The 57,671-nt window shown below is 28.7% G+C and carries 51 protein-coding genes (1 of these 51 running past the window's edge); 17 read left to right on the forward strand and 34 right to left on the reverse strand.

The genetic code is table 11. From position 1 onward, the window contains the following. Window positions 1-51: 51 nt before the first annotated feature. The 6 genes from HN587_03950 to dnaJ all read left to right on the forward strand — a co-directional run bounded on the left by HN587_03950 (window position 52) and on the right by dnaJ (window position 5,430). Window positions 52-576 (forward strand): YkgJ family cysteine cluster protein, encoded by a 525-nt coding sequence (locus HN587_03950; protein MBT7902994.1) that lies wholly within the window; start codon window positions 52-54, stop codon window positions 574-576. Between the two features lie 191 nt (window positions 577-767). Then, window positions 768-1,139: a DUF3467 domain-containing protein gene (locus tag HN587_03955; GenBank protein ID MBT7902995.1), complete on the forward strand. Its 372-nt coding sequence runs from the start codon at window positions 768-770 to the stop codon at window positions 1,137-1,139. 30 nt (window positions 1,140-1,169) lie between these two features. Continuing rightward, window positions 1,170-1,553, forward strand: a complete 384-nt coding sequence (locus HN587_03960; GenBank protein MBT7902996.1) for a hypothetical protein — start codon at window positions 1,170-1,172, stop codon at window positions 1,551-1,553. Between the two features lie 86 nt (window positions 1,554-1,639). Next, the gene (dnaK, locus tag HN587_03965) at window positions 1,640-3,544 is read left to right on the forward strand and encodes a molecular chaperone DnaK (GenBank protein ID MBT7902997.1); all 1,905 of its coding nucleotides are present in this window, start codon (window positions 1,640-1,642) and stop codon (window positions 3,542-3,544) included. Between the two features lie 158 nt (window positions 3,545-3,702). Beyond that, the gene (locus HN587_03970; protein MBT7902998.1) at window positions 3,703-4,218 is read left to right on the forward strand and encodes an HDIG domain-containing protein; all 516 of its coding nucleotides are present in this window, start codon (window positions 3,703-3,705) and stop codon (window positions 4,216-4,218) included. A gap of 78 nt (window positions 4,219-4,296) precedes the next feature. Continuing rightward, window positions 4,297-5,430 (forward strand): molecular chaperone DnaJ, encoded by a 1,134-nt coding sequence (gene dnaJ, locus HN587_03975; GenBank protein MBT7902999.1) that lies wholly within the window; start codon window positions 4,297-4,299, stop codon window positions 5,428-5,430. Window positions 5,431-5,454: 24 nt separating this feature from the next. Here dnaJ and HN587_03980 read toward each other — a convergent pair whose 3' ends face one another. From HN587_03980 to HN587_04025, 10 genes are all read right to left on the reverse strand, one after another. Continuing rightward, complete coding sequence (locus HN587_03980; protein MBT7903000.1) at window positions 5,455-6,153, reverse strand: hypothetical protein; 699 nt, start codon at window positions 6,151-6,153, stop codon at window positions 5,455-5,457. A 176-nt stretch (window positions 6,154-6,329) separates the two neighbouring features. After that, the gene (locus HN587_03985; GenBank protein ID MBT7903001.1) at window positions 6,330-6,728 is read right to left on the reverse strand and encodes a histone; all 399 of its coding nucleotides are present in this window, start codon (window positions 6,726-6,728) and stop codon (window positions 6,330-6,332) included. A 345-nt stretch (window positions 6,729-7,073) separates the two neighbouring features. Beyond that, window positions 7,074-7,850 carry a ribonuclease H-like domain-containing protein gene (locus HN587_03990; GenBank protein ID MBT7903002.1) on the reverse strand — a complete coding sequence of 259 codons (777 nt, stop codon included), beginning with the start codon at window positions 7,848-7,850 and terminating at the stop codon, window positions 7,074-7,076. 215 nt (window positions 7,851-8,065) lie between these two features. Beyond that, window positions 8,066-9,307, reverse strand: coding sequence for a DNA helicase UvrD (locus tag HN587_03995; protein MBT7903003.1), 1,242 nt, complete (start codon window positions 9,305-9,307; stop codon window positions 8,066-8,068). A gap of 2 nt (window positions 9,308-9,309) precedes the next feature. Next, a complete protein-coding gene (locus HN587_04000; GenBank protein ID MBT7903004.1) occupies window positions 9,310-10,620 on the reverse strand; it encodes a hypothetical protein in 1,311 nt (436 codons plus the stop codon). Window positions 10,621-10,686: 66 nt separating this feature from the next. After that, window positions 10,687-14,682: a hypothetical protein gene (locus HN587_04005; protein MBT7903005.1), complete on the reverse strand. Its 3,996-nt coding sequence runs from the start codon at window positions 14,680-14,682 to the stop codon at window positions 10,687-10,689. Beyond that, complete coding sequence (locus tag HN587_04010) at window positions 14,679-16,052, reverse strand: hypothetical protein (GenBank protein MBT7903006.1); 1,374 nt, start codon at window positions 16,050-16,052, stop codon at window positions 14,679-14,681. The genes HN587_04005 and HN587_04010 overlap by 4 nt, the downstream gene beginning before the upstream one ends. Next, window positions 16,045-17,505 carry a hypothetical protein gene (locus tag HN587_04015; GenBank protein ID MBT7903007.1) on the reverse strand — a complete coding sequence of 487 codons (1,461 nt, stop codon included), beginning with the start codon at window positions 17,503-17,505 and terminating at the stop codon, window positions 16,045-16,047. Before HN587_04015 ends, HN587_04010 begins: the two co-directional genes overlap by 8 nt. A gap of 187 nt (window positions 17,506-17,692) precedes the next feature. Next, window positions 17,693-19,513 (reverse strand): sulfatase-like hydrolase/transferase, encoded by a 1,821-nt coding sequence (locus HN587_04020; GenBank protein MBT7903008.1) that lies wholly within the window; start codon window positions 19,511-19,513, stop codon window positions 17,693-17,695. Between the two features lie 704 nt (window positions 19,514-20,217). Further along, a complete protein-coding gene (locus tag HN587_04025) occupies window positions 20,218-22,488 on the reverse strand; it encodes a hypothetical protein (GenBank protein ID MBT7903009.1) in 2,271 nt (756 codons plus the stop codon). A gap of 73 nt (window positions 22,489-22,561) precedes the next feature. On the opposite strand from HN587_04025, the gene HN587_04030 reads away from it, so the two are divergent. Continuing rightward, the gene (locus HN587_04030; GenBank protein ID MBT7903010.1) at window positions 22,562-23,275 is read left to right on the forward strand and encodes a glycosyltransferase family 2 protein; all 714 of its coding nucleotides are present in this window, start codon (window positions 22,562-22,564) and stop codon (window positions 23,273-23,275) included. Here the strand turns inward: HN587_04030 and HN587_04035 are convergent. From HN587_04035 to HN587_04065, 7 genes are all read right to left on the reverse strand, one after another. After that, on the reverse strand, window positions 23,272-23,985 hold the full coding sequence (locus tag HN587_04035) for a polyprenol monophosphomannose synthase (GenBank protein ID MBT7903011.1): 714 nt from the start codon (window positions 23,983-23,985) through the stop codon (window positions 23,272-23,274). The two genes, HN587_04030 and HN587_04035, sit on opposite strands and share 4 nt — an antisense overlap. Beyond that, window positions 23,972-25,885 (reverse strand): DUF2723 domain-containing protein, encoded by a 1,914-nt coding sequence (locus tag HN587_04040; protein MBT7903012.1) that lies wholly within the window; start codon window positions 25,883-25,885, stop codon window positions 23,972-23,974. The genes HN587_04035 and HN587_04040 overlap by 14 nt, the downstream gene beginning before the upstream one ends. A gap of 86 nt (window positions 25,886-25,971) precedes the next feature. Beyond that, window positions 25,972-26,916: an archaeosortase/exosortase family protein gene (locus tag HN587_04045; GenBank protein MBT7903013.1), complete on the reverse strand. Its 945-nt coding sequence runs from the start codon at window positions 26,914-26,916 to the stop codon at window positions 25,972-25,974. Window position 26,917: 1 nt separating this feature from the next. Continuing rightward, window positions 26,918-27,334: a hypothetical protein gene (locus HN587_04050; protein ID MBT7903014.1), complete on the reverse strand. Its 417-nt coding sequence runs from the start codon at window positions 27,332-27,334 to the stop codon at window positions 26,918-26,920. A gap of 4 nt (window positions 27,335-27,338) precedes the next feature. After that, window positions 27,339-28,532 carry a hypothetical protein gene (locus tag HN587_04055; GenBank protein MBT7903015.1) on the reverse strand — a complete coding sequence of 398 codons (1,194 nt, stop codon included), beginning with the start codon at window positions 28,530-28,532 and terminating at the stop codon, window positions 27,339-27,341. Window positions 28,533-28,582: 50 nt separating this feature from the next. Beyond that, window positions 28,583-29,260, reverse strand: coding sequence for a hypothetical protein (locus tag HN587_04060; protein ID MBT7903016.1), 678 nt, complete (start codon window positions 29,258-29,260; stop codon window positions 28,583-28,585). A gap of 20 nt (window positions 29,261-29,280) precedes the next feature. Continuing rightward, window positions 29,281-29,610 (reverse strand): hypothetical protein, encoded by a 330-nt coding sequence (locus HN587_04065; GenBank protein MBT7903017.1) that lies wholly within the window; start codon window positions 29,608-29,610, stop codon window positions 29,281-29,283. A 268-nt stretch (window positions 29,611-29,878) separates the two neighbouring features. Between HN587_04065 and HN587_04070 the strand changes: the two genes are divergently transcribed. The 3 genes from HN587_04070 (at window position 29,879) to HN587_04080 (ending at window position 32,312) form a co-directional block, all read left to right on the forward strand. Further along, window positions 29,879-30,400: a signal peptidase I gene (locus HN587_04070; GenBank protein MBT7903018.1), complete on the forward strand. Its 522-nt coding sequence runs from the start codon at window positions 29,879-29,881 to the stop codon at window positions 30,398-30,400. Window positions 30,401-30,410: 10 nt separating this feature from the next. Then, window positions 30,411-31,262 carry a hypothetical protein gene (locus HN587_04075; GenBank protein MBT7903019.1) on the forward strand — a complete coding sequence of 284 codons (852 nt, stop codon included), beginning with the start codon at window positions 30,411-30,413 and terminating at the stop codon, window positions 31,260-31,262. A 129-nt stretch (window positions 31,263-31,391) separates the two neighbouring features. Continuing rightward, complete coding sequence (locus HN587_04080) at window positions 31,392-32,312, forward strand: type II methionyl aminopeptidase (GenBank protein MBT7903020.1); 921 nt, start codon at window positions 31,392-31,394, stop codon at window positions 32,310-32,312. A gap of 159 nt (window positions 32,313-32,471) precedes the next feature. Here the strand turns inward: HN587_04080 and hisS are convergent, their stop codons facing one another. Then, complete coding sequence (gene hisS, locus HN587_04085) at window positions 32,472-33,788, reverse strand: histidine--tRNA ligase (protein MBT7903021.1); 1,317 nt, start codon at window positions 33,786-33,788, stop codon at window positions 32,472-32,474. 240 nt (window positions 33,789-34,028) lie between these two features. Here hisS and HN587_04090 point away from each other — a divergent pair, with 240 nt between their 5' ends. After that, window positions 34,029-35,303 (forward strand): hypothetical protein, encoded by a 1,275-nt coding sequence (locus tag HN587_04090; protein ID MBT7903022.1) that lies wholly within the window; start codon window positions 34,029-34,031, stop codon window positions 35,301-35,303. A 43-nt stretch (window positions 35,304-35,346) separates the two neighbouring features. Here the strand turns inward: HN587_04090 and HN587_04095 are convergent, their stop codons facing one another. Continuing rightward, on the reverse strand, window positions 35,347-36,027 hold the full coding sequence (locus tag HN587_04095; GenBank protein ID MBT7903023.1) for a Kae1-associated serine/threonine protein kinase: 681 nt from the start codon (window positions 36,025-36,027) through the stop codon (window positions 35,347-35,349). A 176-nt stretch (window positions 36,028-36,203) separates the two neighbouring features. Here HN587_04095 and HN587_04100 point away from each other — a divergent pair, with 176 nt between their 5' ends. Continuing rightward, window positions 36,204-36,776, forward strand: coding sequence for a serine hydrolase family protein (locus HN587_04100; protein MBT7903024.1), 573 nt, complete (start codon window positions 36,204-36,206; stop codon window positions 36,774-36,776). 29 nt (window positions 36,777-36,805) lie between these two features. Here the strand turns inward: HN587_04100 and dut are convergent, their stop codons facing one another. The 9 genes from dut to HN587_04145 all read right to left on the reverse strand — a co-directional run bounded on the left by dut (window position 36,806) and on the right by HN587_04145 (window position 43,871). Beyond that, entirely contained in the window at window positions 36,806-37,234 is a 429-nt protein-coding gene (gene dut, locus HN587_04105) for a dUTP diphosphatase (protein MBT7903025.1), read from the reverse strand. Between the two features lie 33 nt (window positions 37,235-37,267). Beyond that, the gene (locus HN587_04110; GenBank protein ID MBT7903026.1) at window positions 37,268-37,969 is read right to left on the reverse strand and encodes an anaerobic ribonucleoside-triphosphate reductase activating protein; all 702 of its coding nucleotides are present in this window, start codon (window positions 37,967-37,969) and stop codon (window positions 37,268-37,270) included. Window positions 37,970-38,235: 266 nt separating this feature from the next. Continuing rightward, the gene (locus HN587_04115; protein MBT7903027.1) at window positions 38,236-38,439 is read right to left on the reverse strand and encodes a hypothetical protein; all 204 of its coding nucleotides are present in this window, start codon (window positions 38,437-38,439) and stop codon (window positions 38,236-38,238) included. 200 nt (window positions 38,440-38,639) lie between these two features. Continuing rightward, window positions 38,640-40,694, reverse strand: a complete 2,055-nt coding sequence (locus tag HN587_04120) for a ribonucleoside triphosphate reductase (GenBank protein MBT7903028.1) — start codon at window positions 40,692-40,694, stop codon at window positions 38,640-38,642. 89 nt (window positions 40,695-40,783) lie between these two features. Then, window positions 40,784-41,224 carry a transcriptional repressor NrdR gene (gene nrdR, locus HN587_04125; protein MBT7903029.1) on the reverse strand — a complete coding sequence of 147 codons (441 nt, stop codon included), beginning with the start codon at window positions 41,222-41,224 and terminating at the stop codon, window positions 40,784-40,786. A gap of 534 nt (window positions 41,225-41,758) precedes the next feature. Further along, window positions 41,759-41,989 carry a DUF1858 domain-containing protein gene (locus tag HN587_04130; protein MBT7903030.1) on the reverse strand — a complete coding sequence of 77 codons (231 nt, stop codon included), beginning with the start codon at window positions 41,987-41,989 and terminating at the stop codon, window positions 41,759-41,761. 71 nt (window positions 41,990-42,060) lie between these two features. Beyond that, window positions 42,061-42,252: a 4Fe-4S binding protein gene (locus tag HN587_04135; protein MBT7903031.1), complete on the reverse strand. Its 192-nt coding sequence runs from the start codon at window positions 42,250-42,252 to the stop codon at window positions 42,061-42,063. A 45-nt stretch (window positions 42,253-42,297) separates the two neighbouring features. Beyond that, on the reverse strand, window positions 42,298-43,158 hold the full coding sequence (locus tag HN587_04140) for a hypothetical protein (GenBank protein ID MBT7903032.1): 861 nt from the start codon (window positions 43,156-43,158) through the stop codon (window positions 42,298-42,300). 131 nt (window positions 43,159-43,289) lie between these two features. Continuing rightward, a complete protein-coding gene (locus HN587_04145; protein ID MBT7903033.1) occupies window positions 43,290-43,871 on the reverse strand; it encodes a hypothetical protein in 582 nt (193 codons plus the stop codon). Window positions 43,872-44,362: 491 nt separating this feature from the next. Between HN587_04145 and HN587_04150 the strand changes: the two genes are divergently transcribed. After that, window positions 44,363-45,616: a hypothetical protein gene (locus tag HN587_04150; protein ID MBT7903034.1), complete on the forward strand. Its 1,254-nt coding sequence runs from the start codon at window positions 44,363-44,365 to the stop codon at window positions 45,614-45,616. A gap of 80 nt (window positions 45,617-45,696) precedes the next feature. Here the strand turns inward: HN587_04150 and HN587_04155 are convergent, their stop codons facing one another. After that, window positions 45,697-46,947, reverse strand: coding sequence for a U32 family peptidase (locus HN587_04155; GenBank protein MBT7903035.1), 1,251 nt, complete (start codon window positions 46,945-46,947; stop codon window positions 45,697-45,699). A gap of 152 nt (window positions 46,948-47,099) precedes the next feature. Here HN587_04155 and HN587_04160 point away from each other — a divergent pair, with 152 nt between their 5' ends. After that, window positions 47,100-48,071, forward strand: coding sequence for an AsnC family transcriptional regulator (locus HN587_04160; protein ID MBT7903036.1), 972 nt, complete (start codon window positions 47,100-47,102; stop codon window positions 48,069-48,071). A gap of 12 nt (window positions 48,072-48,083) precedes the next feature. Next, complete coding sequence (locus HN587_04165; GenBank protein MBT7903037.1) at window positions 48,084-50,480, forward strand: hypothetical protein; 2,397 nt, start codon at window positions 48,084-48,086, stop codon at window positions 50,478-50,480. 157 nt (window positions 50,481-50,637) lie between these two features. Here HN587_04165 and HN587_04170 read toward each other — a convergent pair whose 3' ends face one another. Further along, window positions 50,638-51,549 carry an S-layer protein gene (locus HN587_04170; protein MBT7903038.1) on the reverse strand — a complete coding sequence of 304 codons (912 nt, stop codon included), beginning with the start codon at window positions 51,547-51,549 and terminating at the stop codon, window positions 50,638-50,640. 184 nt (window positions 51,550-51,733) lie between these two features. On the opposite strand from HN587_04170, the gene glmS reads away from it, so the two are divergent. Continuing rightward, the gene (glmS, locus tag HN587_04175) at window positions 51,734-53,482 is read left to right on the forward strand and encodes a glutamine--fructose-6-phosphate transaminase (isomerizing) (protein MBT7903039.1); all 1,749 of its coding nucleotides are present in this window, start codon (window positions 51,734-51,736) and stop codon (window positions 53,480-53,482) included. 65 nt (window positions 53,483-53,547) lie between these two features. On the opposite strand, the gene mnmH is transcribed toward glmS, so the two are convergent. From mnmH to HN587_04190, 3 genes are read right to left on the reverse strand one after another with little or no spacing between them, the layout of a single operon-like run. Continuing rightward, window positions 53,548-54,645 carry a tRNA 2-selenouridine(34) synthase MnmH gene (gene mnmH, locus HN587_04180; GenBank protein MBT7903040.1) on the reverse strand — a complete coding sequence of 366 codons (1,098 nt, stop codon included), beginning with the start codon at window positions 54,643-54,645 and terminating at the stop codon, window positions 53,548-53,550. Window positions 54,646-54,673: 28 nt separating this feature from the next. Next, window positions 54,674-56,371, reverse strand: coding sequence for an arginine--tRNA ligase (gene argS, locus HN587_04185; protein MBT7903041.1), 1,698 nt, complete (start codon window positions 56,369-56,371; stop codon window positions 54,674-54,676). A gap of 42 nt (window positions 56,372-56,413) precedes the next feature. Beyond that, complete coding sequence (locus tag HN587_04190) at window positions 56,414-56,710, reverse strand: hypothetical protein (GenBank protein ID MBT7903042.1); 297 nt, start codon at window positions 56,708-56,710, stop codon at window positions 56,414-56,416. Between the two features lie 224 nt (window positions 56,711-56,934). On the opposite strand from HN587_04190, the gene HN587_04195 reads away from it, so the two are divergent. Continuing rightward, on the forward strand, window positions 56,935-57,474 hold the full coding sequence (locus HN587_04195) for an AAA family ATPase (GenBank protein ID MBT7903043.1): 540 nt from the start codon (window positions 56,935-56,937) through the stop codon (window positions 57,472-57,474). A 58-nt stretch (window positions 57,475-57,532) separates the two neighbouring features. On the opposite strand, the gene HN587_04200 is transcribed toward HN587_04195, so the two are convergent. Continuing rightward, window positions 57,533-57,671 carry the final stretch of a hypothetical protein gene (locus tag HN587_04200; protein ID MBT7903044.1) on the reverse strand. The gene runs 803 nt beyond the window's last position, so 139 of the gene's 942 nt are visible here — the last part of the coding sequence; its start codon lies off the right edge, out of view — the gene reads right to left on this strand; the stop codon is at window positions 57,533-57,535.

The following is a 57,671-nucleotide window of genomic DNA, read 5'->3' on the forward strand; positions in this document are numbered from 1 at the left end:
AAAAAAAAAAAAAAAAAAAAAAAAAAAAAGATTCAAAAAAGAGCGTGAAAAATGATACAAAAAATTACTAAAAACACACCTCAAGAATATATTGAAGAAATAAATACTGTTTGCAAAAAATGCGGTAACTGTTGTAGTCAAGGAAGCGGATTTGTTCTTAAAAAAGAAGTTGACAAAATTGCAAAACACCTTGAGTTAAGTGAAGAAGAAGTAAAAACAAAATTTCTCACAGAAGTTGAGTTTTTTAATACAAAACAGTTCAGACTAAAAATGAACATCCCAAAAGACAGCATAAGACCTCATGGAAATTGTGTTTTTTTACGTGCAGATCATTGTTCAATTCAAGATGCAAAACCTCTTCATTGTAGAATTAGTAATTGTAATGAATTTGGCGATGAAGTACAAACTTGGTTTTTAGTTAATTTTTTCCTAAATCCCAATGATCCGGAATCAATAAGACAATATTCCTCTTTTTTAAAAACAGGAGGGAGATTACTCAAAGGCGCAGAACTTGAAAAACTAGTACCTGACAAAGAAACTTTAAAAAAAATTTTAGATTTTGAAAGAATAAAATAATTCAAAAAAAACTAAATCAAAAAAATACACAAAATATTAAAAAAAAAATTATTAACAGATCATAATCGCAAATAACTGTAATTAACTAACGTGTTTTAAATTTTTTTTATATTTTTATTTTTAAAAATAAACAAAACCAATTAAATCAACAACAAAAATAATAAAACAAAACCAACATAGGGGGCATACAAATGGAACAAAAAAATGTTAAGATTTCAGTCAGCGAAGGCACTGATTTTTTTTGTCATGAAATATCAATCAATTTTAATCCAATGCAATTTATTTTAGATTTCAAAAATATTACTCCTCGAGTAGATATCAGAAATAAAGAGGGTCCAACACTCGTTTTAAGACATAATGTAGTAATGCTCGATCCATTCAATGCAAAACAAATGTTAAATGTTTTACAAAATGCAATTGAAAAATATGAAACTGAATTTGGAGAAATTAAAAAACCAAAAATGATTAAAAAAGCAGAAACTAAAATGAAGAAAAAAGCTAAAACTGCTAAATCAAAAAAAACAAACACTACAGAACCAAATTCTCCAAACTACTTTGGATAAACAATGAATAAAAATATCTAGGTGAATATTATGAAAATAAATCCTCAAGATCAAAACCAATTTAAAAATAATCATATCCATTCGACAACCAGAATGCCTATGAAAAGACTTTACTTAACAAGTGAAGCTATTTTAAGATACTTAATTGGAAACGATGAAGACTTAAATACATTAATTATTTGCAAACACACTCAATTTAGTTTAGAAACAGATGATCATGCAATTTATGAATCCATGGGATCTATTAAAGAGCAAGATGATTTTAAACTAAATAAATTAGTTAAACTTTTTGAAGTAGTAAAAATTCATAGCGGAAAACGTCAAGGAATTTTAACTGAAGAAAGAGTTGAACTAATAAGAAAAGAGGCTCTTCGAAAAAAAGACGACTCAAATAAAAACAACGCAAAAAAATAAATCTGAAATAGATTAATTCAATTAATCTAATTGAGGATAATAAAAAATAAAAAAATGCTAAATTAAACAATTTGGAGGTTGATATTATGGCAAAAATAATCGGAATCGATTTAGGCACATCAAATAGTTGTGCATCAGTACTAGAAGCAGGAAAACCAAAAATTATTCCTAGCGCAGAAGGATCAACTTATGCAGGAAAAACAGTTCCTAGCGTAGTTGCATTCGCAAAAGAAGGGCAAGTATTAGTTGGAGAACCAGCTCGTCGTCAAGCAGTTTCAAATCCTGACGCGACAATAACTGGTGCGAAAAGAAAAATGGGTACATCCCATAAATACAAAATTAATACAAAAGAATACACGCCACAACAAATTAGTGCATTTATTTTACAAAAAATCAAAAAGGATGCTGAAGCATATCTTGGCGAAAAAGTAGAGAAAGCAGTAATAACTGTCCCAGCTTATTTTGATGATAATCAAAGACAAGCAACAAAGGATGCAGGAACTATTGCAGGACTTGATGTAGTTAGAATCATTAATGAACCAACTGCAGCATCACTTGCATTCGGACTTGATAAAAATAGTGAAGAATTAAAAATTCTTGTTTTTGATTTAGGTGGTGGAACTCTTGATGTTACTGTAATGGAATTTGGTGATGGAGTTTTTGAAGTTAAATCAACCAGCGGAGATACCCAATTGGGTGGAAGAGATATGGATACTTCAATAATCAATCATATAGTTGACGAATTTAAAAAACAAGAAGGAATTGATTTATCAAAAGATACAACAGCAATACAAAGAATTGCTGAAGCTGCAGAAAAAGCAAAAATTGAACTTAGTACAACTGTAGAAACAGACATCAATTTACCATTTATTACTGCAAATGATCAAGGACCAAAACATCTTGTTATGAAACTAACACGTGCAAAAATTGAAGATTTGGTAAAACCTTTAGTTGATAAATGTAAACACCCAATTGAACAAGCAGTTAAAGACGCTAATTTAAGTTTTAGTGAAATTGACAAATTAGTTATGGTTGGTGGACCTACAAGAATGCCTATTGTTCAAACATTTGTTGAAAGTTTAGTTAACAAAAAAGTTGAAAGAGGAATGGATCCAATGGAATGTGTATCTATGGGTGCAGCAATTCAAGGAGGAGTTCTTGCAGGAGATGTTAAAGATGTATTACTTTTAGATGTAACACCTCTAAGTTTAGGTCTTGAAACTTTAGGCGGAATTTTTACAAAACTAATTGAAAGAAATACCACAATTCCAACTAAAAAAAGTCAAGTATTTTCAACTGCAAGCGATAATCAACCAGCAGTAACTATTCGTGTAGGTCAAGGAGAAAGACCCATGTTTGGAGATAACAAATTATTAGGTCAATTCGATCTTGTCGGTTTGCCTCCAGCACCAAGAGGAATACCTCAAATTGAAGTAACATTTGATATTGATGCAAATGGTATTTTAAATGTGAGTGCTAAGGATTTAGGTACAGGAAAACTACAAGCAATTACGATCACTGCACCAAACAAACTTAATGATGCAGATGTTGAACGTATGAGAAAGGAAGCAGAATCTCACGAAGTAGATGACAAGAAAAGAATGGACCAAGTTGAAACGCTTAATAACGCAGAAAGTTTAGTTTATTCAACAGAAAAAACATTAAAAGATTTTGAAGGTAAAGTTGATGAAGCAAAAATTAAACCTATTAAAGAACACGTGGATGAACTTAAAAAACTTTTAGAACCTGAAGAAAAAGATATTGAAAAAATTAAACAAAAGCTTGAAGAAGTTGAAAAGTTAGTTCAAGAAGTAGCAACTGAAATGTATCAAAAAGTTGCAGCAGAACAACAAGCAAAAAAACAACAAGAAGAACAAGCACAAGGTACTTCAAGTCAAGAAAACTCTGCAAAAGACGCAAATAATCCTAATAACGGTGAAAAAGTTGTCGATGCAGATTATGAAGTTGAAGACGACAAGAAAAAAGAATAAACTTACAAAACATAATAGTAACAGTAATTAACAAAAAAGTAAGTAATTCAAATACAAATCTTTTTAAATTTTTTATTTTTATTATATTTTTTATCTTAAAACAATTCACAATCCAAATAATCAAATAAAACAACAAAAATCATAATTTATCCAAAAAAATGAATCAAAACATCATACCTACTGAAACCGAATGTATTGAAATACTAAAAGAAGCAGGTGCAAAACCCTTACTTAATCACAGTCAAAGAGTCAAAAAAATTGCATTGGCAGTTTCCAAAAAATTAATTTCACAAGGAATTGAAATTGATATTCCATTAATTATTGCATCTGCATTATTACATGATATTACTAAATTATCTGCAACCATATGCCACATGAAAGAAGGAGGAGAACTTCTTCGAAGCAAAGGTTTAGATAAAATTGCAAAAATTGTCGAAAGACATGGTCTGACAAGCATTAATGATCCAGAATTTACTCCATCAACTTATGAGGAAAAGATTATTTTTTATTCAGATCTTCGAGCAAATCCAGGAAAAATTGTATCTCTTAAAGAACGATTTGAATATATAAAAAACGCATATCCTCATATCGGACCTAAAATTCAAACATATTATGAATTTGCAAAAAAAATTGAATTAGAATTACTCGGAAAAGAACCAAATTTAGAATTATGACATTTTAAAATTATAAAAATTCGAAAATATAAAAATTTAAAACAAAAATAAATAAGTACAAATTAGGGCGGTACAAATATGGCTAAAGATTATTATAACACATTAGGAGTTTCAAAAAATGCGTCTCAAGAGGAGATTAAAAAAGCTTACAAAAAATTAGCTAAAAAATTTCATCCAGACATAAACAAAGAAGTAAAATCAGCAGATAAATTCAAAGAAATTAGTGAAGCTGCTAGTGTTTTAACTGATTCTAAAAAAAGAGAACAATATGATCAGTTCGGATCTTCAGATTTTCAAGGTTATCAAGGAGGTCAAGGTGGATTTAATTCTGATTTTTCAGATAATTTTGATTTCGGAGATGTTTTTGAAAGTATTTTTGGAGGAGGGTCTCCATTTGGCGGCAGTAGACGTCGAAAAGCTGGACCTAAAAGAGGGTCAGACTTAAGATATGATTTAGAAATTGAACTCGAAGATGCAGTTAATGGTATTGAAAAAACAATTATAATTCCACGTTATGAAACTTGCACCAAATGTAAAGGTAGCGGTGCTAAATCAGATTCAGAAATTATTACTTGTTCAAATTGTAAAGGTAGTGGAGTTGTTCGTCAAACTCAACGAACTCCTTTTGGTATTTTTTCATCAACATCCACGTGTAGAACCTGTCATGGAGAAGGTAAAACAATTAAAGAATATTGTCTTGTTTGTGATGGTGCTGGAAGAGTAGAAAACAATCGTAAAATTAAAGTTAAAATTCCTGCAGGTGTTGAAAATAATATGACACTTAGAATGCCTGAAGAAGGCGAAGCAGGAGAGAAAGGTGGACGTAAAGGAGATTTATATGTAGTAATTGCAGTTGCACAACATAAAATATTTGAACGTAGAAATACAAATTTATACATGGATTGTCCAATCTCATTTATTACTGCAACTCTTGGAGGAGAGATTGAAATTCCAACCATTAAAGGAAAAGCTAAACTTAAAGTTCCTTCTGGAACCCAAAGTAATACAATTCTTAGAATGAAAAACAAAGGAGTCCCCCATATCAATAGCGACTCATGTGGAGATCAAATGGTTAAAGTAATTGTTCATACTCCAAGCAGTCTTAATAAAACTCAAAAAGATAAATTAAAAGCATTTGCTAAATCAATGGGGGATAAAATTACCCCTCAAAAAGGTTTTTTTGATAGACTTAAAAGTACATTTACAAAATAAAAAACGGTTTCAAGTAAAAGTAATTTATACCAAAATTGCAGATTCTATAAGTAGTAATACTAAGTATAAAATAACTCCCATTAAGAAAAACTTAGGCGTACTATCACTAAATGACGGCATAGTATCCCTAATAATAATATACAACAAAACTCCAGTAATAAACGCAAACAAAGAATAATATATTACTCCAGGTATTGTAACAAACAAAGCTAAAATTGCTCCAAGAAAAATACTTCCTGAACTTAAAAATTTACCAAACGTAGTTTCTCTAATTCTATGATGTAAATGTTCAATGATTAACGAAGAAGATAGAATGTGCGAAATAATAGGAACTAAACTAAATAATGCAAGCATAGTCTTACCAGTTTCAAAGAAAAACACCAGTGTCAATCCTAAAACAACATGGTTAATAAAAAATGCCGAAGTTCTTACAGCAATTATTCCTTTTAATTTACTTCGTTTATTTGAGACATGATGAAAAACATATTGTTCAAGTATGTGAAACAAAATAAAACCCCACAATGCAATAAACAAGATATTGTTATCTAATAACTCATATCCTTTAATAATTTCAGGAAATAATGTAAGAAATATGTAGGTTATGAATATACCTGAACTAAAACTAATGAATGAATAATCTATTTTTTTTAAATGATGTGCATATGATTCAAAATAGAAATGGGTTATACTAAGTAAAAATGCGAGTACTAACGGAATTATCATTTTAAACCAATCATTTACAAATTTACTCTCAATAACTACGGCAACACACATAATTTACTAAATAACACTCAAACATTATCCAAATAAATCATAAAAAACCCTAGACTTCATAAAAAAACCAATAAAACCCATTTAAGAGAAATAAAAAAAAATAAAAAAAAATAATCAAAGCAAAATTATTTTCTTCTTTTAGCAGGTTTTTTCTTTACTACTTTCTTTTTAACAGCTTTTTTCTTCACTACTTTTTTCTTAACAGCTTTTTTCTTTACTACTTTCTTTTTAACAGCTTTTTTCGTCACTACTTTTTTCTTAACAGCTTTTTTCTTAACTGCTTTCTTTTTAACTGCCTTTTTCTTTACTACTTTTTTCTTAACTGCTTTCTTTTTAACTGCCTTTTTCTTCACTACTTTTTTCTTAACTGCCTTTTTCTTTACTACTTTTTTCTTAACTGCCTTTTTCTTTACTGCAGGTTTTCTAACTGCTTTCTTTTTTACAACTTTTTTCTTAACTACTTTTTTCTTTAATACTTTTTTCTTAGTAGCTTTTTTCCTTACTAATTGTTTCTTTGCTGCCAAACAAATCACCTCATTTTTTAAATCGAAGCTAATTAAAGCCTATTTAAACTGTATTTTGTGTTTTATATTATATAAAGGTTGCGGTTTTTTTATTTTAATTTATTTTAATTTTATTTTAACAAAAAAATTCATCACAAAAAAACAACACACAAACTAAAAAAATAAAAAAAATAAAACAATCACACCTACAATCATCGACGAGAAAATACAATAAATCAAAATAATCAAACCTAAAAACAAACAGCAAGCATAACAAAATAACTAACAAGTAATTAAATTTAAAAAAAAATAAAAATAATAAAAAATCCACAATCAAACAAAAATTAAAATAATATTTGCAAACAATCAACCAATCATGTCCAAATACTTTTGCTCTAATTTAATAATTACCAAATCTAAAATTGTCTTTAAATTAACCACATCATCTTCATTATATAAAATCAATTCTTCAAAATATGATTGATTTCCCGTCGAGATAAATGAGTTCCACAAATCAACAGGACTCAAACACATTTTTTCAATAGGAAGTTTTCTACTAACTTCTAACTGTCGTTCTATATCTTTGAGTCCCCCAACTAACCCTACTTGTTGACAAGCAAATCTTAAGTCAAAATGCACTACTTGTTCAAAATTTTTCTGAAAATATCGTTTCATAACTGGAAAATCAAATCCTTTACCATTAAACGAAATTACAATCTTTTTTCCGTCAAATGCTTTTTTCAAATAATCTTCAGTTAAAGTTTTCCCTTTAACCAACGCAAGATAATCTTCACAATCATACACGCCAATCAAAGTAATATCACCATAATATTGAGACGTTTCTATATCTAAAAATAAAATTTCTTTATTTGCTAACAATTTTTTAGAAACACTCGAATAAAGTCTCCAAATCTGAGAGGGCTTAATTAATTTTTTAAAATAATTTAACTCACCTAAGTTTAAATTTAATTGTGCTTCTTTAATTTTTTGATCATAAAACATTTTACGTTTTTTAGAAATCCCTTTAATCTGAGACGCATCTGACTTTAAAAAAATACTCCAATTAGAAATACCTTGATCCCACAACTTTTGTTCAAATCGAGAGCCAATCTTATCAAATATAATAAAACTATTTTCAATCATATTTTAACCTCAAAAAAAAAACTAAAAACCAAAAACTAAAAATAATAAATAAAAATACAAAAAAAAGAAATAACAATAAAAAACCATCTAATACTCGCTAAAAACAATTAAGCAAAATTAATAAATTTAACAAAAATAATCTCCATTATTAGCAAGAAATAAACACCACTCACCCAAAATAATACCAACAAACCAAATTCAAATCAAAAGTTATATCAAATCATTCGCTCATTTGAAGGAAAACACGGAATCCCATATTCGCCATCAAACCCTGGCTTAACTTCAATTGTGCCTTCACGATTTTTCAAAATAGCTTGCGCAATTCTAAAATCACTTACAGAACTTAATTCCTCAAATGATTTGTTAAGCAAAATATCAAATTCAGATCCTAACTTTAATAATTTATTATATTCTGCCCAAACAAGTTTTGTAGAAAGCCCTTTACAATACAAATTAGATAAAAGTTCATGTAACGGCATAATTGATTTGAATTTTGCACTCACATTCTTCAACACAAACCCTTCTGGACGATCAGGCGATGCTAATTCTTCAACTCTATTCATAACACCTATTGTCAAACCTTTTTTACATACGGGACAAATCCCACTATGTTTTCTGCTTTGAACAGGATCAAAACAAACTCCACATTTTCTATGACCATCAAAATGATATTTACCATAAGAGGGATTAACTTCTAAAGTTTCAGATATTCTATTTTTAGATGGGTTATCGCATCGATTGGATCTTAATGCTTTTATTAAATTTTTATAAGTGAGTCTTGCAAGTTCAAATGTTGTAGCTTCTCGCCCCATCCTCCAAGGCCAAAATGAATGAGAATCAGAAAATGATACTAAATTAAATTTGTCAAGAACAGAAACTCGCATATTCATTGCAGGATCACTACTAATTCCAGTTTCAAGTGCATGAATATGTTTTGTTTGATCTTCAAACCCATCAGAAACAGACCTAAATTGATTATATTCACCAAGTAAACTAAAATGAGGCGTCCATATATGGGCAGGTATCACTTCAATTTCTTTACTTATCCCCCTAAGCATTTCGACAAAATCAGGACAAGGAATTTTAAAGATTGGCCTGCCATCATAATCAACTCTTCCTTTTTTTTTGAGTTCATCAGTGATTTGAGTTACAACTTCAAAACTAGGTGCTAAAACAACATTATGTATGCGTCTCCCCTTACCTTTCGAACTATAAATTAATGAAATTTCTGTTTGATACACAAAAGGAAATCCCGTTTTAGTTTTGGCAATTCCCGTTTCATCTTCAATTAACTTAGATTTAAGTTCTTTTTGCCAAATTGGATGAGTAAAATCTGACGTTCCAAGTAAACCTAAACCCTTTATTTTACCATATTTTTCTAAATTTGTTAAATCTAAATTTTTACTACAACCTCGACTATGTTTTGAATGCAGATGTAAATCAGATATTATTTGCATAATCAAAACCGTCCTTCATAATAATCATCATTTTTTCTTTTTTTCATAAAATATCTTATTATAAATATGTTAATTAAAACAGAAACTAATACAGTAATTACAAGTATTGAAATAAAAAACATACTTTTTTCTTTTTTCTCATCTGAACTTCGAAGTTTTTGAACAATTCCCTCCTGAGTTTCATAAGACTGTTCTTGCGAAGAACCGATAATCTGTCCAGTTACTCGCTCCATAACCGGTTTTATAAAATCAGTTCCAACTATTACTTCTACTTCTTTCTCAAATATTTTATCTTCATGGATTATTTCAAGAACAATTCTATATCGATCAGGCGTAACCCCATTAGTATACCAAAATGCTTCAACATTACCAATTTTTCTCGGATCAATATCAACTGGAAATGTTTTATGTTCTCCAATCAATTTATCAGTTTCATCATAAACTTTGAATTTCAAATAAACATTTCTTAATGGAACATTCCATAAATTCAATAAACTAATATTAAATCGTGCAACTTCACCAAGATTAAAACTTTCAACTTGCATATCGTAAAGAGCAATCTCAAATAAACCTATATTAAATTTTTCAGTTATATTAAAACGATACTCATCATAAGCAATTGTTGCAACTGCAGTGTATTCTCCTTGAAAAACATCTGCAGTCCAAGTAAGTTCAAATCGATGTTCTCCACTAGACGATAGAGTTACAGGTTCAGAAATAACTTCATCAATTTTTAAGTTATCAGGATTAAATATTTCAATTTTTACTTGAGCAGAATTAATATCTTCAGATCCTAAATTAAAAACTCGACTAGTAAATGTAACTGTTTCATTAACAGATCCCGATGTCACAAATAATTTTCCTTCAGCATATTTATCAGGAAAAGGCACTCGAACTATTGCTTGAGATACCATAACAAGTTTAGTTGACATCCCTCTTTTTTCTTGAGGAATTTCTTCAATAACTATTTCAATTAAATTTTCTCCCGAAACGACCACAACTTCTGGAAGAATTAATGTATATGGAATAACTACCGAGGTTTGATCTGAATCTACTGAAAAAATTTCTTTATCAAAATTCACATAAGCGGCTAATTCACCTTTCGCATAAACTCTTGCAGTAAATAACCCCCCATCATTCATCAAAGTTAATTCACCTTTAATTGACTTACCAGGCACATAATCAAAATATTTTCTTGCAGGCAAAACCCCAACTGAAAAAACAAATGAAGAACATAAAATAAGTAATGCGAGTAAAGTTAAAACTAATAAAATTATTTTTTGAAATTTACAAATTTTATTTTGTTGTTTCAACATCATTGTTCAAATATATTTTTTAAATAATTTTTTTAAATAAATTAATCAAATAAATTTAAATTCTTAAGACGGTGCAATCTGAAAAGTAATTGAATTATTTTTGTATCCTAAATCACCTGGAGATACATGTATTCTTACATCAATCTCAGCAGAATCTGTAAGATCAAAATAATCAAAATCAAAAATCATTATTTGACTCACATTAGAAACATTCACCCATTCAGTTTTAGAACTGCCCCAATTAAATGAGGGTTTTTCAGAAGTATTACCCGTTTTGATTTGAAAATTTTCTCCGGGAAATTCAGCGTACTCAAACAATGCAGTTCCTGCAATAGATAAATCACCTAAAATATTCCCTGTATTTTCTAAAATAAATGGCATAGGTGCATAATTAGTAGTGTCTTTAACTTCATTAGTATTCATAAATCCAAAATCAACATTTGAATTCAAAAGTACAAACGAAATGTAAGGAGCAATTGAAAAATTTAATTGCGGTGACCAAGAACTATAATTAGTTTCATTAAAAGATCTAACTTGCCAATAATACATACCACATTCATCTTCAGTTCCCAACTCTGAAAGCAAGGTATAATTTAATTCAGAAATATTATTTTTAAATAATGGTCCGCAGCCACCAGTAATATTTAATTCGTATGTTAAATTAGAATATCCATATGAAGCATTCCAATAAAAAGTAGGAGTTCTTAACGTTAAATTTGTTTGATTATTCAAAGGATAAATTAAATCAGGAATTGGTAAAGTATAATTTGGAATAATAACAATATTATCTGTTACATTCAAATTTTCAAATAAATCAGACATACAAGTAACATTCCAATCATATGTAGTTCCAATTAAAAACGAAGTTTCATAATAATATTGATCATCTCCCGTAAAATTAAATTCCATTTCAAATGGACCTTCAGGGCTCACATTAAATGAAATATTGCAAGATCCATTAAATTGCGAACTATTAGAAATTACAACACCATTTGTTTTATTAGTATAATTTGCATAAAATCCAACTAAATCATGATCATAAGCACTCAGCCCATAATCAACATCATCAGAAATATTAAGTTGCGAATTAGTACTTGAAGTATATGCAGAAAATCCTAATACATCAAAAATTAATGTATAAATTCCACTTCCTTCTTCTTCAGACTCAGAATAACTAACAAGTTCACAAGTTGGGGGGAGACAAAGCTGATCATCTTTCACAATAACTGGAGAATATAAAAAACTCAAGTTATGCAAGATCAGCCTTGCCTGTTTATTCAGTTGAGCTGCACTAGCAGAATCAACAGAAATATAATTTTGGGATATATTAATTAATGAATTTAAATTTAGACCAGAAGATAAATCTAAATTTTCTGTAAAATTTATTCCCCCCATACCAACTGATTCTACAACAAAATTAGAAACTGCAGATACATTAGAAACATTTGCCAAATTTGTAGTTTCCCCATCAAAATTATCTGTGCGAATAATATATAACAATCGCGATTCACTCAAACCAAAATGTCCAAACAAATCAGTACAATTAATTTGCCAAGAATATTCCCCGGAATTAAGTTCGGACGTATTAAATTGATTTGATTGAAATAAGTCAATAATTTCCTCATTCATAGTCACCACATCATCAAGAAGCAGACTGCAATTATCAATACTAAATTCAGAATCGACATCATAAGTTAATGCAACATTGCCTTGGCCTGAAGCTTTTGAATCATCAGGAGAGATAAGAATTACTGCAGGTTCAGTATAAATTGTTAAAGCGGAGTCACTAATATTAGTATTATTGATATTATTTTCATCATCCACAGAATAAACAAAAATAGTATAATTTTCTCCTGGAACAAGACCTGATACATTAGCCCAATTGTTAGACGTATTAAATAAATTAACAAACTCAAATCCAGTTCCATTAATAAAAATTAAGTTACTCATAAAATCAATATCTGAAGGATTTGTCCAATTCCAATAAGCCCAATCATAACCTGCAGATTGATTTGCTAAATTACTAATAACTCCAGGAGGATCAATATCAGAATTTAAATTAAATGCAACATGAGAATAATCTGAACTAGATCCCGAAGTCCAAGACATATTATAACCTGGATTTCCCGGATACATACTTCCTCCAAAATTTTCGCCACTTGCGCCCTCACCACCTAATTCTAAATTCCATTGTTCAGTTTGGCCTACTGCAGAAATAATTGAATCTTCCCAGGTTATAAAATCAATAATTAAATCATCATTTTCACTAAAAACTTCTAGTTCCGAACTTGTTCCAGTTCCAGATGTAGAACTCACATTTTGAAACGTAATGAACGTATTAATATCTTCATAACTTGTTGCACTCGAACTAATTTGATTAATTTCTGAACCAAGAATATCAATTGAAACATTATACACTCCAGGAGGAGGTTCGATTAAATACCAAACATCAACTCGTACAGAATCAGAATTTGATTTTTCAATTAATCTAGATAATGGAACACCACCAAAAGTTACATTTTCAATTCTGTTTTGTGAACTCCCATTTGAAAGACCTATTCCAACAATCAAGACACTCCCCGTTCCAGTAGCATTATGTTCAAATTCTAGCAGCCCACATTCACACGACCCAAATGATTGATTACCCACAGTTATTGCATCGCTTCCTATTTTCCATTGTCTTGCTTCAAAAAATGAACCAACAAATAATGGGCCCACAATAAATAAATCAGGAGACCTATCAGGTGCATCAAACTGATAAGTTAAAAAAGTTGAATCATCTTTTTTCAAATCAACTAACCATTTCAAACTTAATGTTTCATTATCCCATTCAGATATTTCCATTCCTTGTTGAGGAGTTATTTCAAATGAAGAAGGAACAAATTCTTGGACATAACCAGTATATTTTTTATCAGAATTTATTAAAAAACTCATATTATATTTTACAGCAGGATAAATCCTAGTAGGACCTATTCTTTCAATATCATAATCAATCTTTTTTTGTACAACAAAATAATCACTCACACTTCTAATTCCATTAAAAGTTTTTGCAGTTAAATTTAATTCATAAATTCCTTTTCCCGCTACAGTGTAATACCCATAATAATCAGGTAAATTAGTTATACCATAAACAGTACACTCATCAGAAATAAAGATCTTACCATTGTCAGTTGATAATATTTCAACTGATCCCTCAGGAGATATAATTTGTAAAGAAACATTAGAATCACAAACCATATCACCATCATCATCTAAAACAACAATTCCTAAAAATGCAGTTTCATTTTCAAAATATCTTGACTTATGCGTATTTACTGCCAAAACTCCCCAAGTAAAATTTTGTTCATTTTCGTAATATTGACCATCCAATTCATATATTAAATTTAATTGGTAAAAACCTGCTTTCAAACTTCTTTTTTTAATTTTTTTCAACAATAACTTTTTTTTATTTTTTCCCTGCTCAGAAATACTCAAATCAGAACTATTCTCAAACTCAACTAAATCAGTTCCAGATTCAATTTCATCTAATTTAGAACCATATTGGAGTGACACACCATAAATTTTCAAATTAGGTTCTAATTCCACATCAAATGATAATTCATCATCAAGAGTGAAATGTTTTTTTTTATTTACAAACTTTAAAATTGAACCATCATCTTGTTTTATATTTAGATTAATTTGATTATTCGAGTTAGAATTAGTTAAAATTTCATCATCAACTCCTAAATTCAACGCGTTATTATTAGAAGAAAGATTCACTCCTAAAACAACATCAGATTTAACATTTTCCAAAAGATTAGAATTATTATCCGATCCTACACCTAGTATTGATACTCCCGTAATGCCCGGTGAACTTCCACCTGATGAATCAAAAATTAAAAATCCTAAAAAACTTGCAAAAATAAAACTGAATAAAACTAAAGTAACCCAAAAAACTTTTTTATGAGGTTTAGAAATTGATTTTCGTAATTTTTTAAACTGAGTTAACTCACTTTTCAAACTATTTAATTCTTGATCCATATCTCCAATCTTTTTTTGCGCATTAGTTTCTTCATTCATTTTTTTGGATCATATTTTTCTAAAAAATCATCAATACTTCTAACGGTTTTCTTAGGAATTTTTTGTTTAGCGACTCTTTTTTTAGAATCTGCTTTAATTTTAGTGCGCTTAACTACTTCAACATTTTTTAATAAATCTTCATTTTGTTCAACTGATTTATCAAGTTCTGCTTGAGAATAATGTTCTTCATAAACCTTTTTTTTAATTAGCCTTAACCAAAATTTTGATTTAAACATATTTGTTTTATTTGTTTCTAAATCAATTTCGCGATTTAATATATCCCCATATTTATCTTCATTAACTTTATATTCAACTTGTTGAAAAGTAAAAAATGGATCTTGAGGTTTCTCATTACCTGGTCTTGTTGAAAGCCACATGGCCGTAAGTGTTAACACAAATGCAACAAATGCCATAATCCAAGTCATAATTATTTCTGCTTGACGAACCTCTACATGTTTTGGTATTTCTACAACAATTATTTCTTCAATTCGTTCTTTTTCTGCCTCTTTATCTAACACCAAAGTCATCTCCCCAATTCCTGCAGAATACAAATAAGAATTTGAACCTTTCCAACCATCAGATTCAGCTTCAAGTATTATTTCTTTACCATACATACATTCACTAAAATGTGCGGAAAAATATCCCGAGAAAAAATTTGGAGGAGGACCTTTTTGAGTGATAACTTTTATTATTTCACTCCCAATTTTTACATCAACAGATTCTTTATTTCCAACTCTACTACCATTAGAATAAAATACATATCCTTCCATAACACACCATTCATCAACTTGTTCTTCAGATGATTCTGGTTCTGGTTTTGGCAAAGGAATTTCTGGAGCATCCACTGGAGGAATAGTTTCAGGATCCGGATCAGGTATTGGATCGCCTCCACCTCCAGGACCACCTGGACCTCCAGGACCTGGACTTGGCTCAGGTGGGGTTGGCGACGATTCATTAACAGATAAATAAATATCCACCATAACAACTGAATCTTCAATTAAATATCCTTGAGCTTCTGCCTGAAAATTAGTTAACTCAGTACCAACAGAAAATAATTCTCCACCCATACATTGAGTTGTTCCAACATAACTTATTGAATAATAATTATCACAATAATCACAACTTGGACCACCAACTTGAGTTATAGTCGATAAAGTTGTTCCATTAAAATCACCTTCATTAACTGTTGCGGCAATTGTTTTTCCAACTCCCACACTAGAACTATCATTGTAAAACACTTGTCCTTCAACATCACAATATGCGACACCTAAAACAAAAGAGGAAAAACAAATAAGTAAAACTAAAATAAGTAAAAAACTCATAACTCTCTTACAAACAAATGTCTGCGCGCGATCAGTTAAGTTACTCATTCTCCACCCCTGAATTAACTGTAATTATTGAAGTATATGATTGATTTATTGGATTAAAATAGTATCCATAGCCCGGTTCTAAATAATCTAAAACAGGATTTGATGCAGAAAACCAACCAAATAAATCTCCAAACCAATACGCATACTTTTGATTCGTTTCACCATAAAAAACTCTTACTTTATCAGAACAGGATACTGCACCACAGTATTTTTGTAAAGGTGCAATTAACGACAAATTAAACATATAAGGATAACTCATACCAATAGTACTAACACTTCCAGAAACAAAAGAAAAACTAACTTCTCGATTCAAATTATCTATTACTTGTCCAGTAAAAGTGATATTGTATGTTTGACTAATTGGATGAATATAATATCCAACATTATTCTCTAACTCTAAAAGTTTAGGATTTGATGGAGAATACCACCCAGTGTCAGGCCCAAACCAATACGCATATTTTTGTAAATTATCCCCATAAAACATTCGAATTTTATCTGCAGTAACACTCAAATTATGATTTTCCTGCGCAGGACAAATATAATCTCCAACTAACTGTCCAGAACTATTAAACGGATTTGAAATTGTTAGTATACTATCCTGATACGCAGTTAATGATATCTGACCAACAATATTGCTTGATGCTTTCAAAACTCCAAATTCTGAAAGTTCCCATTCATTAACCGCAACAACTTTGTAAAACTGTTTACTGGCAATATTATCAGTCCAATTATTAATTAAATCTCCATCTAAATTTGAGACATTAGCAATTTGTTCATAAGTATTAATTTCTCGTAATTCAGTTAGACTATCAGAATAATAAATTTCATAATAATCAGGAGTTACATTAGTCCAATTAAGAACAATAAAATCATCAGTGCAATTCTGTTTGAAAGAATTTAACACAGGAGAATTTGGAGTAACTACTTCTTCAATAATTGAAATGTTTAATTCCACTTGATGCAAACTATTAGCACAACCAAGATCATCATTTCCAATAATTAAAAAAGAATGATTTCCAATCATACTTGAATTAGGTGTGAAAGTAATAATTCCAGTTAATTCATCAATTTCAAAAAAAGAACTATCATCAACAAAACTTACATCATGACCATCACTATCACTTGATTGAACTCCACAAAAATAAGGATTGCCAACAAAAGCATATGGTTCACAAGAATTCACAGATACAACTGGTTGATCATTCAAGCAAAGACTAACTCTTCCAAAATCTTGAGGGTTATCTTCTGCTGCGTGACCAACCACAATTACTTGAGAAGATGAATAAGAAACTTGAACATATACGTTAAACAAAATTGAAGAAAATATTAGTACAACTATCATTAATGCAAGCGCATTATTAGAAATACCTTTTTTATCATCAAAAAGACTTCTAATTCCCCCTTTTTTTACTACGAGTCTATCACTACTAGTAGCTCTACTACTACGAGTCATCTCGACTGAATAAATACCCCCTTAATATTTATAAATACAAAATATTTTAATATATAAAGGTTTTGGTTAAATTATTAAAAAAGAAATATGACTCGCACAATAATAAACACATAAAAAAACATAAAAAATCATTCAATTTTTGAAAACAAATACGGGAAATAACCATCTCAAACATAATTTAAAAAAATTAATTAAATACATTATCAGTAATTACATAATCAACTCCTGAAAATATGAGATCTAGAGTAGTATTAATATTATTTGACGTATATGTGTGAATTTTAAATCCTTCGTTTTTCAAAATTTTAATAAGTTCAGGATTTAAATTTAAATAATTAAAATCAAATCCCAAAATTCCCAAATTCTTAAGCTGTTTAAGTTTAAACTTATTTAAGTCAAATCTTATATTTTCATTCCAATAAATAAGTTTTATATCTGAATTTAATTCATGAACTTTCAATAAATAATCAAGATTAGTAGATTCTAAAAATATTTTATCAGAAAGCCCATTAATTTCAATTAAGTGTACTAATTTTTTTAAAAAAGTAAGAGGTTGACAACCAAAATCTTTCAAATCTAAATGATAATTAAGTTTCCTACCCATTTTAATAAATACTTCCTCAAGAAGAGGAATTGACTGATTAGAAATAGTTCCATCAAGATTTTTTATTTTAATTTTTTTCAAATTACTCAAATTCAAATCACAAACATTTCCAGCACTATTTGTCTTATCTTGTAATAAATAATCATGAAATAAAATTATAGTTCCATCCTGTAAAGAAGTAATATCAATTTCAACATTAATAAATCCACGCTCAAATGCTTTTTCTATTGCAAGTAACGAATTTTCGGGATACAATGATAATAAACCCCTATGACCAAACAATTTATTTAATAATAACAAATTTTTAAATCGTTTACAAAGATTAGTTTTTAAAAATAAATTTATATTTGATTTTTTTACCAATACAGGGTTAGATTCTGAAGGATCTTGACGCAAATCAAAAACTAATTCGAGTTTATTTTCAAAACTATAAACTTTTTTAATAGTGTTGTTTTGATTTATCACCATAAATCCCCCTCCATAAGGTTGCATCAAAACTTGACAAGACTCATATTGATCACTAAACATACTATGATTTTTTTTAATTAAAAAAGAAAATGAATTAGAAAAATAATTATCACTTAATAAACTTAAAATTGTTGGAATAATATCTAATTGACTATATTTATCAGTTATAATCCTATTTTTAAAAAAAGTTTCATTTTTTGATTTTGGAGGAACTAATAAAAAACTTGTAACAAACGAATCTTCATAAAAAGAAATTTCATTACTATAAATATTGTGTCGCCCAATAGGAAATGAATGATCTCCAAATATCATTAAATAACTATTATTTTCATATCTCATAAATCGTTTTTTAAAAACATTCAAATGATTATCTTGAACGACTAACGAATTAATATATTCTTCATACTTATTTTGTGCAGGATTGAATTTATAAACTGAAGAATATTCAGCTATATTCTTAAACGGGTAATGATGTTCATCTAAAGCCACATAAACAAATAATTTTTGACCTTCAATATAATTTTGTTCCAAATAATCAAATAATTTATCATATACTACATCATCCGGATATCCCCACTCAGTATTTTTTTCTTGCCCAGTTAAAAATTTGTCAAACAAAACATAATCAAACCCTATTTTTTTCATAAAAATTCCCGTTTTTTGAAAATTTAAATCATCTGCACTAAAAAAATAAGTAGTATAACCTGCATCCTTCAATATTTGAGGCAAACAAATTTTATTAAATTCAGATAATCTATCAACATAAAATGCGGCATTATTACTATAAATTCCACAAAGTATATTTTCTTGAGCACGTAACGTTTGAATACTATTGCTATAAAATTGAGGAAAAAATACTCCTTCTTTTGAAATATTAGTCATAACAGGAACATAATTTCCCACATATGTTTTATCAAACATGGTAACATTAGGCATGATATCCAACCCGTTAAGAGATTCTAATTGCACAAAAAAAATATGTTCATTATGTTTTTGAGAAAAATTAAAATTACCAAAAACCTCCAAGTAATTTAAATTATATAATTCTTCTTTATTGGCTAAATTTTGCAAATAATCTCTACTAGAAACCACCAAAGGAACTGGGAAAAAAAAGATTGAACTTATTAAATTTACAAAAATTAAAAAAACAAATAAAATTATAATTAAATTTTTCTTTTTAAATATCTGAATCAAATATTTTTCTTTTAACAAATTTTTAATAAGTTTAATTCCTGATCGAAAAGTAAAATAAATTAAAAAAAATAATCCTAAAATAAAAATAATCAAATATGAAGTACCAACAGTATTTTTTAATGTTAACAGTGAATAAAAACCACTATCAAAAACAAAAGATAAGTCAATTAAATTCCCCGTATATAAATAATAAAAAAGAAATAATATTGACAGTACCCAATATGACAAATATAATCCCCATAAAAAAAAAGTTAAAAATTTAAATTTAGTTCCAAACAACAAACAACTTAGTAAAATAAATATAAATAAAAAAAGATGAAACAAAGTTGATAAAAATATATCTAAAATTATAAATTCCAACATATTTTGTATTAGTGGTAAAAAAACAAACAATATAATTAACGGAAATAACTCCCCCCAATTATGTTTTAACATTTGCATAAATTTCATTTTTTAATCAATTCACCAAGTTTTTTTCTAAAAATAAATACCAAAATAAACGAAAATAAACTAAAAAAAAACAATCCAATTCTTAATGCTCTTAATTTATATTCAAAATAAACTTTGTAAACTCCTGGAGTGTCAACTTTTACAGACATAAAACTTGGACTAATTTCGTAAATTTCAGATTCAGTTCCATTAACATACGCGCGCCATTCAGGATGCGCACTAACTTTTAACATAATAAAACAACTAGAATCAGTTACATTAACTAAAGTTTCATAATATCCTCGCCTAACAACTTCAGTTCCACCAATAACAGATCCACAATTTTTAGGAACTGATTTAAATGTTTGAAAAAAATGGAGTGCATCTACTGTTGTTAATTCATGTGTTTTTAAATTTTTAACATCAATATTAAAACTATTATCAGTTATAACAACTCGTTTTCTATCCTCACTTAACAATGATTGATAATTTTTCATCAAAACAGATCGTTCAGGGGGAATAATTAAAAAGTTCAAATCAATATGTTCAGTTATACTAGTTAATTCATTCAACAAACGAGGTTTTAAAATTAGGATATGTTCATTAGTCGAAGGAAGTACACTAAAATACCACATAAGAAAAATAGGCCTGGAATCACCTAAAGAAGAATCAATCGCAATAGAACTTTGAACTAAATCAAAATAAGAAGAAGACGTTTTATTAAAAATAACATAGTTTTTATTTTTAAAATAAAAATCAGTCAAATTAGTTCTATTAGAATTTGAAATAAAATAGCCTAAATTAAATAAATTATACAGATCAGTTTTATTTGAGAATGAAATAAATGGTTTATTCACATAAAAAATACTCAAAGAATCATGTCCTCCTATTCCACCACTAAAAAAAGACGGTTTATTAGAATAAATTGGAATGCTATTAGGAATCATAGAATATGAACTAAAATTTTCAAAAATTACTCGAGAATTAGGCATTAAATTTAACTCATTCATGATTTGATTAAGATCCGGTTCAGACCCCACATCATGAAAAGTAACAACGTTTCCCACATAATTAGCAGATGTATCTATAACAACAGGTGCCAAAAAAAAAACACAAACTAATAATACAATCAATAAATTAATTTGTTCATACCGGTGAAGCCTAAATTTAGAAGAAATCAAATCAATCAAAAAACCAAATGCGACTCCGATAAGAATTATTGAAAAAAAATGAAGCAAACTAATAAACCTAAATAATGGAATTGCACTAACACCAGGAATAAAATTAATTAAATTTCCAAATAATGCACGACCAATTAAAAAAAAGAAAGATAAACAAAACCCTGCCAAAATAAATTTATGTCTATCTTCTTGACGAAAATGAAAAGAAATCAAAATTCCCAAAACAGCAAAAAAAGTTAAAAAAGGCAATCTCCCAAAATCTAAAAAATTACCTGAAAAAAAATGAAAAAATGATGAAACCCCATAACCATCAATACGATCAAAAGATTTATGTGAAAATTTACCATCATTCATATAATCCCCATAAAAATATATTGGAATCAAAAGAAATGCCACAAAACAGAAAGTACAAAAAGCTAAAAAAAGAATTTTCTTTAATTTTAGTTTATTAAATTTCAAAAAAAGAGCAGGCACAGCAGTTAAAGCAGCCATAAACCCAGATAAAAAATGGGTTAAAAAAGTAAGAGATAAAAAAACAGATACTTTAAAAAAAGTAATTTCATTTTTACAATTTTTAATAAAAAAAAATCGGTAAATAAACGCAATTGTAAGTGGAAAAAAAATTAACACCATCACTTGAGAGTATATACCATATTTAAAAAAAGCTACAATCTCTAATCCAAATCCCTGATAAGAAGAAAGCATTGTTGAGACCAATGCACTAAATAATGAACTAATTTGAGAAAATTCCATCAACCTCATACTTTTATAAATAACTAAAGGGAATAACCCAAAAGATAAAAAGATCGATAACTTAAATAAAAATAACAAATCTAAATGAGTGAATACATATATTAAACCAATAAAAAAATAAGATAATGGTGCATAAAAATTAAACAAAGGAAACCCCAAATTATAATCTGGACTCCACCAATTAAGAGTATGAGTTTGAATTAAATCTACCGTATTAATAACTAAATTAAAATGACTTACTCCATCGCCCCCCGGAGGAAGCCCTCGCTGCAATAAAGGAGATAAAAAAAATAAATTAAAAAAAATAATAATTCCTAAAATAATATACAGCGATGTTTTGTGTAATTCTTTCATCAAAAATTTAAAAATAAAAGATATTTAAATAGTTTTAGAATCATTTAAATAGGAAAACAAGTATATCCAAATTATGAAAATATCCATAGTAATTCCCGCATATAATGAAGAAAAAAGAATAGGAAATTCATTAAAAAAAATAATCAAATTTTGCAATAAAAATTTGACAGATTATGAATTAATCATAGTGAATGACTTCTCAAAAGACAATACATTAGAAATAATAAACAAAAACAAAAACAAAAAAACAAAAGTTCTAAAAAATAAAAAAAATAAAGGAAAAGGTTATACTGTGAAAAGAGGTATTTTAAATGCAAAATACCCTCTAGTCCTATTTTCAGATAGTGATCTTGCAACACCTATTGAAGAAATTTTAAAAATGCTCAAATACATCCCAAAATATGATATTATTATTGCATCCAGAAACCTAAAAAAGTCCGATGTAAGAGTCAAACAATCTTGGTATCGTCAAATAATGGGTAAAACATTTCCAATTATTGTTAATATGCTAGCAGTTCCAGGAATTCGTGATACTCAATGTGGATTTAAATTATTCAAAACAGATCTAGCAAAAAAAATTGTATCAAAGCAAACAATTAATAGATGGGCTTTTGATGTAGAATTATTATTTATCGCAAGAAAAATGAATCTAAAAATAAAAGAAGTCCCAATTATTTGGATCGATAAAGAAGGAAGCACAATAACCAACCCCCTCCGAGACGCAACAAAAATGCTAAAAGATGTTATAAAAATCCAATTAAATAATTTCAAAGGAAAATATGATTAAAAAAATTTAAAAATAAAATAATTCCATAAATTATACAAATAAAGATAATATTCTTTAAAATTTGCTTTACTTTTTCCTTTAACGCGATCAGTAAAAGTTATTGGTACTTCTTTAACGATTTTCCAATTTGATTTAACCAACAGCTCTAAACAAATTTTAAATCCTTTTGCATTAAATCGTTTTCCTTCTATACATTTTTTTTTAATTAAAAAAAAACCAGACATGGGATCCTTCGCTTTAGTAAATGGACGAGATAAAAATGTTGCTCCTTTTGAAACAATTCTTCGAAATAAAGGCCACCCAACAATTTTACCTCCCTTAACATACCTGCTTCCAATAACAAAATCAGGAAATCGCTTATCATATCCAACAGGAGTAATAATTGCATTATAAAGTTGAGGAATTAATTGGGGAGGATGACTCATATCAGCATCCATAACGCCTAAAATTTCTCCTTTTGCACAATCAAATCCTGCTAATACTGCAGAACTTAAACCAGTTTTAGCAGTTCTACTTAACAAATGAAGTTTAGAAAATTTATTTTTAAGTTTTTTAACCATTTCACTCGTTCCATCAGGAGAATTATCATCAACAACAATAATCTCCGCAGAAATTTTATATTGACTAAATAATTCAAACAAATTTTTAATTAAAATAGAAATATTTTCTTTTTCATTATAAGTTGGAATTATTAAACTAAGAACTACCATTGTTTACTCCTCGCATCTTTTGTTTTGTTAATAAAATAAGTTTATAAACTGATTGATCGGGTTTCATTTGTAACGCAAAATTAAATGCAAATAATGCCTCCTCATATTCACCTAAATAAAAATTAGCAATTCCTAAGTTATTCCACGACTCAAATGAAGAATTATCTAATTTAATTGCTTGATGAAAAAAATATTTAGCTGAGTTATAATCACCCATTTTCAATTTGTTTATTCCTAAAAATGATTTAGAATTAGAAAAATCTCTTTTAAGAACTAAATATACAGGATCTTTTGATTCATTATGACTTATCAAATAATTAGCACTATAATATTCATAATCTAAATCAACATTCAAAGTAGACAAATTATTAATTTGAAAAATAATGCCCCTAATAGAATAAGTTTTATTTTCAACAGATAAATTATTAAAAGTGGAAAACAAAACATAATTAGTATCTAATTTAGCAATTAAATTATTAAATATATCATCAACACTCAAATAGTTTTCATTTGATAAAATAATATTAAATTTAGATTCAAGTTGTTTTAAATAAACCTTTGATCCAAACATATTTATATGAATGATCTCAGTATTAACAAATTTATTATCAACATACTTTAAATACCAAAAAATGGGCAAAGTTACATCACTATCGGTAAACAAAACATTTTTTTCAGACGTAATACTATAAATAGTATTATCAACATCTAATCCATACCAATAAGGCAAATAATTATCAGATTCATTATTAATTTGAAAATTACTATAAAATTGAAAACATATCAAACAAAAAACAATTAAAAAAATAAAACCTTTAATTAATTTATTTAACTTATAATTTAATAAAAAATAAAAGCCATAAAGTATAATAAATAAAACAAAAAAATAAGAGCTTAAAAAAAATATATCAATTCCTTTAATTTCAGTACCTATTTTATAAGTTATATTAAATAACAAATTAACTAAAAGAACTAATAAAAAAAAAATTCCTAATTTTATATCTTTTCTTTTAAAAAATAAATAAAAAACACCTAAAAAAATAAATAAACTTAACAAACCAAATTGAAAAAACAAATCATTTACAAAAAAGGATATATAAGACGAAACTTGAGAATAATCTGCAGACCCCATCAACGGCCTAAATTGTTTTGCAGTTACATGATCTAAAAAATTACTAAATAATTCTGGATTACCCCAATCCATTTCAGGATTCATTGAAGATCTAATTGACAAATATAAATAGGGAGTAAGGCCAATAAGAAAAATTAAAAAACAAATAATAATTATTTTAATATTAAACATTTTTTTATTTATTTTTAAATTAAAAATATTAAATCCTTGTTTTTTAATAAATATAAAATATAAAAATCCAGGAGCAAACAAAACATAAGTAAGATGATTTGTTAAACAAAGACCGTAGGTAAAACAAAAAAAATATAACCATTTATTATCTCCTAATTTTTCAAATTTTAACAAAAAATAAAAAGATACACTCAATAAAAAAATACCTAAAGTATGAACCTCGGCAATCACTGCTTGACTCCAAAATGTTTTAGAAAAAGAAAAAAGAAAAACTGCTAATAACGAAATTAATTTATTTTTAGATAAAATTAAAGCAGATAAAAATATGAAAATAGCAGCTAAACTTCCAAAAAATGCAGACATTAAATTAATCCTAAATCCCTGAGTTCCTAAAGGAATATAAGAAAACACATGCCCTAACATAGTATGCAAAGGATATCCTGTTGGGTGCGCTATTCCCAAAGTTATTGCAGCAGTTGAAAGTTCAACTGAATCTTCCCATTCAATAATTGGATTTAAAGTAATAAAATAAATTGAAAAGGTTAAAAAAAAAACAAATACAACCATAAAATAAGTATTTAAATATTTATTAACCATTTAGTTATTCAATATTAAACATTTTAAAAAGATTTAGGTAATATAATAATTATGTCTCATAACAATCAAGTAAAATATTATAACTTCTAGTTATTATTTTTGTTCTTTCTAAAATATTTTGTTAACAAAAAGTAAAATACTAAGAAATATACAACAAACAGAATCCACCCAATATTATTATGAAACAAATTTATTGCAAATTGCCTATCTATTTCAATTGCAACAATAGTTAATAAAAAAATTCTAAAAGAAGTAAGAACAAAATCACCAATTAATGCCAATCCAAATGCAGTAAATAGCTTCCAATCTTTTTTCAATTTGTCATCATATAAAAGAACTACAAGAAACAAAAATAGAAATAAAGAACTTGACTCAATACCTGAACAATCTTTGCTTATTCCTGCTAGAAATCCTTTAGCAACTAATCCCATTCCTTGCTCATAAGGAACTACTGTCGCAATATTACCATAAACTAAATTCAACATCCCTGCAGTTAAATTTGCAACCAAACTTGAAAAATAAACCCAATTTAAGTTCAAAAATTCTTTAATAGCAACATATATGACAATAAGAAGAATTAGAGAAATAAATGTTTTTTTGTATTTAAAAAAAACTTTTTTGAAATAATTCAACCCAAAAATTGCGCAAAAAAAAGTAATTGTACCCAACCCATATAAAACGGAAGATACATAAAAAATAGTCCATGCAAAATCATAATTACTTTTTGGATGAATAAAATACCTAAGTACAAAAAAAAGGAAAAATAAAATAAGCGAACTTACTGAAAAAACAATTAGTTGAAATAAATCAGTTTTGGGTTTTAATTTCATTAATTCTTCTTCATTTAAAATAAAAAAAAGAACTAATAACACAAAAAAAAGAATATGTAATCTATGAAGAATTATATTAAATCCAATAACTAACTCAAATATATTCGCTAAAAAACTAAATAATAAAGGAAGTAACATAAAAACAGAAGTAAAAAAAATAAAATAATTAATTCTAAAAAAATTATATTTAGACAAATTCATTTTATTTCCTTTCAAAAATTATTATGATTTTTCCAGAATAATAACCATCTTCAATACCAATTGGAGGAAATACTCTAAAAAACAAAGGAAATTTTTCCAAAGGTTCTAAACTAAAAGAATTATTACGAGGAATAACTAAATCAGGATAATCACCAACTGCATAAATTTTCACATTTACAGGCACATCATGCGAGTTTGTTACAAATACTTTCCGTTCAGAACTAGATCCTCCAGGAACCATCCCAAAATGAATAGCGTCTGGATCAACATTAATTCCTACAATCGAACCATTAACTTTAAAATCGTATAACATAGTGCTTTTTTCAACAACTTTATAACTAGAATACGCTAAAGAAGTTATACCAATACTAAATAATAAAACTAAAAAAAATAAAATAAAAAGAGTCATTTTTTTCATAATATCACCACTGTGTTTGTTGTTTTTTTTTCCTCTTTTTCAAAACAATTAATACTAAAATATTAAGTAATACAAGGACAGTTACAGCACCTATCAACATCCAATTAGTATCCCCATCAAAAGTTGAAGGTTTTTTCTCATCTTGACTTTTTTGAAACTCTTCTTGACTCAGAACAGTCACATTACCCTTATAATTAGAACTGCTCCCATCATAAAACAAAGTTATTCTTAAATCTTTATTTCCTGATGTTAAGCTTTGAGAATCTAAGTACGTAGACAATGTTCCCATTCCCATTTTATCTAATTTAATTGTAGGTGTCTGAGTAATAAGGTCATCAATAAATATTTTAGCATATATATTAACATTATTATTCCAATTACTCTTAACACGAACATCAAATGGAGCTATAATACCTGCAATTAATCTAGTAGTGTGACTCATAACACCTATATTTTTTGTTCCTACAAAAAAAGAATCGCTAAGATTTTCTTCAGGTTGACCATCATAATTAATAATTGCAGTTGCAGTATATTTACCAGGGGGAAACCCAGTAGAATCAAAGTCTGCTTCCAAAAAAATCTGTTCAAAATAACCTACTGAAAGCTCATTTGTATAAAGCGTAGTAATAGAATTTTGTTGATCATCAAATACATTTATTGTTGCACTTATTTTATCAATTAAATTTGTTCCTAAATTTTGAACTGAAATTTGCATTTTTGCAATATCATTCTCATTTAAATTAGGCGCATTTAATTCAGAATTAATTTTATACCCTTCATAAGGCATATTAATTATTATTTTTCCCCTCGCACTACCAATTGAACCCGTTCCTCCACTATTTAAACTAGATGTTGGCACTTCAGTTACCGTAACAAAATTAGTTATTTGTCCTTGTTCAATTAAAGTTTCAGGAAGGTTTACATGAACTTTAAAATTAAGTATCGCAGGATTTTTAATATTTTTTATATATTTAGGTTCAACAGTTATATACTCCGATAATTTACCAGACACAGTTATGTCATAATCCAGCACTAAAGGAGGCCTGTTTGCTTTTATACTATAAGTATACGTTTTTTTATCACCTGGTTTAAAATTAATTAATTTTCCAGGTCCTCCAACCGAGCCAATACCAATAGCTAAAATAGAATTAGTAAACATAATTAATATTACTATATATAACACAAATTTTAATTTCATTTTATAATAAATCCCCCTTTACAATAAAAGAAAAAAAAAAAAAAAAAAACTTAGTCTGGATCCGCATCACAAGGAGTTTCAGAACATTCTGCTACAAAAGTCCAAGTTGCTGTCTGTCCACCTTTGTTTGCTCCTTTTGGAATTTTAACATATGATGATACACTTGTATCTTCTGCTACATCCAAGTCAGTACAAACTACTTGTGAACTTCCAGTAATTTCAGCATACGTTGGTATATCCCCATCAGCACACTCATTAACATAACTTCCTCCAGCTAAATTTGAAGCATACTTAAATGATGGCGCTACATCATTACACTGATCACAAATAAATGATGTACTAACTAAACTTGAAGTAAAGTTAATTGACAAGTCAAAACTTCCATCATTGTGAATTTGAACTGCATCTGTAGGACAAACTAAATCAGGGAATAAAGCATCGTTAGTTTCAGTTCCATTTCCAGACCAACACTCATAATATGTTGAATCATCACTACCATTTAATGTTGCACTACCAAACGCGATAGCAGAATCAATAAATTCGAAACTTGAATACGCTGTAATGTTCAATGTAACTTCTCCATCTTGAGTTGTGTTTGTTCCGGACGCAAATCCAGTCACAACTGTAACTTTACCTAATTTATTCATACTTAATACTACGCCCCCTAAACTAACAACGATTGCTGCTACTAATAGGATAGCTAATGTTTTGTTTGAAACTTCTTCCATATTATATCAAACCTCCTCTTTTATTCTGTAGGATTTTCAGTTCCTTCAACTGCTTCTGGTTCTACTGGTGCAGGTTCTAAAACCGCTTCAGCTTCTACAGGTTGTTCTGCTGGTAATATCTCTAAACTTACTTCTGCATCTTTAGGCTCTACTGGTGCAGGCTCTGGCGCAGGTTGAATTATTTCTAATGAAACCTTTGCATCACCTTTATCAGACGGACCTACGATATTAACATCAGTAGGTGCCTTACTAGCCATCTCTAATACTGTCACTGTACCAACAACTGAAACAACAAGTGTAAGAACCAGCAAAATCAAAATAGTTTTTTTCGAAACGTCATCTTTTGCCATATTACTTACCTCCTTTTAAGAAACTTTGTTTTTAAAAAAACTCCATTTCTTCACCTTAAAAATTAAATTATTGTACTGAATACAAAAAATTATATTTAAAGCTTTCTATTTTTTGGCCTTTTTTCCATACCAGGACCCAAATAACGCCACTGAAACGACCAAGAAGTAGTAAACATAAAAAACAACTAAAAAACCAATAAATTTCACTACTTAATCATAGTTAAATAACCAAAAGATATTTAAATGATTAAATTCTTTACCAACTAAAATGTGGGCCGACTTACTACATAAAATTTGTATTTTCTTAATAATTATAATTTTAATAACATTAGGTTGGACTGCAAATGATATCATCAGTGAAAGCCTAGAAATAAAATATGAAAAACCATTCGCATTTTCAATTAAAGAAATAACTAAAAGTACAGAAATTAGTTCTCCCTCAAATCACATTAAAGAAAACCAAATTCATGTTTACCAAGATTTAATCATTTTAGATATAAAAAACGCTAGTTGGGGTAGTTTTACAGATACTAATAGCATGGATCCATTCTTAGATCAAGGCTCAAATAGCATCGAAATCAAACCAACAAAACAATCACAAATTCAAGTAGGAGATATTATTTCTTATGAAAACTCTAAAAAAGAAATCATAATTCACAGAGTAATAGAAAAAGGACTTGATTCAGAAGGTACTTATTATATACTTAAAGGAGATAATAATCAAGGTAAAGATCATCAAAAAGTACGGTTCAATCAAATCAAAGGAATTTTAGTTGGAATAATTTACTAATCAAACCAAAATGGTTTTTCAAGAAGAAGCTAAATATTTAAGAGAATGCCAAACAAGGGTCATAATCCCTGTTCCAACTAGGTCAGGAATTGAAAAATTTCTATTTCACCAAGATAAAAATTCTCAAACAGGACAAGAATCTCACATTAAATCAATTGGGGGAATAGTTGACTTAGGTGATTTAAGCATTACTGAAAGATTATCTTTAGAAGTTTCTCAAGAATTAGGTGCAGAATTAGTTTATGTTGAACCATTTTATGTTGCAATTGATTCAAGAACAGATTCTACAACTGGCTCAACAGTTCATTCAGTTATTCATTATTATTGGGGAAAATTAAAAAGAACGCCCCCTGAAGGAATCATAACTCCTGATAAAACATTAATTACTCCCTCAGGTGCAAAAATACATCTCCCTAACATAACTCCTGATGAAAATGGAGATATCACACACAGAATTAAACATTTAACAAGGGATGATGTTCAAACAATGTGTTATGATGGCACTCGAAGAGCAGTAGATCAATTAAATGATTTAAGTTTAAATGAACGCGCAAAATCTAGAGACTATACTCTTTCACAAGAATATGTTAGTTTAGTTCAACAAATGACTGGTAAAAAAATTTCTCAAAAATGCCAACTTATTCTCAGACCATATAAAAAGCATGCAATCAAAGGATTAAAAGAAGCTCAATTATTAATTATGACTGATTTATTTTGGCACAATACAAGACTTACTTGGAATAGAAGAAAACATGCTAGTTTAAAAAAACAAGTGAAAACTTATGCGCGATCTAAAAAATTCAAAACAGAGATTCAAAAACTATTTGAAGGAGGCCAATTATACTTAAAATATTTTCAATAATAAAAAATAATCTAACATATTATACTCCCATCATATAGTGCACTCTCAATCATAAGTAACCAAATCCACATATAAAAAAAATTATTTCTTCAACAAATTATTTAAACACTTAGTTCTTATTCTTAATTTATGACCCAAAATATACCCTACCATGTTCTTGCAGATCCAGAAAAAATAAAAAAAATCGAACAAGCAGGAAAAATTGCAGCAGAAGCATTACAATATGGCAAATCACTCATAAAACCAGGAGTTTTACTACTAGATGTTGCAACCAAAGTAGAAAAAAAAATATTTGATATGGGTGGAAAGCTAGCATTCCCAGTTAACATCTCACTAAATCAAACCGCAGCACATTACACTCCCATCCCTCAAGATAAATCAGTTTTTACTGATGAAATTATTAAATTAGATGTTGGAGCACACGTTGATGGATTTATTGGAGACAATGCACTTACAGTTGACTTATCAAATCAACATTCTGATTTAGTTAAAGCTTCACGCGATGCACTTAATGCAGCAATTAAAACAATTCGAGTCGGAGTAACATTAGGTGAAATTGGAAAAGCAATACAAGAAACAATTGAAAGTTCAGGATTTAAACCAATTAAAAATCTTAGCGGTCATGGACTCGGAGAATACGAACAACATAGCGGAATTAGCATTCCAAATTACAATACAGGAGATACAACTGAATTAAATGAAGGGCAACACATCGCAATTGAACCTTTTGCCACAAATGGAATAGGACTCATTGTTGAAAAAGGAAATCCATTCATTTATTCCCAAGTAATCAAAAAACCAGTTAGAAGTCAAATAACCCGCGAAGTTCTTAAATTAATTGAATCATACAAAGGACTACCTTTCGCAACTAGATGGATCACAGATAAATATCCTTTGTTCAAAGCAAATTTTGCAATAAGAGAATTAACACAAATTAATTTAATTAGGGGTTACGCACCATTAGTTGAAAAACGAGATGGACTCGTTAGTCAAGCAGAACATAGTCTTATCGTCGGAGATAAACCTAAAATTACAACAAAAATAGATTAAATAACCAAAACACAACTAAGTGTTGCCTTGGCAATCCAGCATAAAAAAGTTCGATTCATGCAGAACTTTTTATTGTTTATGTGACACACAGTATCAAAAAAAATGCCGCAACACTTCACCTAAACACCCAATTTAATAACAAAAAAAAGAAAAAAAACTTTATTTAAGTTTTTCACAAACTTCTTTTATACTAAGTAAACTTTCTTCACCCGAACTCATATCTCTTAATTTTACTTTATCTTGATCAAGTTCATCTTGACCTACAAAGATCACAAAAGGAATATTAAATGAGTTTGCATAATTTAAATTTTTTGATATGCTTCTATTCACTAAATCAATATCACAATTTATTCCTGAGTCTCTTAATTTTTCAGCAATCTTATTTGATTCAGTAAATGTTTTAATTGGAATAACATATGCTTTCACAGTTGTTTTTTTCAGTTCTATTTTTTTTGAGAGTTTCATTACTTCAACAATAGGTTCAAGTCCAAAACTTATCCCAACTGCAGGAAATTCTTTTTTAGATTCAAGATAATCTCCAATCATATTATCATATCTCCCCCCAGCAGACAATGATGAAGTAAATTTAATTTTCTTACCATTTTCATCCTCAAAGTCTTGATTTTTTAAAACTACTTCAAACACCGTTCCAGTATAATAACTCAATCCCCTTGCAAGTGAAGGTCTAAATACGACATCATCACCACTAACATAGGTAAATAATTCAATTAATTTATTAAGCGCTAGTTTTGTTTCTTCTTTTTGTGCTACTAATTTAATTTTATCAATTTTTTCTTTATTTGTGCCTGATACTGTCAATAAATCTAATAATTCAGAAATCTTTGATGCGTCAAGCGAACTACTAATGTTTAAAATTGCTTCTTTTACGGCTATTATTCCAATTTTTTTTAGTTTATCAATTTCAAGAATTACGTCAACCAACAAATCATCAGAAATCTCAAATTCTCGAAGTATTGCTTCCAATAAATCTCTGCTATTAATTTCGATTTTCACTTCCAAATCTAATTGTTTGAACACTTTTTGAGCTATTTGAACGCATTGAGCATCAGAACTAATGGATTTAGCTCCAACAATATCTACATCACATTGCCAAAATTCTCTATATCTTCCAAGTTTAATAGGTCCATCTCGAAATACTCTTCCAATTTGATATCGTTTGAACGGCATTTTCATTGTTGGATTCATGCCCACAAATCGAGAAAATGGAACAGTTAAGTCATATCTTAAGCCTAATTCTCTATCTCCTTGGTCTTTAAATTGAAATGTTTCCTTAAGAATTTCTGATCCTCCAGCATATTTTGCAGCTAAAATATCCATTCTTTCAATTAATGGCGTTTCAATAGGTACAAATCCATATAATTCAAAAACAGTTTTGAGTTTTTCAACAATTTCCTGTCTAGGTATTTTTTCTTCAGGTACAAAATCTCTTACTCCGCGAGCATTCATTAAATTCATAATTATCACCATAATTAAACATTTTTCAATAATTAAACATTTTAAAGTAAATATCAAAAACATTAAAATTAAAAACAAAAAAATATTAAAAAAAACATTAAAAAAACATTAAAAGGAAGATGATTTCTTTTCTTTTAAATAATTTATGAAATAAAACCCCTAAAACCCAAAATTAACTCTAAAGTATTTTAACCATAAAATTTATAAATGCCAGCACCATTATTGAATTGTGGTGCTTTCATGAAGAACCGTTCTAACAATGACCTTAGCGTACATGCTATGTTGCAGTCTCAACTTCAAGTAGATCCAAATCAATTTTATTCACTCATGCTAGAACAACAACCTCAATTTGTAGTTCGCGAACTTATCAAAAGTGGACTGAAATTAACTCCTGACAACATCAAAAAATTTCTTGTTTTTTCTGCATTCGGAATTCATCGAATCGATTTTATCAAAAATATCCAATTACAATCTGATTATAAAGAAAGAATAATTCGAGTAAATGGCAGCTCAATTGATACAAATGATGCATTTGAATATTTATTTAAAGAAGTGGATCTAAGTCTTACAGGAGTAAGCGAAGAATTATTAAAAAAATGCAGATATGGCTGTTCAAAAATTTTTAAATATGCACACGACAAACATTTAGAAACAGGAAAAAAAAGACAAGGTGCAAATTTTTATTTTATCCACGTTATTCGCGCGTGGGAATTGCTCGATAGCAAATTAATTAACATTTCTCAAAATAAAACAGAATTAATCAGAAATACTATTTTTCTTCATGATGTTGTAGAAGAAATGCAAAGCTATCGTGAAAAACAATTTAGCAATTTACTTTTAACTAAAATGAGTAGTAAAGTACATTCTGTTCCAAATTCAGATGTTACTAATTTAATTAGTTCAAAAATTATTTCTAAACAAGAACAAAAATTAACAACTGAAATTATGTCTGATGAAACATTAAAAACATTATATGAAGAAATTCTTAATCCCCCTGAATATCAAGAAATTATGGAACTTATGAATACTCCTTTAATCGCAAAACAAGTTGTATCCTTTGTATGGGCAGTAACTAAACAAGCAGAAAGCATAGATGCTTCATTAAATAGGCTTGTTGACGTTTCAAAAAAGATGTTTATTGAACATAACGAAAATTATGATGTTCCAGTCCTAGTAAAGTTAGGAGATTCTTTAGATAACACATCAACACTTCCTGAAAGTGGAGCTTCAGCACAACTTAATCGGTTCAAAAAAAATCTTTATTTTTTAAAAGCACTTGATGAAAATTTAATTATACCTCATAAAATTCAAAATGAAAATATTATTAGACTACGCCAAGACTTAATTGAATGTAGCACAGAATCCATTAAACGACTTTTTGACAAATATGCAATAGAAAAAGATTGTAATCGCAAAACATATACCAATGTCGAAAAAAGAGATTATGCAGTCATTCTAAAAAAACTCACATTCTATAATAATCAATTTAAAATATTAAATAAAAGAAAATTCTAAAAACTCACTAAATTAATAAAAATCAACTAACAAATATAAATTACTAATTTGACTTTTCTTTCTTATTTTTTTTCATTTTATATCTTCCACGAAGTTCTACTTGATCGAGTCTCTTAATAACTTCGCATCCAATATCATAATGCTCAGAATAGCTTTCAAGCAAAAACTCATATGCTTTTTCAAATATTTTATAATGTTTTGATTCTAATGCTTGTTTTATTAAATGTAAATCTACTGCTCTATCTTCTATTTTATCTGAAAAAAAACTAAGTCCGAAATCAATAAAATAAATTTTATTTTCAGAATCACCCAAAATCATATTAGAAGTTGTTAAATCACCATGCATAATTCCATTTTTATGCATTAATGCAATATTTTTTCCAATTTCGATGCTAAACTTTTCAAAATTAGTTTCAAAAACATCTCGTAACTTAGACCCTTTTACAAAACTCATCTGAATAACCATATTTTTTTCATCAACACGTTCCAATTTAGGTCCAAGAACTCCAGTTGATCTTAATTTGTCCATAACTTTGGCTTCTCTTTTTGTTCTAAATTTTCGAAGTTTTAAATCAAGATCGAAATGTCTAAATTTTTTTTCAAATCTATATTTAAACACATATTCTTTAGACTCATCAACATAAATTATAGCTTCAGCACCTTGAGCTATAGGTTCTCCTAATAAAGACCCATCAAAAGGTTCATTAATTAAATTTGCACTCATAATTTTTATTTTACCCTAACTTTTTATAAGTTTTATGGAAATCTTAGATATATATCACCCTCTCGCCCAAAATCACCACACAACTCGAATATTATATTATAGACAATCATCACATTTTAACCAAATAAAATATCTTAGATAAATTTATAAGGAAAAACACAACTCACTTTAATTCTATGACTAAAGTATTTTTAATTCATGGAGCGTATGGAACTCCTACCGAAAACTGGTTTCCTTGGCTAAAAAAAGAATTAGAAAAACTTAATTGTCAAGTTTTTGTTCCTAAATTTCCAACACCACAAAACCAAACACTTCAAAATTGGTTTTTTGCATTTAATTCTTATTTATCAAAACTTGATGAAAATTCAATTGTTATCGGACATAGTTTAGGTCCTGCATTTTTAATGAGAGTCTTAGAAACAACTAATTCAACCACTCTTTCAAAACCCATCAAATCTGCATTTTTTATTGCACCATTTATTGATTTTTTAGATAATCCCGAATTTGACGAAATTAATAGAACGTTTATTGAAAATAATTTTGATTGGAAAAAAATAAAATCAAATTGTAAAAAATTCGTTATTTATCATTCAGATAATGATCCTTATGTGAATTTAAAATATGCAAAATATGTTGCAACTAAACTTAATGTGGATATAAATATAATTCCTAACGCAGGACACTTCAATCAAGCTTCAGGCTATTTACAATTTACAAAACTTTTAGAAGACATTAAAAAAGAATTATAACAAATCAAAAAACGCACAAAAAAACAAATTTAAAAATTTCCTGTATGCCCAAATTTTCCATCTCCCCTATCAGTTTGCTCAAGAGTTTCGGTGTCTACTAGTGTTGCGCTAACAACTGGTTGTATCAGCATTTGTGCAATTCTCATTCCGATTTCAACTTTAAAATCTTCTTTACTTAAATTATACAAAATTACTCCTATTTCTCCACGATAACTTGAATCAATTACCCCACCCATTGATTTTATTGAATATTTTGCAGCCATCCCAGATCGATCCCAAATTAAACCAACATAACCTTCAGGTATTGCAAGTTTTATTCCAGTTTTTATAATTTCTTTTTGTCCTGCAAGAATAATTTTTTCTTCGGTACTTCGAAGATCAAATCCCGCATCACCCGGACGAGCATAAACTGGACTGGGATGATCTTTAGAAAGTTTATTAATTTTAACCTCAACCATTTTTACCTCTTTTTTTAAAAAAAAACTCAATAATTAAATGCCTCGAATTAAAACTTCATCAAAAAACTCTTTTATTGAATTTGACATTGATTCTAATTCTTCAGGAGTATAAGGACAACTTTTTTTGTATTCTTCATTTAAAACTTTTGCATCAAAATTAAATTGTTGCAACACATATCGTTTAGATCCAGATAACCATTCACCAATCTTAATAATATCTTCTTTATTTATGAACTCTTTAACAACTGTTGTTCTAAATTCATATGGTAGATTACTTTGACGTATTATTTCAACACTTTCAATAATTGCATCTTTTCGAAGTGTTGTATTTACTACCAATTCATATTTTTCAATTGGTGCTTTAATATCCATTGCGATAAAATCAATCAATCTTGAGTCTATCAAGTCTTTTAACATTTCAGGATTAGTTCCATTAGTATCTAATTTTACTAAAAGCCCTAAATTCTTAATTTTTCGAATAAGCGCAGGTAATTGAGGGTATAATGTTGGCTCTCCACCAGTTATACAAACTCCATCAACATATTTTTTGTGTTTTTCCATAATTTCCAAAAAGTCTTCTTCAGTTAAATCTGCGGCATTTGAAACTAACTCAGGCAATACTAGTTCAGGATTATGACAATAATGGCACCTAAAATTGCACCCCCCCAAAAATATTGTTGAAACAAGCTTTCCAGGGTAATCGATTAATGAAGTTTTTTGAATTCCTTTTATCATTTTTTTATCACAAAATATATTCAAAGTAGATTTGTTTTTATGTATTTCGGGTCTGTGATTTATATTTCAACAACAAACCACCCAAATCAATAATTAAAACCACACTACAAAATAATAACGCAAACAATTTATACAAACCAAGCATATCCAAATACTAAGAATATACCTAAATCAAATAACACCCATCAAAAATAAATAAAATATAAAAAAAATAGAAAGAAAATATAAAAAAAGTTAATAGAAAAAAATTTTAAATTATTTCAAATTTATTGTGTCGTAATCAAATTTGCTCTTTCGAATTGTGTTGCAGGCAAACCACGATTTCCATGTTTACTACAAACACTGCAACTCTCATCAAATTCAACACGTGCTTTAAATTCTTCTTTTTTACCCACATTCCAATTAGCAATAGGTCTATGATATCCAACTACTCTACTGTACACTTCACATCTTCTGCCACACTTAGCCATTTTATTCACCTCTTTTTTTTCAACTAAACTCTTTTTTTTATCTCTGTAATTTGTCTCACATGATATATTAAATATATATCAAAAATCATTTAAAAAGTTAACTGCTTTGAAATATAACATCAAACCAATTAAAAAATAATTAAAAAATTTTTCCGTCGATGACAACTAATAATTGTAAATAGTTATTACTTTAAAGCAGTCTATTCTGGACCATGTTCATTAACAAAATTAACTCCTGCACTTTCAACACTTATTGGTGCTTGTTCCACAACTTCCGAAGCTTCACTTTCTTGCATTTCATAAGGGCAAGTTTCATGTTTGCCAGGAATATATCCATGATCAGGACATACACTAAATGTAGGAGTTATCGTAAAGTATGGCAACCTAAAATTATACGCAATTCTTTTTACTAATTGTTTACAAGTTTCCGCATCACTAACTCGCTCGCCCAGGAATGCATGAAAAACAGTTCCCCCAGTATACGCGGCTTGCAAATCATCTTGCATTTCTAATGCTTCAAAAATATCTCGCGTATAATCTACAGGCAATTGAGTTGAATTAGTATAATATGGTGTATCTTCTCCAGCACTAAGAATATCTGGAAATCGCTTCTTATCTGCTTTTGCCAATCTATAACTGGTACCTTCTGCAGGAGTTGCTTCTAAATTGTATAAATTTCCGGTTTCTTCTTGAAATTCAGATAATTTTGACTTCATAAAATGAATTATTTCTTTAGCCATAATTACTCCTTCTTTACTAGCAATATTTTTACCAATAAAGTTTAACAAAGATTCATTCATCCCATTAAGACCAATTGTTGCAAAGTGATTATTAAACGTGCCTAAATATCTTTTAGTGAATGGAAATAAACCTTTATCCAAACTACTTGAAACTACTTTTCTTTTAATTTCTAAAGATTCCTTTGCCAGTTCCATAAGTCGCGCAAGTCTTTCAAAATAATCTTCTTTTGAACTTGCAAGATAACCTACTCGAGCAAGATTCATAGTAACAACGCCAATACTCCCAGTCATTTCTGCAGCACCAAAAAGTCCACCACCTTTATTTCTCAAATCTCTCAGATCCATTTGTAATCTACAACACATACTGCGCACATCACCAGGATTTAATTCAGAATTAATAAAGTTTTGAAAATAAGGAATCCCATACTTTGCAGTCATTTCAAAAAGAAGAGTTGCATTTTCACTATCCCAATCAAAATCTTCAGTTATGTTATATGTTGGAATTGGAAATGTAAATATTCTCCCACTAGCATCCCCTTCAATCATACACTCCATAAATGCTTTGTTAATCAAATCCATTTCTTTTTGGCAATCACCAAAAGTAAAATCTGCTTCTTTTCCACCAATAATTGCAGGATTATTTTTTAAGTCAGGAGGACAAACCCAATCAAGTGTTAAATTAATAAATGGAGTTTGTGTTCCCCATCTGCTAGGTGTTGCAATATTAAATAAGAATCTCTGCATTTGTTGTTTAACTTGTTTATAAGTTAAGTTATCAACTTTAATAAATGGTGCAAGATATGTATCAAACGAAGAAAATGCTTGTGCACCCGCCCACTCATTTTGTAACGTACCTAAGAAATTTACCATCTGACCAATAATTGTATCAAAATGTTTTGGAGGAACTGTTTGCAATTTTCCCGCAACACCACCAAATCCTTCTGCAATTAATTGTCTTAAACTCCAACCAGCACAATATCCACTAAACATGGATAAGTCATGAATATGAAAATCACCCTCAATATGTGAGTCTCGAATTTCTTTTGGATAAATATGATTCAACCAATAATTTGCAGTTATTTTTCCTGAAATATTAAGAATAAGGCCGCCAATCGAATATCCAACATTAGCATTTTCATTTACTCTCCAATCACTTCGACTCAAATATTCATTCATTGTTTCTTCAACATTAATCAAAACTTCACTATCTTCACGAGATAATCTTCGTTTTTCTCTGTACAAAATAAATGACTTTGAAACATCCGCATGACCTTCTTCAATTAGAACTTTTTCAATTAAATCTTGAATATTTTCAACTGTCGGCAGGGACCCACCTTTAAAAAAAATATTAAGAATCGCAGTAACTCTTTTTGTTAAAGCTTTTGCTAAATCATAATTATCTAGATTATTAGCCTTCATAGATTTAAAAATAGCACCAGTTATCTTTTCCTCATCAAATAGAACTAATTCACCATCTCTTTTTCTTACTCGTCGAATTTCTTTTAGATAATCCATACTAACAAACCTCTTTTCATCACCTTAATTAATTTTAAATCTTTGAGCACTTAAAACTTGAGCTCAATTAACAAAAACTCGCCTTAAATTCAAGAGAGTTTATTCAATTCCTTCTCAAAATCATCAATATTTGCAAACTCAAGATAAATTGATGCAAATCGCATATATCCAACTTTATCAATTTTCTTTAGTCGCTTTAAAACTGCTCGCCCGATGATTTTTGAAGCAATTTCATTCGCATCTTTTTTACGTATCTCAGATTCAATCTCCAAAGCAGCCTTTTCCAAAACTTCTGTTGAAACAGATCTTTTTTCACAAGCTGTTTGAAATCCTTTGAGTACTTTGTTGCGATCAAACTCTTCGCGAGTTCCGTCACGTTTTATTACCATTAATGTTGCAAGTTCTGCCCGTTCATAACTCGTAAATCGTCTTTCACATTTAAGACACTCCCGTCTTCTTCGAGTGTAGTCTTCATTATCTCTTTTATCAACAACTTTTGTATCTGATTGATTACAATACGGACATAACATAATTTTTTACCAACATATTTTTTACACAAAAAAAGCTCACAAAAATCAGCTAATTTTGAATAATTTTTAATTCTCAGCCCGCCTTAACCACTTTTATGGAAAAGACTTAAACACACAACATCTTGTGATGCCATTTTGAAGTAAACACAACATCTTGTGCATTAACCAAATAAGTAAAAATGATGATATTTAAACTTTTTTGTTTTTTAACAATAAAATTTTGTCATATATTTTAGAAAGAATATACTAGAGAAAGACACCATTTTACAATAGTTCAAAACAAAAAAAGGGCAAAATTCACTAAAAAAACCCTAAAATAAACAGAACAATAAAATAAAATGGTAAAAGAACTTTTTAACCAAAAAAGGAGCGTAAAACAATCTTAAAAATGAATTTAATCAACCAATTTACTTATAAAAAAATACAAATAGAAACACAAAAAAAACACACACAAAAACACAAAAAAAATAAAATAAAATAAAATAACCACAACAGAAAAATATCAAAAATAAAACGCAAATTTAAACTTAGTACTTATTTTAAATTTTTAGAAGTATTCAACTTATCTTTTTTTTGAATTTGTTGAATTTTATAAACTAAATCATTAAGCTCTGCAACTAATTTATCAGAATCAACCCCATGCATTTCAGCTCCTTGTTCAAGAGTTTCAAATGCAGCACCCGCACAACCAACACAATGAAGACCATGTTCAAAAAAAACATTAATAGTTTCAGGAAATTTGGAAATAATTTCACCAATAGTCATAGTTTTAGTTATTGCAGAATCAGATTTATTAGAATTTGTCAACTTATCTTGTTTAGATGTGTTATCATCACTCATTTTTCTTCTATTTTAATACATTGAGCACTACATTGTGCTTCACAAGCTCGACAACCAATACACTCTTTTGGTTTAACAACTTTGCTTTTATTATTTTCCATAACAAATACGTCCATCGGACAAACATCTATACAAGTTTTACATCCAACGCATTTGGATTCATCTACAATAGGAATTGGTTGAGTCATTTAATATACCTCCAGAATAAAAAAATAATATTTTGAAAAAAAAGTCTATTCCTCTTTTTTTTCAGGTTCAGCTTCTACGGAAACATCAGTTGTTGTTTCTGCACTAACTTCTTTAACTTCAGGAACTGCTTTAGCTTCAGTTGTTTCTTTAGCTTCAGGACTTGCTTTAGCTTCAGTTGCTTCTTTAGCTTCAGGAACTGCCTTAGGTTCTGAAACTACTTTAGTTTCAGGAGCAACTGCAGGCCTAACTGGTTTTGGCTTTGCAGGTTTTTTAGAGATAATTTTTGTTAATTTTTCTGCAAGATCTTTAGCTTTTTTAGGATCGTCTTTTAATCTAGCCATAACTCTAATTTCAGTCATTCGAATAGGATGTGTTTTTTTAAGCGTATTTCTTAATGCTTTTTGAAACTTAGTACTAACTAAATCCATAACTAATGTTCTATAGTCGAGTGTTCGTACTAAAGCAAGCACGCTTGCAACAGCCATTTTTCTTAATGCTGTTTTAACTTGAGAAGTTGTTTTTGAATTTGTAATCAGTAATGGTTTAATTCTAATAAGAACGTCATCTTTTGTTAAACAAATAAATGAAATTTCTAATTTATCTTTTTGCCTTCTTACTTTTCGTTTAATCGCAGCAGAAGTTACTTCAAACTTTTTTACTTGAGTATATGCAGTTTCACCTTTAACTTGATCAACTTCGAATACAACATTAGTATTCTGTTTTTGCATATTACCCGTTAATGTCATCAAACTGGTTTTTAAAGTTTTACCAATAATTAAACTAGGATCATTAGTTGGCGTTTCCCCAAGTAAGTACTCGTTGAACTCCTTAGAAGCTAATACTTTAAACCACTTCTTCTTTTTCCATTTATCGACTGTTTTTGTAACCTTTTTGCCTTTTGCCATTTGAATTGACCGAATTATCTATTTATTTATAAGGTTTTTGGAGAAGATGGGGGTATTTAAAGTTTATTGTTAAGACCCAAAAAACAACCCAAATTAGAACCATAAACTCGAAAAATCAACTAAAAACACAATCAAGTCAAACGAAGACTCGCAGAAACTCCAAATGGTTTTAGTTTAACAGAACATATTTTATCATCATATTGTTGATTAAGTTCACTTAATTCTCGCTCAAATTTAGCCTGAACTCGACCATATGCCCTATTCTTAATAATTGAATTACTTATTCTTTGTACGGGTTTTATCAACAACTCAAAAGCAATTCCTCCCAAACCTAAATTAACTGCAACATTCGCTGAGTACTCCAAATTAGAACTTACCACATAGCTCACAACACCCCCAACAAGCGCAGTTAACCCTCCAGCAACAATCAAACCACCAATTCTAGTTAAATTACCATAATTTGATTGCGCCCCATTAACAGAATCACCATATTCAGACTTAGTCTTCATCATCAACCCAACATATGAACGAATATAATCCCCAAAAACTGCACGCAATGGGCTTTTTTGAAGATCCATACGATTTAACATATCATCAACCTGTTCACTAAAAGAATATTCAGACCTAGACACAATATCATCCAAAGAAACTGCTTGTTTACGAAATAACGACTGATGAACTTGTCTCCTCGCAGCACTTAACGTTTTCTCCATAAAATAAGTATCCAGCAAGTAATTTATAAATATAATTATACTCCAGTAAAGACAATAACATCCAAAAAACAAAAAAATTAACCCATTTAAAATTAAAATTTTTCATTAAAATCACGCAATATTATAAACAAACATTTTTAAACATCAAAATCAATAAAGAACCTGGGTGGAAAAATGGTTAGACCTAATCTAGAATGGGAACGGTATAGATATAGGCTACCAAAATCTGGCGCAGAAGTTGAAATTATTCGCGAAATAGTAATGAACGATGACGACTTGAATTTTATGGATTTATCTCGCAAAAATTAAAAAATAATTAAACTTCGATAACTACGACAAAAATTTACAGCAAAATTTAAGCAATTCTAACCACTTTTGGTAACAAATATAGCGTTAGCCTTAAAAAAAATAAATTCTAACCCCTTTTAACGCAAATTCCATTAAAATAGTTTAAAATCTAGTTCTACTAACTAACTATTGGGGCAAAGAATATGAATTTTATAGATAAAGCAACTCTATTAGATGGAATCAAACAAGAATTTGGATTAGTACCAGCAATAGATGAATCAATAACTGAATTTGAGAAAAGAGTATCAGAAACAGTTTCTAAAAAACAAGATCCACTAGAACACATAGTATTAAAATCATTAAAAAGCGCAGGAGTAGTAGCCAATAGAAACACAACACATGAAGTTCAAGATTTATTATACAAATATTTAGGAATACATTCAGGACCATTAGATGCTTTTGAAACAAAACACATGCCTGACGCATTAAACATGGGTGGATTTACAACCGAACAAGAGGATGGAAGTGCAATAATTGTTACACGAGAATTACCAGATAATTCATTCGCAATAGAAGTTAGTAGCACAATCGGACTAGCTTACGTACTGCGAGATACTCTTCCAGAAATTTCTTTTGATCCACTCCAATCGGGAATCGGAAAAGCAATTATTTCTGCAGATTTAAGTTTTTCAGATGATCCTCTCGAAGCTAGATTAAAAAATTATTATTGCATGATTATCGACGAGCTATTCAAAAATAGTGATTTCATAATGTTCCACGAAGGAATACATGCAATTCATCTTAACAATCATAACTACGGTCGTAGAAAAAAAACAAAAAATAAAAAACCAACCAATCCCGAATCAAAATTAAAAAGATTAGCATTAAGTTATAGATTGCCAATAATTGGTTCAATAACCAGAGCTAAAAGATTTAATTTTACAGTAGAAACCGAAGCATTCGCATACAAAGTAGGACTAGATGTTTTTGTTACAGAAATATTAAAAACTGCCACTCAAAATCTAAAAGAAAAATTTGGAATTGAAATTCACCCCGGAGAATTAGATACTGTTGAAAAATTATTAAAACAATATAATAGTAAATTCACTAAAGCAATTATTCGAGAAGGATACCTAAATACATTTAGAGGGTATGGTTTTGCACACAAAAATTATGGAAGTGCCTTGCTCAATGGAATGTATGGCGGAATACTTTTAGGAACTGGAGTTTTACCTCTGCAAATAGTAGGAGGATTAATGCTCATAAAAGGCGCAAATCAAACTTCCAAAATTCCTTTTGCAGCTTATTTTGAAAGAAAAATTGAAAAGTTCGTCGACACACTAGATAGATTATCAGAAGAATATGGTGGAGCCAATAAAGCATTTTATGAAACATTAGGAATGAATTATAGCGAAATAAAAAAACTAGAAAAAACAATTCGATCATCCAAAGTTTAAAACAAAACGTGAAAATAGTAAAAACAACAAAAAATAAAACAAAAGAAATAAAAAAAAATAAATTAATAAAAAAATAAATTTTAATTTGAACTATTAGAAATCTCGCTTAATCTAAAAACCTTATCATTTGTTCTTGCTTCACGTTCAAGTAAAATTCCTACGCTTTGACCCTTAGATCCTATTTTAACAGATGTCCCATTAAATTGAATTGATTTAATTTTTTGTTCAAAAACTCCTGATTTATTTCCTTGAATCATTATAGTATCACCAATTTTCAATTCTTCAGCCAATATTTTAATTTCTGCCACTTGAATTTTTTTATAATAATTTTTAACAAATCCAATAAACTCTTTTTTAATTGTAGATTCACTACCATAATTTTTTGTCCACTCATTTAATGGTTTACCAAGATAAAAACCAGTAGAAAATCCCCTATTATAAACAGTTTTTAATTTACCAACTAATTCTTCTTTTAATTCACCAGAATATTTTCCTTGTGAAATAGCGTCAAGCGCAGATCTATAACAACTAGTAACTAATTTAACATATTCAGGACTTCGACCGCGGCCCTCTATTTTCATAACATCAATAGGTCCAACTAATTTTTCTAAAAATTCAATCGCACATAAATCTTTTGGACTCATAATATAATCTTTTCCTAAAACTAATTCGAATTCTCGATCAATATCTTTAACCAAATATTCTCGTCTACAAGGCTGCAAACAATCTCCCCTATTCGCACTCCGATTAAAAATATCTTGAGATAAAAAACATCTCCCACTCACAGAAACACACATCGCGCCATGAACAAAACATTCAACCTCAACATCCAAATTAGATTCAACAATTTTTTCTTTAATTTGTTTAATCTGTTCAAAACTAAGTTCTCTTGCGAGAATAACTCTTGTCGCACCTAATTTTACAAATTGTTTTACCGATTCAAAATTACTTATTGATGCTTGCGTTGAAACGTGAAAAGGCAATTTAAGTTCAAAACATTTACTTATAACTGAAAAATCCCAACAAATTATTGCATCAATTAAAGCATTTTTTGCACAAAGAAGCACTTGATCTAATTTTTTCAATTCCGAATCATAAATTATCGTATTTACACAAAGATTTGCGCGAACATCATGTTCATGACAAAAACTAACAATTTTGGATAATTCACTTAATTCAAAATTATTCGCATTAACTCGCATATTCAATTCTTTAGTTCCAAAATATACTTCATCACAACCAGATTCTACTGCGGCCCGCAACATTGGCCAATTAGATACAGGACATAACAATTTAGGAATTCTAATTTTTTTAAGATTTTTTACAACCATTCTTAATTTTCCATTTAGCCCAACTCATTTTTAAACTTTTTTAAATAAAACCTCGACCCGAACTCAAAAATCAACTAAAATAAATAAAAATCAACCAAATTTTAACAAAATTTATATACTAAATTGTCATTTTTTATACACAATTTAGACAAATGATAGAAATTAGCACAAAAATTCACAAAGAATTAGCTAAAAATTGTAGAATTTCAGTCTCAAAACTAGCTCGCGCACTCAATATAAGTCGCGACAAAGCAGAAAATGAAATTAAAAAATTAGAAAAAGAAGAAATAATAAAACAATACACAATAAATCTAAATTATAACAAATTAGGATTTGAAACCCACACAATTCTATTAAAATTTAAAAATAGCATAATTGAAAAAGAAATAAACACCGCAGAAAAATTTCTAAAAACAACTCAATACATAACAAAAACTCAAAAGCTCAATGGAGAATGGGATTTATTATTACACATAGTATCAAAAAATTCATCAGATTTACACCAAGCAATAAAACAAATAAAACAAAATATACCCTTAACTAAATTTAAACTATTAACTATAGTATCCGAATACGAATCAAATTTAGAAACAACTCCCTCAAAAACTCAAACAAAAAAAACTCAAATTGATTTAAACTTTGCTCAAAAAAAATTCGAATGCGAAAACTATGAATTAGATCAAATTGATTTAAAATTAATCAAAGCATTAAAAGAAAATTCAAGAGCAAGTATCACCCAAATTTCTAAAACCACCACTCTTAGTCCAAGAATAATAAGTTATCGAATTTCCGAATTAGAAAAAAAACAAATAATAAATTATGAAATTAAACTTAATAAAAAACTAAATCCTCAAAAATATTTATTATTTTTTAATTCAAATACTCTTTCTCAAAATACAATTACAGCTCAAATCGCAATTTCTAAACTATTAAATTTTAACAAAATCACAAAAATTCAAAGCACGATCGGAGATTCAGAATTTATTATAGACATAACTGCAACTGAGTTCTCAGAAATAATCAAACTTAACCAACAAATTAATCAAATCACAAATACAGAGAATCTTCAAATTCTCTTAAAATCTGAAAATAAAAATTTCATCAGAACAATCAAATCAAAATAATCAAGATATAAAATGATAACTTTTGAAACATACGGGGCATTTTTAGGAAGTGAAGGACACGTAATGAATCTCCTAAATAGTTTCATCCCCGAAGAATACAAATTATCTTGGTTAATAATTGCATTCTGCGTAATACTAGCACTATTCGGATTTGAAATTACCAAAAAACATGGATTTTCTAGAGGAGTAATATATTTTGTAATATCTTTATTTTTAATCAACTTTTTACTTCCATATTTTCAAGATTACATAATATATGCCTGCGCATTTGGAATTACTCTACACTTAGTACTTAATTTTAGATATATGCGTAAAACAAATGTGATCATACATTTTATTTTTTTATGGATACTTAGCGCATCATTATTCGGCAATGTACTCGTTTTAGCAATTAGTGCAGTAATCTTTTTTATTTTAGGTTGGATTTTAAGCAAGACTCACGGATCAAAAATGTGGGGGTCACCAAATGAACTTGCAATGATTAAACGACATGGCTTTGATTATAATGATGCAATGATTGCTGCAAAAAAACAAATTGGAATTTTAAGAGATGCAGACGCACGAAGCCATAACTCACTCAAACCTGGATTTGAAAAAGATGTCATTAACGATACAGAAAAAGGATTTCAGAATTTAGGTCGGTTTGAACTTGATGAAATATCAACTCAAATTCACACAATGGCACTTGCTGCAAGTGGAGAAGATATTGCAAACTCAGAAGCTAGAATGATGAATGCAGAGGCGCAATTAGAAAAAAAAGAATTAGGAATTGAAGGTTCACTTGATCAAACATCTCAATCAATAATATCCCAAGCAAAAAAAATATTAAATGCAACTTCTCGTTCTGAAGCAATCGAACTTACAAAAAATGTTTTAGTTCAAGGCATAAAAAAATTATTATCAAACTTATACGATTTAGTAGCAAATCAAGATCATATGGAAAAATATAGAGAAGATGGATTAAAAAATCTTCAAAGTGCAAATTCAGTAATTAAAGAAAGTGCACAAAATACAAGACAATTACAACGCGAAGCAGATAAAATTAATGATAGATTAAGTAAAGTTGGCCTTAAAGAAATTTGGAAAGTCAGACATGAAGTTAGAAAAAGATTAGCTAAATTCATATTAAATTTTATTTTGACAGTGTTTTGGGGCATAACTTTTGCACTTGGATCGATATTAAGACTCATCGGTTTGACTGAAGTTCCATTCAGACTTTTAGGGCGAGGAATAATGAGCTTAGGCAGATTAATATACATACCAGTAGTCGCATTAGTTGTTGCAATAATAGGGTTAATTGCAGCAGGAATAGGACTATATTTTTATTTATCTAGCGGCACTGGTTGGATGTCGTTTATTGGCGCAATTATTGTTTTTGGATTATTTTTATTAGTTCCTATTGGCGGAATAATTATGGGAATTTCATATCCTATGAAAATCATAAGAACTATTGGAGAGAAAATATTTAATAAAGCAAAAACTAAAGTAGCTGAAAAATCAAAACTAGCAAAACAATATGGTAAAGAATATGCTCAGATGAGAATAGAATTAACCAAAATTAACATGATGAAACATGCGTTATGGTTAGTTAAAAGAAAACAAAAAAAACTCATTCATTGGATAGAAAATAAAGCAAAAGAAATAATTACAATTGAAAAAGAATCTGAAAAATTACAACACACCTTATATGCAAATGAAAAACACTACCAGCAAGATTTGAAAAAAGCTCATGAAGCAACAACTGGATTTCAAAGATTTTATAGCTGGGTCATTTCAAAAGCAGATCAAACACTCCCTCAAGAAATTATGAATGAAACTAATGGCCACATAAATAATATATTTACAAGCATTACTCAAATTTGTGAAAGAGCAATTGATGAAAATAAAAATATAATTTTTCCTTTCATTAAAAATACTGCAAAGATTTTAAAGGATGCGTGGGGAATTGAAAGTGCAAAAAAATATTGTGATCGCGCAGTACAAAAATTAGAACAAGGATATTCTCAATTAGATCAGATGTGTCTTGCAGTTGCAGGAGGAGGAAAAGCACAAAAAGTTATTAATTTTCAAGATTTTATTGCAAAAGAAGGAGAAATTAGCAATAAATTTGCAGCAAGAGCAAATAAAGGCGTGGATAATCATTTCAATCGCGCACACAAAGATGTCATGAAAGCAGTTGAAGCAACAAAAGAACAGACTGCTTATTTAGAAAAAGAAAAACAAGGAATGGACTTACGACGCCAAACAGTATTAAACTCAATAGCGCATGTATCAGACGTATTAGTCAAACATGAGACAAAGATCCATAAAGAGTTTACAAAAGATATGGCTAGTGCAATGAAAGGCGTTACAAAAGCAAGTCAAGGAGTTTCAAGAGCTCAAAAAATGGCTAGCGCAAGAGCAGCTTAATAAAACAAAATAATAGTGCCAAAATCATAAAAACAAAAAAATAACAACCAAATACCCAAGAAAAACAAATTAGTTACAAAAGAAAAACAAACAATTACAAAATAAGAACAAAAAAATAACAACAATAATAAAATACAAAAAACAAACAAGAATTTAATTATTCTAAAAATTCTATGTCATCAACTATTCCATCACTATCTAAATCTACACCTTCAACTACTTTTGCTAAAATTTTACGTTTGTAAATATTGCCTGCACGCACTTCTTTAAAATTTTTCAAAAAAGCGATTATTGCAGCGCGAGTTCCAGAGTATCTTTTTCCAGCAACAACCAATATTTTTTTATCATTAGCAAATGGATTATCACATTTCACAATAATTCCCGTTTCATCACTAACATATTCTTTTTTAGATATTTTTGAAAAAACTACCTTTTCTTTAAACCGAACTGGCAAATAATCATTAAATTTAGCCATAGTTTTATTGACTATTGGACCGCCAATAATTATTAAATTTTGTTTTAAATCAACTTCGCGCGTTTCAGTATCTAATTTAACATTATAACCAGGCACATAATTTAGAAATGTTCCTAAAAATAATGCTAAATCCATCCCATAATATCCATCTCTACTCCTAGCTTTATCAGGACCATGCGGATCAGGACTTCCAACAATAATTAACGCATCAAGTTTACCATCAACGATAAATGGTTCTAAAAAAGAATGTGCATCACTACTAATTTTAGAAAATTTTTGAGTTTCATCAAATTCTTTAAATCTCAAAACAAATGCAGGTTCAGATAATTGATAATATCTTGCAGTAGCCCCTTGTTTATTTTCTTCAAAAACAACCTTAACAAAACCATTTTGTTCGAGCTTTCTGATATGATAATATATTTTCTGTTCATGCTGTTTTAATTTTTTTGCAATTTGTGCAGGATACAAAGGAGTGATCGCAATAGTTTTCATTATATCTAAAGCTAATTGAGAGATATTTTTAGCACCTTCAATACTTATTTCCTTAACAGGAAGAGAATACAACATTTCTTTCTTTTGATTCACTAAAAACATACAACCCCCTAACAAAACCACTAAAAATATTTTTTTAGCAATACAAAGACTATTTTAATAACACTTATATATAAAACTTTCTCAAACAAACACTTCACAAAAAAATCAACATAACAAACAAAACACAACACAAACACAACACAAACACAACAACAAAAAATAAAAATAACTAACGGTGATAGAAATGTGCGGAATAATAGGGTATATGGGCGAAGAAGCTGCACTCCCAATAATAATAGAAGGTTTACAAAAATTAGAATATAGAGGATATGATTCTTTTGGATTTGCAATAGAAAACGATTTACATATTCAAACTCAAAAATTTATTGGATCCATAACTGAAAATAAAAGTTTAATTTCAAACATAACTGGTAACACAGGTATAGGTCATACAAGATGGGCGACACATGGACCAGTTTGTAAAAAAAATGCACACCCACACCTAAGTTCAAATAAAAAATTTATAATTGTCCACAATGGAATAATTGAAAATTTCGAAGAAATTAAATCAAATCTTAACAAAAAAGGATTCGAATTTTATGGAGATACAGACACAGAAGTAATAGCAAAATTAATAGAAGAAAAATATAACCAATGTCAAAATGTCAAACAAGCAATTCAACAATCATTAGATTTAATTAAAGGTGCTTATGCAATTGCAGTAGTTAATGAAATAAATCCCAACAACATTTTTTTAGCTTGTAAAGATGCACCGTTAAAATTAGGGATATCTGATACTGGAATATATTTTGCTTCAGATCCAATAGGATTTTTACGCCACACAAATCAAGTAATAACTTTAGAAGACAATGATTTCGTCGAGATCAATAATAAAACTTACACAATAACCAATAATGGAGAAGTTATTCAACGAAATATAAATAATATAGAATGGCAACAAAAAACCGCTGAAAAAAATGATTTTAATCATTTTATGTTAAAAGAAATTCATGAACAATCAAAAAATTTAAAAAATGTTTTTCAAAATTCAAATACCACAATTAATAATATTAAACAACTACTAAAAAACGCAAGAAGAGTTTTAATAATTGGTTGTGGAACTGCATATCATGCAGGACTTGTTCTAAAAAATAAGTTACTCTCAAAAGGAATTATTGCAGAATCAATAATTGCATCAGAGTTTGAACAATATAAAACGCTAACAAAAGATGATGTTATTGTTACTTTTTCTCAGAGTGGCGAAACTGCAGATCTTTTAGAAGTCCTAAAAAATATTAAAAAAGAAAAAAAGTGCAAAGTAATCACAATAACTAATGTAGTGCAATCAACAATAACTAGATTTAGTGATGAAGTTATATACCTCAATCAAGGACCTGAAATTGGCGTTGCATCAACAAAAGCATACACAGGAATGATTGCAGCAATCGAATTACTAATTTGTGAAAATCCTCTTGATTTCCAAACACAAATAATCAAGCAACAAGAAATAATAGCCCAAATAATTTCAAAGCAAAAAAAACAACTCAAAATTATTAGTGAAAAATTAGTCGCCGCACAAGATATTTATCTTATTGGTAGAGGGAAAAATTTAGTTACTGCTCTTGAAGGCGCGCTAAAAATCAAAGAAATTTCTTATATTCATTCTGAAGGAATGGCTGCAGGAGAACTTAAACATGGAACGCTTGCATTAATTGAAAAAGGAGTTCCCGTAATAGTTATAGCCCCAACAGATGAGAAATTTGCAGAAACAATTTCAAATGCACTTGAAATAAAAAGCAGAGGTGGAAAAATTATTGGAATTAGTGACAAACCAAACAATGCATTTGATGAATTCATAGAAATTCCAAAAACTAAATTTCAAGAAATAACTACAATTATTCCATTGCAAATGATTGCATACAATCTTGCGATTAAAAAAGGATTCAATCCAGATAAACCAAGAAATCTTGCAAAAAGTGTAACAGTAAAATAAAAACCAACTAAACAATCAATAAAAATAAAAAAGCAACATATTATTTTAAATTATTAATTTTTGTATTATTTAAATTTTTTATTATCTTCTTTTTTTAATCTTAAAACCGAAACATGTTTTTCTATTTTTTGTAACGCAATCAATACATCATCCTCAAACAATACCAAATCAAAGTTTTTATCCTTAAAAAAATGTTCATATTTGATATCATAATAATCTTTTAATAAAATTTTCAATCCGGCAGTAATTTTATCAGGTTCATACGAAGAAATTAAAGAAATTATTTCTAAAACTTTATTTTTACCCATTATTTTTACAAATAACTGGGAATTTTTAGTAATTTCAACAAATTCATTAATTTTATTTTTATTGTCACAATAATCATCTAAAAATCTTTGAGCTCGTCTGTCAAGAGACGCATCAAGTCTTATTTGAACTCCAGATTTAAATAGTGCATAAAAAAAATCAGGAATTACAACTCGCCCAATACGCTTACTTTCTCCTTCAACTAAAATATAATCCACATCTTTTAATTCTTCAATTTTGTCAAGAAATATTGCTTCAAATAATTTTTGAGATCTTGGTTTAAAACCGAGTGCACCATAAACACTACTTCTATGTTGAGCAATGCCTTCTAAATCAATCATATGGAGATTAGTTTTGTTTAACAATTCAGTTTTCCCACTCAATCCCATCCCATAAATAATGATAAGTCTGGGTTTCAACTTATAAGAACTAATTTTTTTTCTTACAAAATGACGATATGCCTTAACTCCTTTTTCTAATTGAAAAACATCAAATCCATTCATTTCAAGAAATTGTACAACTGATTTTGAACGAAGACCTCCTCTCCAACAATAAATAATTATTTTTTTTTGTTTAAATTTAGAAAAAGTTAATAACAAATCATCCAATTTAGGTTCTACAAATTCAAGTCCTTTCTCAATAGCAAGATTAAGTCCACTTTTAGTAAATATTGTGCCAACTTCTGCACGTTCCAAATCATCTAAAATAGGTATGTTTATTGATCCTGGAATTCTATCTAATTCCCATTCAGAGGGACTCCTTACATCAACTAAAACATAATCATCTTGTTTTTTAACCTCAAAAACAAAACTTGCTTTAATTGTTTTAAATTTTTTATTTATTTTAAAAAAATGCATAATAAAGAAATAAACTCTTCACTCAAGATTACATTTCTTCTGGCGCTTCAATAGCTAACAGATGTAATCCTTCTTTTAATATTATTTTTGTTGATTCAACTAAACGGATTCTTGCAGCAGTTAATTTTTTATCATCACTAATCACTTGACATTTATGATAAAACTCATTAAACATTTGTGACAATTGTATCAAAAACTGCGCCATCATACTAGGTTTATGACTTTTTGCAGCATCGAGTATTACTTGAGGAAATGTGCCTAATTGTTTTACCAAATTAAATGCAGACTCTGATTCTAAAAGGGAATAATCAATATCAGTTTCAACCGCACAATCATATTTTCGCAAAATAGAACAACATCGTGCGTATGCATATTGAACATAAGGCCCAGTTTCTCCTTCAAAACTTATTGATTCTTTCGGATCATATACCATGTCTTTATGTGAATCAATTTTTAGTATAAAAAATCGCAAAGCTCCTTGAGCAATTTTTATGGCGCGAGAATTAATTTCTTCTTCACTTAATTCTTTATGTCGCTTAACAATTTCAGTTCGAGCCATCTGTTCTAATTGATCAAGTAATTCATCTGCATCAACTACTGTTCCTTCTCGAGATTTCATCTTACCATCAGGTAAATTAACCATCCCATATGCCATATGATACAAATTTTTTGCAAATTTAAACCCAATTTTTTCAAGAACTTCAAATAAAACTTTAAAATGATAATTTTGTTCGGTTGCAACAACATAAATTATTTTATCCATATCATAATCTTCATATCTTGCTTTTGCAGTAGAAATATCTTGAGTTACGTAAACAGACGTTCCATCTGCTCTTAATAGTACTTTTTCACCATATCCCTCTTTGGTTAAATCAATAATAATGCAACCGTCGGAATTTTTAGTAAACAAGCCATTTTCAAACCCTTCAATCACAATCTGTTTTCCTCGCTCGTATTGATCGCTTTCAAAATATGATTTTTCTGCAACAAAATTTAATCTCGCGTAAGTTTGATTCATTCCATCTAATGACCATTTTTTCATTTTTGCCCATAATGCTCTAACTTCCGGATCGCCAGCTTCCCATTTTCTTAGCATTTCTCTTGCTTCCTCTTCAAGTTCAGGCATTTCTTTTAATTTTTGGGAATACAAAACATAATATTTCCCAACAAAATGATCTGTTTTAACATCTGGTTCTTGATTGTTCCCAAATTTTTGATATGCAAGCATAGATTTACAAATATGAATTCCACGATCATTAACAATATCTACGTGAGTAACAGAATTTCCTGATTTTTTTAAAATATTAATAATACTCGCACCCAAGAATACATTTCTTAAATGTCCCAAATGTAGAGGTTTATTGGTATTTGGTCCAGGACTCTCAACTAAAATTTTACTTGATAAATTTCCAGTACCAAAATTTTCTTTTTGATCCTGTATTTTTTTAATTAATGAATTTATAAGTTGAGTTTTATTAACGAAGAAATTTAAATATGGCCCGACATTTTTCACACTAGATAATAATTCATTTTTTTCAAGATTAATTTTTTTAACTAATTCTTCTGAAATAGCTTGTGGTGCTTTTTTAAATTTTGCAGCCAAAGAAAAACATGGAACTGCATAATCACCCAGTTTAGTATCAGGAGGTATTTCTATTAAACTTAATTCTACGCAAATCTCATTTTGTTTCAATATTTTCTGTATCTCTTGTTTGAATAAGTCCATTTGAATCACTAGTCTTAATTAAAATAAAATTAAATTTTTAAATTATTGTTTTTTCTTTGTATGTTTTGGTACGTGCGCAGCAGAATGTGTTTGGTGCGCAGGATGTGTTGAATGAATTTGATGATTAGGAGATTGCATTTTATCATTTACTTGTTTTAATTCATGTTTAATTTCCACAAGTAATTGAGTAAGTTGTTTATATTCTTTAAATCTTAAATATAACAAAATTAAGTATACTCCAAAGATTCCCCCAATTAACCCACTTAGTACTTTAGTAAAAAGTCCTATAGTTCTTGTTAACGGCTCAAACATTGCACCAAAAATTCCTGATGGATCCATCTTATTTACCTCTTTTTTAAATTAAACAAATTTGAATCAATTATTAATAAATTATAATATCAATCTAATAAACTAAACTAATTCTAGAGTATTTATTAAGTTTTTGCCTAAATAATCATAAATCAAACTAATTAATCGAAGGATATCAAAACTAGTGTACAAAATAATATACACCTAAAAAAAACAACCAACATTTATAAATTAAAACATTTCTTTCAAATATTATGATTATAACAATAACCGGAGCACTAGGATCTGGAAAATCCACAGTTGCAAAACTCATTGCAAAAAAACTTAATCTCAATCATTATTCTACTGGAGACTTCATGCGAGAAATTGCAACAAAAAGAAATCTAACAATTTTAGGTTTAAATCAACAAGCAGAAACTGATAAAACTATTGACAAAGAACTTGATGATAGACAAATAAATTTGGGAAAAACAGAAGATAATTTCATTATTGATGCGCGCATCGGTTGGTTTTTCATCCCCCATTCAATAAAAATTTTCTTAGATGTTACCGATAACGAAGCTGCTAGAAGAATTTTTGAAGCAAATCGCAATGAAAAAAAATATAATACCAGCATTAACGAAACATTAGAAAACATAAAAAAAAGAAAAGAATCAGAAGTTAAAAGATTTAAAGAATTTTATAATATCGACTATTACACTAAATCAAACTATGATTTGGTAATTGACACAACAAAAATATCCCCAGAACAAGTTGTTGAAAAAATATTAAATTTTATTAAACAACAAAAATAATTACAACCAACAATAACTATAAGTATGAACAACAATAAATAATTACGAACTGCAATACTCATCTCCTGCGTTTTCTAGACCTTGATTTAACTTGACTATCCCTCGATTTAACTTGACCCAATTCTCGTTTAATTATAGTATCAGCTAACTCATCAAGAGATGGACTTGTTTGAGGAATGGGTGCAAAAACAGTTTGA

It is taken from the genome of Candidatus Woesearchaeota archaeon, from assembly GCA_018675335.1.
GTDB lineage: Archaea > Nanobdellota > Nanobdellia > Woesearchaeales > UBA11576 > JABJCP01.

Excerpts from the sequence above, each read along its gene's own strand:
- HN587_03950 (MBT7902994.1), top strand. The coding sequence starts at position 52 with ATGATACAAAAAATTACTAAAAACACACCTCAAGAATATATTGAAGAA.
- HN587_03955 (MBT7902995.1), top strand. The coding sequence starts at position 768 with ATGGAACAAAAAAATGTTAAGATTTCAGTCAGCGAAGGCACTGATTTT.
- HN587_03960 (MBT7902996.1), top strand. The coding sequence starts at position 1,170 with ATGAAAATAAATCCTCAAGATCAAAACCAATTTAAAAATAATCATATC.
- dnaK (MBT7902997.1), top strand. The coding sequence starts at position 1,640 with ATGGCAAAAATAATCGGAATCGATTTAGGCACATCAAATAGTTGTGCA.
- HN587_03970 (MBT7902998.1), top strand. The coding sequence starts at position 3,703 with ATGAATCAAAACATCATACCTACTGAAACCGAATGTATTGAAATACTA.
- dnaJ (MBT7902999.1), top strand. The coding sequence starts at position 4,297 with ATGGCTAAAGATTATTATAACACATTAGGAGTTTCAAAAAATGCGTCT.
- HN587_03980 (MBT7903000.1), bottom strand. The coding sequence starts at position 6,153 with ATGATAATTCCGTTAGTACTCGCATTTTTACTTAGTATAACCCATTTC.
- HN587_03990 (MBT7903002.1), bottom strand. The coding sequence starts at position 7,850 with ATGATTGAAAATAGTTTTATTATATTTGATAAGATTGGCTCTCGATTT.
- HN587_03995 (MBT7903003.1), bottom strand. The coding sequence starts at position 9,307 with ATGCAAATAATATCTGATTTACATCTGCATTCAAAACATAGTCGAGGT.
- HN587_04005 (MBT7903005.1), bottom strand. The coding sequence starts at position 14,682 with ATGAATGAAGAAACTAATGCGCAAAAAAAGATTGGAGATATGGATCAA.
- HN587_04010 (MBT7903006.1), bottom strand. The coding sequence starts at position 16,052 with ATGAGTAACTTAACTGATCGCGCGCAGACATTTGTTTGTAAGAGAGTT.
- HN587_04015 (MBT7903007.1), bottom strand. The coding sequence starts at position 17,505 with ATGACTCGTAGTAGTAGAGCTACTAGTAGTGATAGACTCGTAGTAAAA.
- HN587_04020 (MBT7903008.1), bottom strand. The coding sequence starts at position 19,513 with ATGCCTAATGTTACCATGTTTGATAAAACATATGTGGGAAATTATGTT.
- HN587_04025 (MBT7903009.1), bottom strand. The coding sequence starts at position 22,488 with ATGAAAGAATTACACAAAACATCGCTGTATATTATTTTAGGAATTATT.
- HN587_04030 (MBT7903010.1), top strand. The coding sequence starts at position 22,562 with ATGAAAATATCCATAGTAATTCCCGCATATAATGAAGAAAAAAGAATA.
- HN587_04035 (MBT7903011.1), bottom strand. The coding sequence starts at position 23,985 with ATGGTAGTTCTTAGTTTAATAATTCCAACTTATAATGAAAAAGAAAAT.
- HN587_04040 (MBT7903012.1), bottom strand. The coding sequence starts at position 25,885 with ATGGTTAATAAATATTTAAATACTTATTTTATGGTTGTATTTGTTTTT.
- HN587_04045 (MBT7903013.1), bottom strand. The coding sequence starts at position 26,916 with ATGAATTTGTCTAAATATAATTTTTTTAGAATTAATTATTTTATTTTT.
- HN587_04050 (MBT7903014.1), bottom strand. The coding sequence starts at position 27,334 with ATGAAAAAAATGACTCTTTTTATTTTATTTTTTTTAGTTTTATTATTT.
- HN587_04055 (MBT7903015.1), bottom strand. The coding sequence starts at position 28,532 with ATGAAATTAAAATTTGTGTTATATATAGTAATATTAATTATGTTTACT.
- HN587_04060 (MBT7903016.1), bottom strand. The coding sequence starts at position 29,260 with ATGGAAGAAGTTTCAAACAAAACATTAGCTATCCTATTAGTAGCAGCA.
- HN587_04065 (MBT7903017.1), bottom strand. The coding sequence starts at position 29,610 with ATGGCAAAAGATGACGTTTCGAAAAAAACTATTTTGATTTTGCTGGTT.
- HN587_04070 (MBT7903018.1), top strand. The coding sequence starts at position 29,879 with ATGTGGGCCGACTTACTACATAAAATTTGTATTTTCTTAATAATTATA.
- HN587_04075 (MBT7903019.1), top strand. The coding sequence starts at position 30,411 with ATGGTTTTTCAAGAAGAAGCTAAATATTTAAGAGAATGCCAAACAAGG.
- HN587_04080 (MBT7903020.1), top strand. The coding sequence starts at position 31,392 with ATGACCCAAAATATACCCTACCATGTTCTTGCAGATCCAGAAAAAATA.
- hisS (MBT7903021.1), bottom strand. The coding sequence starts at position 33,788 with ATGAATTTAATGAATGCTCGCGGAGTAAGAGATTTTGTACCTGAAGAA.
- HN587_04090 (MBT7903022.1), top strand. The coding sequence starts at position 34,029 with ATGAAGAACCGTTCTAACAATGACCTTAGCGTACATGCTATGTTGCAG.
- HN587_04095 (MBT7903023.1), bottom strand. The coding sequence starts at position 36,027 with ATGAGTGCAAATTTAATTAATGAACCTTTTGATGGGTCTTTATTAGGA.
- HN587_04100 (MBT7903024.1), top strand. The coding sequence starts at position 36,204 with ATGACTAAAGTATTTTTAATTCATGGAGCGTATGGAACTCCTACCGAA.
- dut (MBT7903025.1), bottom strand. The coding sequence starts at position 37,234 with ATGGTTGAGGTTAAAATTAATAAACTTTCTAAAGATCATCCCAGTCCA.
- HN587_04110 (MBT7903026.1), bottom strand. The coding sequence starts at position 37,969 with ATGATAAAAGGAATTCAAAAAACTTCATTAATCGATTACCCTGGAAAG.
- HN587_04115 (MBT7903027.1), bottom strand. The coding sequence starts at position 38,439 with ATGGCTAAGTGTGGCAGAAGATGTGAAGTGTACAGTAGAGTAGTTGGA.
- HN587_04120 (MBT7903028.1), bottom strand. The coding sequence starts at position 40,694 with ATGGATTATCTAAAAGAAATTCGACGAGTAAGAAAAAGAGATGGTGAA.
- nrdR (MBT7903029.1), bottom strand. The coding sequence starts at position 41,224 with ATGTTATGTCCGTATTGTAATCAATCAGATACAAAAGTTGTTGATAAA.
- HN587_04130 (MBT7903030.1), bottom strand. The coding sequence starts at position 41,989 with ATGACTATTGGTGAAATTATTTCCAAATTTCCTGAAACTATTAATGTT.
- HN587_04135 (MBT7903031.1), bottom strand. The coding sequence starts at position 42,252 with ATGACTCAACCAATTCCTATTGTAGATGAATCCAAATGCGTTGGATGT.
- HN587_04140 (MBT7903032.1), bottom strand. The coding sequence starts at position 43,158 with ATGGCAAAAGGCAAAAAGGTTACAAAAACAGTCGATAAATGGAAAAAG.
- HN587_04145 (MBT7903033.1), bottom strand. The coding sequence starts at position 43,871 with ATGGAGAAAACGTTAAGTGCTGCGAGGAGACAAGTTCATCAGTCGTTA.
- HN587_04150 (MBT7903034.1), top strand. The coding sequence starts at position 44,363 with ATGAATTTTATAGATAAAGCAACTCTATTAGATGGAATCAAACAAGAA.
- HN587_04155 (MBT7903035.1), bottom strand. The coding sequence starts at position 46,947 with ATGGTTGTAAAAAATCTTAAAAAAATTAGAATTCCTAAATTGTTATGT.
- HN587_04160 (MBT7903036.1), top strand. The coding sequence starts at position 47,100 with ATGATAGAAATTAGCACAAAAATTCACAAAGAATTAGCTAAAAATTGT.
- HN587_04165 (MBT7903037.1), top strand. The coding sequence starts at position 48,084 with ATGATAACTTTTGAAACATACGGGGCATTTTTAGGAAGTGAAGGACAC.
- HN587_04170 (MBT7903038.1), bottom strand. The coding sequence starts at position 51,549 with ATGTTTTTAGTGAATCAAAAGAAAGAAATGTTGTATTCTCTTCCTGTT.
- glmS (MBT7903039.1), top strand. The coding sequence starts at position 51,734 with ATGTGCGGAATAATAGGGTATATGGGCGAAGAAGCTGCACTCCCAATA.
- mnmH (MBT7903040.1), bottom strand. The coding sequence starts at position 54,645 with ATGCATTTTTTTAAAATAAATAAAAAATTTAAAACAATTAAAGCAAGT.
- argS (MBT7903041.1), bottom strand. The coding sequence starts at position 56,371 with ATGGACTTATTCAAACAAGAGATACAGAAAATATTGAAACAAAATGAG.
- HN587_04190 (MBT7903042.1), bottom strand. The coding sequence starts at position 56,710 with ATGGATCCATCAGGAATTTTTGGTGCAATGTTTGAGCCGTTAACAAGA.
- HN587_04195 (MBT7903043.1), top strand. The coding sequence starts at position 56,935 with ATGATTATAACAATAACCGGAGCACTAGGATCTGGAAAATCCACAGTT.